Raw genomic sequence first — 57671 nt, 5'->3', positions numbered from 1 at the left:
CATCCGGAGGCAGCAGGCATGACCGAGCCCGTCATCTCGTTGCGCGGCGTCCGCGCCGAACTGGGCTCGCGCACCGTCCTGCGCGGCATCGACCTCACCGTTCACCGCGGTGAGGTCGTCGCGCTGCTCGGCGCCAACGGCTCCGGCAAGTCCACCGCCGTACGCACGGTGATCGGACAGGTGCCTCTGAGTGACGGCGAGATAGAGCTGTTCGGCGTCCCGCGCCGCCGCTTCCGCGACTGGCGGCGCCTCGGGTACGTGCCGCAGCGCACGACGGCGGCCGGCGGTGTCCCGGCGACGGTGACGGAGATCGTGGCCTCGGGCCGGCTCTCCCGCGCCCGCTTCGGCATCCTGCGCGGAGCCGACCACGAGGCGATCCGGCGGGCCCTGGACATGGTCGGCATGGCGGACCGCGCCAAGGACTCGGTGAACGCCCTCTCCGGCGGCCAGCACCAGCGCGTCCTCATCGCCCGCGCCCTCGCCTCCGAACCCGAGCTGCTGATCATGGACGAGCCGATGGCGGGCGTCGACCTGGCCAGCCAGGAGGTGCTGGCCGCGACGCTGCGCGAGCAGGTCGCCAAGGGCACCACGGTGCTGCTGGTCCTCCACGAACTGGGCCCGCTGGAGCCGCTGATCGACCGCGCGGTGGTGCTCCGCGACGGCTGCGTCACCCACGACGGCCCGCCCCCGAAGGCGGTCGGCCAGCACGCGCTGCCCGGCCACGACCACGTACACCCGCACGCGGCACCGGGCACCGGGCCCGTCCGTACGGGCCTGCTGAGCTGAGAAGGCGATCGCGATGGACATCCTCAACTACGCCTTCATGCAGCGGGCCCTGCTCGCCGCCGTCCTCGTCGGCATCACCGCCCCCGCGATCGGCATCTATCTCGTCCAGCGCCGCCAGGCCCTCATGGGCGACGGCATCGGCCATGTCGCGATGACGGGCGTGGGCCTCGGCTTCATGCTGTCGTGGTCCCCGGTCTGGATGGCGACACTGGTGGCCGTGCTGGGCTCGGTGCTGATGGAGCTGATCCGCTGGTACGGCAAGACGCGCGGCGACATCGCGCTCGCCATGCTCTTCTACGGCGGCATGGCGGGCGGTGTGATGCTCATCAACCTCGCGCCGGGCGGCACCAACGCCAACCTGATGTCGTTCCTCTTCGGCTCGCTGTCGACCGTGTCACAGGAGGACATCACCGCGATCTGCGTCCTGGCGGCGTTCGTGATCGTGATGACGCTGGCCCTGCGACGACAGCTGTTCGCGGTCAGCCAGGACGAGGAGTTCGCCCGGGTCACCGGCCTGCCCGTGCGCGCGCTGAACCTGCTGACGGCGGTCACGGCGGCGGTGACCGTCACGGTCGCCATGCGCGTGGTCGGCCTGCTCCTGGTGTCCGCGCTGATGGTCGTCCCCGTCGCCGCCGCACAGCAGCTCACCCGCAGTTTCGCGGCCACCTTCGCGATCGCCGTGGCCATCGGGGTGTCCGTGACGATCGGCGGCGCGGTCACCTCGTACTACCGGGACGTGCCGCCCGGCGCGACGATCGTGCTGCTCGCCATCGCCGTGTTCATGGTGCTCACCGCGCTGGCGACACCGCTGGCCAGGCGGCGCGCGAAGGCCCTGGAGGCGGCCGCCGGCGACCCGTCGGAGTGTGTGATCCCGAAGGCCGGTGAGGGCGCGGGGGCGGGGGTGGTCAGGGACACGGTTCCGGCCAGCCGGGGCTCCGCCGAGGGGTCCGCGGGCTGACCGGCGTCCGGCCGCAACCCGGCGGGCCCGCGCGGGCTGGCACAATGGCCCCCGCAAGACCGCTACGCGAGGAGGCAACGGTGACGACCGCTGGACCCGTACGAGGTCGTTCCACCCGGCAGCGGACGGCTGTGGCCGCGGCACTCGACGAGGTCGACGAGTTCCGCAGCGCGCAGGAACTCCACGACATGCTCAAGCACAAGGGCGACTCGGTCGGGCTCACCACCGTGTACCGCACGTTGCAGTCCCTCGCCGACGCGGGCGAGGTCGACGTCCTGCGCACCTCCGACGGCGAGTCCGTGTACCGCCGCTGCTCCTCCGGCGAGCACCACCACCACCTCGTCTGCCGTGTCTGCGGCAAGGCCGTGGAGGTGGAGGGCCCGGCGGTCGAGACGTGGGCCGACGCGATCGCCTCGGAACACGGCTTCGTGAACGTCGCCCACACGGTGGAGATCTTCGGCACCTGCGCGGAGTGCGCGGAGAAGACCGCGTAGGCCGGACCGCCGTCGAGCCCAGCCTCCGGCCCGGCTCGCGGCTCGCGGCTCGCGGCAACGGCTACAGCTGACTACGGCTGCGGCTTGCGGCCGGAGCAGCGCTCCAGCTCGTCCGGTTCGCAGAAGGAGCTGTGCTTCGACATCCGGCGGCAGCCGGCCGGGCCAGGCCCTGGTCGGGGCGGTCGACCGGGCGTGGGGCCTTCGCACCGCACTACAGCCGGGTCAGGCCCTCGCGGTCGAGGACGGCACGGAGCCGGTCGGCGTCGGCGGGGTTCGGCAGGCCGCGCTTCGGCAGCACGGTGAGGCGGGGCGCGTGGGCGCCGCTGAAGAGGACGAAGGTGTGCGGGGTCTCCGCGTACCGGGACACCTGTGACCAGCGGGCCGGGTGTTCGGTGCCGTGGTCGTGCTCGACGGTCACGCCCCACAGGTCCAGCACGGTGCGGTGCAGCCCCCGGGCCGCCGCCCGCCGGTGGAGGAGGCGGGCCTGGAGCCCGGGCAGCAGGACGAGCCCGACGACCGCCGCCACCGGCATCACGAGGACCTGGGCGTCAGGCGTACCGCCCGACGCCAGCGCCAGGACCGTGACGAGCGCGCCCGCCCCGGCGGAGAACAGCAGCAGCCCGCGCCCCCACCGGCCGGCGGCCGAGGCCCGCGTGGACGCGCGGACCGCCTCGCGGAAGTCCCCGACCGCCGCCCGGTACACCAGTTCCACGTTGTTCCCACCGGCCTCCGCCAACGGTCAGTCCTCCGTCCGGCCCTCCATGGCGAGCAGTTCCTCGTTCGGGATGGCGCCGCCGAAGCGGCGGTCGCGGGAGGCGAACTCCAGGCAGGCGCGCCACAGGTCACGACGGTCGAAGTCGGGCCACAGCACGTCCTGGAAGACCATCTCGGCGTAGGCGCTCTGCCAGAGCAGGTAGTTGGAGGTGCGCTGCTCGCCACTGGGGCGCAGGAAGAGGTCGACGTCCGGCATGTCCGGGTAGTAGAGGTACTTCGCGAAGGTCTTCTCGGTGACCTTGGAGGGGTCGAGGCGGCCCGCGCGGATGTCTTCGGCGAGGGCCTGGGCCGCGTCGGCGATCTCGGCGCGGCCGCCGTAGTTCATGCAGAAGTACAGCGTCAGCAGTTTGTTGTCCTTGGTCTGCTCCTGGGCGACCTGGAGCTCCTTGGCGACCGACTTCCACAGCTTGGGCATCCGGCCCACCCAGCGGACCCGGATACCGAGCTCGTCGAGCTGGTCACGGGTCTTGCGGATGAAGTCGCGGTTGAAGTTCATGAGGAAGCGGACCTCGTCGGGCGAGCGCTTCCAGTTCTCGGTGGAGAAGGCGTAGAGGGAGATGTTGCGCACGCCGATCTCGACCGAGCCCTGAAGGACATCGAGCACGCGCTCGGCGCCGACCTTGTGGCCCTCGGTGCGCGGCAGCCCGCGCTCCTTGGCCCAGCGGCCGTTGCCGTCCATGACGATCGCCACATGCTTGGGGACCAGCTCGCCGGGGAGCTTGGGCGCGCGGGCGCCGGACGGGTGCGGCGTCGGTGCCTTGTGCTCGCGGCGCTGACGCCCCAGGAACCCGCGTACCACCATGTGCTTCTCGTCTCCTCTGCGGTGCTGACGACTCTGCTGCTCGACGACTCTGGCTTCTTGACGACTTTGTACTGCTTGACGACTCGGTGCCGCTTGACGATCTGTGCTGTTTGACGATCTGTGCCGGCTTGACGATCTGTGCCGCTTACGACTTTTCCACGTACCGGAGTGAGCGCAGGCCGCGCTCCAGATGCCAGTGCAGATAGGCGGACACCAGCCCGCTGCCCTCCCGGACGTGCCGCGGCTCGCTCGCGTCCGCGGTCTCCCAGTCTCCCGTAAGGAGCGCGGCGAGCAGCTCCAGCGTCTGGGGCGAGGGTACGACGCTGCCGGGCACCCGGCAGTCCACGCAGACGGACCCTCCGGCGCCGACGGAGAAGAACCGGTTCGGGCCGGGCATTCCGCACTTGGCGCAGTCGCTGAAGCTGGGGGCGTAGCCGTTGACGGCGAGCGAGCGCAGCAGGAAGGCGTCGAGGACGAGGTGCGGCGCGTGTTCGCCGCGGGCGAGGGTGCGCAGCCCGCCGACGAGCAGCAGGTACTGCTGCACGGCGGGCTCGCCCTCGTGGTCCGTGAACCGCTCGGCCGTCTCCAGCATGGCCGTCCCGGCGGTGTAGCGGGCGTAGTCGCTCACGATGCCGCCGCCGTACGGAGCGATGGTCTCGCTCTGGGTGCACAGGGGCAGCCCGCGACCGATCAACTCGCTGCCCCGCGCGAAGAACTGCACGTCCACATGCGAGAAGGGTTCGAGCCGCGCCCCGAACTTCGACTTCGTCCGCCGCACCCCCCGAGCCACCGCCCGCACCCGCCCATGACCGCGAGTGAGCAGCGTGATGATGCGATCCGCCTCACCCAGCTTCTGGGTGCGCAGGACCACACCGTCGTCACGGAAGAGACTCATCGCACGCCCCCACGGGGTTGCCGCCGGGGGTGCGGGGGTCGCCCGCCGGGAGAGCACAGCATGATCCGATCCGCGTCACCCGGCTTCTGGGTGCGCAGGACGACTCCGTCGTCACGGAACAGGCTCATGCCGCCCATTCTCGCCTACGGCCACCCCTTCAAGGGACCTCGCCCCGGCTGCGGGCGTTCTCGTACGCGGTCGCCGCGCGCAGCCGTTCTATGGTCGTGGCGGCCCGTACGGCCTCGGGGGCGCAGTCCCATTCTCTCCCTCCGCCGACCGGCCGCAGCTGTACGTACGGCCCCTCGTGGCCCATGACCCGGCCGACCTTCCCGGTGCGGGTGTCGACCGCGTAGGTGCCGATCGTCGGCTTCTTCCCGTGACCGCTCACCGCAGGGTCGCCGCCGAAATGGCCGGTACAGGCAGAACAATTCCTGCCTTTCCGACTGTCCGCCGCAATTCCTCCACCAAATCCTCCGCCTCTTCGACGCGCCCGCCGAGTGTCGTCCCCCAGGCCCTTCCCGCACTGCCTTCACGGTGCTCCCCCACACCATCGAATTTCACTCTTCGCATCTTTCTGGTGACCCGCCGTGCCTAAACTCGGCAGGAGTCTGTCCTGTACAACTTCCGGGCGGCGCAAAAGCGTTGGGCCCTGACCGACGAACCTGGAATGCACGGACACACATGCCGCGCTTTCGCCGGGGACCGGGGTGGAGGGCCTCGCCGTCGGGGGCGGCCGGCCTTCCGGACGGTCCGTCCCGCACCCCCGCAGGCCCCACCTCTCCCGCACCGCATCACCACAGGTGGTCCTCACTTACGTGGGGAATCTCCGCGTTGTCCACCTAAGATTCCCTTTGGTTCCCCCGTTTTCGACAAGTCGCCGACGCACCACGCGTCCTGGGAAACCACTCGGCGTGGATGAGCGTCGAACGTTGCGTGAGCAACCGCTGTCCCGGCGGTCCGACGGCACGGAAGATGGGGACCCGTGGAGCTGGAATTCCGACTGCTCGGCCCGGTAGAGGCGTGGCACGGTGACAGACCCCTGCGGCTGGGCGGGCCGAAACCGCGTGCGCTGCTGGCCGCGCTGCTGCTGCGGGCCGGGCAGGTGGTGCCCGCGGACGCGCTGGTGGACGTGATCTGGGGGGAGGAGCCCCCCGACACCGCGCGGGCGCTGGTGCAGACGTATGTGTCGGCACTGCGGCGGGCCCTGCCCGCCGAGGCGGCGGAGGCGATCGAGACCCGGCCGCCGGGATACGTGATGCGGCCCGGGGTCGGGCGGGTCGATCTGGCGGAGTTCGAGGCGCGCACGGCGGACGGGCGGCGGGCCGCCGTCGACGGGAACCACACGGAGGCCGCCCGGCTGCTGCGGGAGGCGCTGGAGCTGTGGCACGGACCCGCGCTCGGCGGCGTCGGGGAAGCGCTGCGGGGTGAGGCCGGGTGGCTGGAGGAGGCCCGGCAGGCGGCCCTGGAGGAACGCATCGCCGCCGAGCTGGAGGCCGGCGGGCACGAGGCGGAGCTGGTCACCGAGCTGACCGCACTGGTCGAGACCCGTCCGACCCGGGAGCGGCCGCGCGGGCAGCTGATGCTGGGCCTGTACCGGCTGGGCCGGCAGGCCGACGCGCTGGCCGTGTACGCGGAGGGGCGGGCCGTGCTCGCCGAGGAGCTGGGGCTCGACCCGGGCCCGGAGCTGAACCGGCTGTACGAGGCGATCCTGCGGGCCGACCCGGCCCTGCTCGCCGCCACGACGGCCACCGCCGCCCCGCAGCAGGCCTCCGTACCCCGGCGGGTGTCCCTTCTCCCGCCCGCCATCGGGGACTTCACCGGGCGGGAGGAGGAACTGGCGGGGGTCGTCGAGGGGTTGACCGGCGAGCGGGAGGCGATGCCCGTCGTCGTGGTGTCGGGGGCAGCCGGGGTGGGCAAGTCGGCGCTCGCCGTGCAGGCCGCGCACCGGGTCGCCGGCGACTATCCCGACGGGCAGCTGTACGCCGAACTGCACGGCTTCAGCGAGCCCGTACCGCCCGCCGAGGTGCTGGGCCGGCTGCTGCGGGCGCTCGGCGCGGACCCGCCCGAGGACACGGCCGAACGCGGCGACCTGTTCCGCAGCCTCGTCGCCGGACGGCGGATCCTGCTGGTCCTGGACGACGCGAACGGCGAGGCCCAGGTACGGCCACTGCTGCCGGGCAGCGCCACCTGCGGGGTCCTGGTGACCTCACGGGCCCGGCTCGGCGGGCTCGTCGGGGCCCGGCGCACCGACCTGGACGTCCTGGACGACGCACGCGGCCTCGAACTGCTCACCAGGGTCACGGGCCCGGCACGCACCCCGGACGACCCGCTCGAACAGGCCGCCGCCCGGCGGATCGTGGAGCTGTGCGGCGGGCTGCCGCTGGCGCTGCGGATCGCGGGCGCCCGCCTGGCGACCCGGCGGCACTGGACGCCCAGCGTGCTCGCCGAGCGCCTCGCCGACGAACACCGCCGCCTCGACGAGCTGTCCGTGGGTGACCTGGAGGTAAGGGCCGGCCTCGGCCTCAGCTACCAGGCCCTGGACGGATGCGCCCGCCGGGTGCTGCGCAGGATCGCCACACTGGGCTCGGCGGACCTCGCCGTGTGGGCGGTGGCCGCGCTCTCCGGTATGCCGGAGGACGAGGCCGAGGAGATCCTCGAACGGCTCCTGGACGCCCAGCTGATCAACTGCCCCGGCACCGACCAGGTCGGCCAGCCCCGCTACCGCCTGCACGACCTGGTCCGCGTCTACGCCGTCGAGCGCGCGGAGACCGAGGACCCGGTCGGTGACCGCACGGCGGCGGTCGGCCGGGCGTTGTCAGCCGGTCTGTGGCTGATGGACAGGGTGACGGAGGAATCTCCCTCGGGGGCGGTGATCCTGAGACAGGGGTTCAGTCTCAAGCGGCGCGGGACCGCCGCACCTGCGGCTCCACCCCGCGGGCGTGAGCAACCACACACGACCGGCAACCGCCAACCGGCCGACACCCCCGCCCCGGTGGGCGAACGAACCACCCGCCGTGCCCTCGCGGACCCCTTCGCCTGGTTCGACGCGGAGGCCGACGCCCTCACCAACGCGGTGGAGCGGGCGGCGGCCATGGGCCTGCACAGCCTCGCCTGCGAAGCCGCGGCGGCCCTGTGCTCCTCCTCGTTCGCCATCAAGAACCGCTTCGACGCCTGGTGGCGCAGCCACGACGCCGCCCTCGCGGCAGCCCGCCGCGCCGAGGACCGCTCGGGTGAGGCCCTGCTGATCATCGGCCTGGGGCAACTCCGCTACGAGCAGGACCGCATCGCCGAGTCCCAGGAGTACTTCCGCACGGCGGAGCGCATCTGTACGGAACTCGGTGACGTACGCGGCCGGTCCGCCGCCCTCGCCGGCCTCGGCAGCGCCTGCCGTGAGGTCGGCGAACTGCGCGACGCGGAACGTGCCCTGACCGACGCCGCCGACGGCTTCCGGCGGGTCGGCGACGACACCGGGGTCGGCGTCGCCTGCCGGTACGGCGGTTCCGTACGCCTCGAACTCGGCGACCAGGAGGGCGCGTTCCCGCTGCTCGACGAGTCGCTGCGGGCGTACCGGCGGCTCGGCAGCCGGCGCGGTGAGGCCCTGGCGCTGCGCACGCTCAGCCTGGTGCACCGCTCGCTCGGCGCGTACGAGGAGGCCGCGCGCGTGGCCGAGCAGGCGCTGGAGATCCTGCGCGCGATCGGCGACCCGCACATGGCGGCGTACGCGCTGCGGGCCCGGGCCAAGGCCCGGCTGCGGCTGGGGCACACCCGGGAGGCGGAGGCGGAGCTGCACGAGATCCTGGAGGTCTGCCGGGTCCACGAGGACCGTTTCGGCGAGGCCCTGACGCTGCGGACGCTCGGCGAGTGCGCGCTGGCCGACGGGCGGCTGACGGACGCGGAGGCGCTGCTGACCGCGTCCGCCGCCCTCTGGGGCGTCCTCGCCCTGCCCCTGCCCCGGGCCCGCGCCCTGCGCAACCTGTCCGTCGTACGGGCCGTGCTCGGCGATCGGGCCGGTGCCGACGCGCTGCGGGCCGAGGCCATGGCCGTGTTCGACGTCTGCGAGGCCCGCGAACGGCACGAGCCGTGGCCGTGGGTGCGATCGGGGTGACCCGCGTGATCCGGGGGCCGGTCTCGACCCGGCGGGCCTTGCCTGAGGAGAGGTCCCCGGCCTCGTCGGGGACACGGAGTGACCGGCTCGTTCCGGACCGTCGGGCAGGCTGAAACCCGCTTGCGGCGGACTTGCAGAGAACTTGCAGCGGAGTGCGCCATTCTCGGTGTTCTCGGGGGAGCGACAGATCGGCCGGGCGACCACCGCCCGGCCGGTCCGCCCACCGGAGCGCACAGGGGACGGACCGGTGGGAACGTGACAACAGTGGGTTCGGAACCGCAGGACGGGCGGGGGGAACGCCCGGCTCCAGGCCGCAGACCACCACTCAAGGGGGGAAGCCCCCGGGGAGGGACATCAGGGGATCAGGTCCCTCCCCGGGGTGCTGCCACGCACCCCGCCGCACACCTCCCGCCCGGTGGGGGACGACGCATGCCTTCGATCATCCTCATGAGCGACCCCGAGGTCGCCGGTGTCCCGGTCCAGGAGTGCGGTGAGCCCCTCGTCGACCTGCGGGAGCTGCCCTTCGTCGTGGTCGACTCCCGCCAGGCCGACCCCGAGGGCTCGTACGCGCACCTGCGCGAGGGCGTCGTCTGGCGCCTCGCCCGCGCCGCCCGGCTGCTTCCGGACGGGCTGCGGCTGCTGGTCACCGAGGGGTACCGGCCGCTCGCCCTGCAGATCGAGTACTTCGAGAGGTACGCCGCCGAACTGCGCCTCGCCAACCCCGACTGGTCGGAGGAGCACCTCCACGTCCAGGCCAGCCGTTCCCTCTCCCCGCCGGAGATCGGGCCGCATGTCGCGGGCGCCGCGGTCGACCTGACCCTGTGCACCGCCGCCGGGGAGGAGCTCGACATGGGCACCCGTCTCGACGCCAGCCCCGAGGAGAGCGACGACGCCTGCTACACCGACGCGCCGAACATCTCCGACGCCGCCCGCCGCAACCGCCGCATCCTGAGCGCGGCCCTCACCACGGCCGGGCTGGTCAACTACCCCACCGAGTGGTGGCACTGGTCGTACGGGGACAGGTACTGGGCGCTGATGACGGGCGCGCCGAACGCGCTGTACGGGCCCGCGAGTACCGGTTCCTAGACCGGTCCCGCCGAGACGGTCAGGGTGCCATGGGCCGGGCGAGCGGGTCGCCCTGATCTCCGGCCGCGCCGCCCGGACCGGTGGCCACGGCCACTCAGCGGCGCACGGGGAAGTACTGGCGCGGTGTCACCCCGACGATCCGGTGGAACGCCGCGACGAAGGAGCTGGCCGAGGCGTAGCCGACGCGGTGGGCGACGGACTCGATGGGGAGGCCCTCGGCGAGCAGCGGCATCGCGGCGCGCATCCGGGCCTGCTCGCGCCACTGGCCGAAGGCGAGGCCCGTCTCGGTGACGAAGAGCCGGGCCAGGGTGCGGCCGCTGGCGCCGGCCCGGGTGCCCCAGGCGGCGAGGGGGCGGGGGTCGGCCGGGTTCGCGGTGAGGGCGCGGGCGACCTCGCGGGCCCTGGGGTCGCGGGGCTCGGGGGCGGAGACGCTGGTGACGGGGACGGGGTGCAGGACGTCGAGGAGGACGGCCTCCGCGCGGGCGCGGGCCTCGGCGGGCAGGTCCGTGCGGAGGAGGTGTTCGATGAGCGCCTGGAGCAGCGGGCCCACCGCCACCACGGTCGGCTCCCGCCAGTCGATGCCGGGGCAGCTCGCGGGGTCCACGTACGGGCTGCGCATCACCGTGTCGCCGGCCGACTCGGTGGTGTGGGGGACGCGCGCGGGGATCCACAGGGCGAGGGTGGGCGGCAGGAGCCAGGAGCCCCGCCGGGTGGTGACCCGCAGCAACCCCTTGGCGGACCAGGCGAGTTGGTGGACCGCGTGCCAGTGCCGGGAGAAGGCGGTGCCGCGCGGCATGGCGAAGTGCCCGATGAAGATCGCGGTGGGGTGCGGCCCGCGCAGCATGGCGGGCGGGGTGCGTTCGACGACCGGCCCGGTGTCCCACCACACCTCGTGGGCCTCCTGTTCACCGGCCCCCGCGCCCCGCTGTCCGTCTGGCGACATGGGACGGCAGCCTAGCCCGTGGTGGACAGCGCGGGGGCGGGCCTAGCGTCGGCGGTATGCCGATGAATCAGATGCACCAGAGGATCTGCAGTTCCGAGAAGTGGGCGCTCAAGACGCGGGAGCTGCTGCTGCCCTGGGCGCTCGACGGGGTCGACCTGGGCACGGACGTCCTGGAGATCGGGCCCGGTTACGGCGCCAACCTGCGGGTCCTCGTCGAACAGGTGCCGCACCTGACCGCCGTCGAGGTCGACGCCGAGACCGCCCGGCTGCTGGACGTCGCCTGGGGCGAGCGCGCCCGGATCGTGCACGCGGACGGGGCGGCCATGCCGCTGCCGGACACGTCGTTCGACTCGGTCGTCTGCTTCACCATGCTCCACCATGTGCCGACCGCCGAGCAGCAGGACCGGATCTTCGCGGAGGCGTTCCGGGTGCTGCGCCCCGGCGGCACCTTCGCCGGCAGCGACAGCCGGTCGAGCCTTCGCTTCCGGCTCGTCCACCTCCGCGACACCATGAACGTCGTGGACCCGGCGACCCTGCCCGCACGCCTGACGAGGGCGGGCTTCACCGACGTCGCCGTGGCCGTGCATGAGCGGGGCGGCAGCCTCCGCTTCCGCGCCCGTCGGCCGTAGCCCCGACGCGTCTCCCGTCGGTCAGGCCCCGAACCGTCGTACGTACCGCCGCTGCCAGGGGGTCTCCACCGCGTGCCGGTCGTAGTGCCGGCGTACGTACGCCACGGCCTCCTCCGGCGGTACACCGTCCAGCACCGCCAGACAGGCCAGCGCGGTACCCGTACGGCCCCGGCCGCCGCCGCACGCGAGCTCGACCCGGTCGACGGCCGCCCGGTCCCAGGCGTCCCGCAGCACCTCCGCCGCCTCCGCCCGGTCACCGGGCAGCCGGAAGTCGGGCCACCGCAGCCAGCGGGACGCCCAGGGGACCTCGGGCGGCTCCTTGCCGAGGAGATACACGGCGTACGTGGGGACAGTGCCGTCCGGGAGCGGGTGGCGGAGCCCCCGGCCGCGTACCAGCCGCCCGGAGGGCAGCCGCAGTACACCGGGGTCGGCCGGGTCCCAGGACTCGATCGCTTCCCTACGCTCGCCGGACATCCGACGTTCCACCTCCACACAGAAACCACGTGAACCGACCAGGGGGAGGAGGCCAGGTCGACGCTCCGTGCCGTCCCCGGGCCATTCTTTCCAACGGTGCCCTCAACTGTCCTTGTTTCTATCGGCTTTGTTCCGCCGTTGGTCGCACCTTTGGCACATACGCCATTCGTGTGCGCTCACTTGACCGCCCTCACCGGTGCTCCTGAGGTCACGCTGCTCCCTACAGGACGTAGGACGTCGCATCTCCCTCCCTGGAGGCACCGTGCGCGACGTGACCCCTGACGCCCCGGCGCCGACCCGCCGGTCTCTTTCGCGGTACTCCGGCGCGCTGGGCGCGGCCGTCTCCCCTTCGCCGGCCGCCTGTTCGGCCGGGCCGGAGTCCACCAACGACACCGGTGGCGCAGAGGGCGGGAAGAACAGCACCCTGACCGCCGTCACCGGCTACGGCAACGACGGCAGCTGGGACCCGACCCGGACCGCATCGGCCTTGCGGCCCGGTGAGCGCGCTCGTGGAGGTCTCCCGTCGGCCACCCGGCCGCCGAGCGGCTGCCCGTTCCGTACGCGCTGCTGGAAGGCGGACGACGACTGCGCGGAGATCATGCCCGACTTCACGGCCGCGTCGGCCCGGGACACCGCTTCCGCTGCCACCATCCTGTGCAGGAGACGGAGTCGACACGTGACCTGGTCGCCCAGGCGGTGACCGCGCCCGCGTCGGATTCCGTACGCGATGCCTGACGCGATGCCTAGCACCAGGGAGCCACGATGTCCGTCCCCGCCCCGCTGACCGGTGTCATCCCGCCCGTCTGCACGCCCCTGACACCGGACCGCGAGGTGGATGTCCCCTCGCTCGTCCGGCTGGTCGACCATCTCGTGGCGGGCGGTGTGGACGCGCTGTTCGTGCTCGGTTCGTCGTCGGAGGCGGCGTTCCTGACGGACGCGCAGCGGCGGCGGGTCGTGGAGACGGTGGTCGGGCATGTCGGCGGCCAACTGCCCGTGCTCGCCGGGGCGATCGACATGACGACGCCCCGCGTACTGGACCACGTCCGCGCCGTGACCGCCGCCGGAGCCGAGGCCGTCGTGGCGACCGCCCCCTTCTACACCCGCACCCACCCGGCGGAGATCTCCCGCCACTACCGGCTGCTCGCCGCCGGCTCGCCCGTCCCGGTCTTCGCCTACGACATCCCGGCCGCCGTCCACTCCAAGCTGCCCGCCGACCTGGTCCTGGAACTGGCGGCGGACGGGGTCATCGCCGGCCTGAAGGACTCCAGCGGCGACCTGGCCGCCTTCCGCGCGGTCGTCACCGGCGCCCGCGCCGACACCGCCCTCACCGGCTTCAGCGCCCTCACCGGTTCCGAACTCGTCGTCGACTCCGCCCTCGCCCTGGGCGCGGACGGTGCGGTGCCGGGGCTGGCGAACGTCGACCCCGCCGGGTACGTACGCCTGGACCGGCTCTGCCGCGCCGGCGACCGGGAGCGGGCCCGCGCCGAACAGGAACGCCTGTGCGCTCTCTTCGGCATGGTCGGCGTCGGCGACCCCACCCGCATGGGCACCGGCTCCTCCGCCCTCGGCGCCTTCAAGGCGGCCCTCCACCTGCGCGGCGTCATCACCTGCCCGGCCACGGCGGAACCCCAGGTACCGCTGTCGGAGGCGGAGGTCGAGCGGGTCGGGAAGTACCTGGCGGCGGCGGGGCTGTTGTAGGGCGGGAAGCTCGGCGTTCGACGCCGAGTGGAAACCGCAGGTCGGGCATCCGCAGGTCCATGACGATCAGGTCGGCCCCGCGCGGTGCGCGCCGGCTCCACGAGCATGGCGCAAGCGGCGTCGGCGAGGGTCTGGTCGTCGGCCGGGAGTACGCGGATGGTGCGGTCGGTCATCGGGCCGCTTTCCGCTCGGCGGCGACGGCTGCTTCGAGGCCGTGGCACGGGCCGGGGCCGGGTTCGACATCCGCTTCGGCACCGGCCACCGCAGGGACGGTCTACGACGGCGTCCGCGCCGTCGCCAGCAGTCGGGTCACGTCGTCCGAGCAGATCGTCAGGGCCGCGCCGACCGTGGCCAGCGCGTCCCGCTCCGCCGTGGTGTACGGGCCGTCCGCCAGGGCGATCCGGGCGCCCTGGAGGAGGATCGCCTCGCGGCCGGTCGGGGCGAGGTGAGGTGCCAGGGGGTCCAGGGCCTCGTGAAGCTCTATGGCGAGGCCGGGGCCGCAGGGTTCGCCGAAGACGCGGCCCGTGTCGGCGGCCAGGGCCTCGACCAGGGCGCCGAGTTGGTCCTCGGTGCAGTCGTCGAACCCGGCGCGGCGGACCGCGGAGGCGGCGACGGTCAGCGACGTTCGGGAGCACGTGCCGCCGGCCGCGAGGACGGCCAGGGCCACCGTGTGGACGGCGTCACGGAGCATCGCGGAGAAGCGGACGGTGGTCGGGTGGTCGAGGACGTCCGTGGCGTAGTGGTGGCGGCAGGCCGCGCACTCCACCACGGGGCCCGTCTCGCCACGTGGCAGGACGGGGACGCCGAGGAAGGTGAAGCGGCGGCGGCCGGTGAGGCGTTGGTAGTTGCGGTCGCCTCCGCAGCCCGGACAGAAGAACTCGCCGTCACCGACGCCCGTCCACGCGATCCGGGTGCCCATCACCCGTGACAGGCCGGTGGCACGGCTGGTGCACCCGACGCGGGCGAGCGCGGCGGCATCACCGATCGGGTCCCGTCCTGGCAGCACGTCGCACCTCCGTAACTCCCCCACACACGGCCCCATGGGCGCGGGAGGTGCCCCTCGGCAACATCGCCGCGCTTTCGTGATGTTAGCCACATTGGTGAGGCGCAGTCAGTACTCCGGACGAGGCCTACCCGCGACCCGCACAGGGTTTGGCCGGTAAACGACGGGCCCCGCCCGCCGGAATTCGGCGAACGGGGCTTTCAAACCGCCGGTCAGGCTGGTCAGCGGGTCGCGCGGTTGACGGCGGAGACGACCGCCTTCAGCGACGCACGCGTCGTGTTCGCGTCGATACCGATGCCCCACAGAACCTTGTCCTCGATGGCGACCTCGATGTACGAGGCGGCCTGCGAGGAGGCGCCCTCGCTCATCGTGTGCTCCTGGTAGTCGAGCAGCCGCGCGTCGATGCCGATTCCCTGCAGCGCGTGGAAGAACGCCGAGATCGGGCCGTTGCCGGTGCCGACCAGGGTGGTCTCCACGCCGTCGACCTCGGCCTCCACGGTCAGCGTGTCCACGCCGTCCTTGTCGGTGGTCGACTGGTTGTTGCTGACCTGGACGCGGCCCCACGGGTTCTCGGGGTTCGGCAGGTACTCGTCCTGGAAGACCGCCCAGATGTCGCCGCCGGTGACCTCGCCGCCCTCGGCGTCCGTCTTGGCCTGGATGAGCTTCGAGAACTCGATCTGCATCCGGCGCGGCAGGTCCAGCTTGTGGTCGTTCTTCAGGACGTAGGCGATACCGCCCTTGCCGGACTGCGAGTTGACCCGGATGACGGCCTCGTAGGACCGGCCGACGTCCTTCGGGTCGATCGGCAGGTACGGGACGGCCCACTCGATGTCGTCGACCGTCCTGCCCTGCTCCTTCGCGGACGCCTCCATGGCGTCGAAGCCCTTCTTGATGGCGTCCTGGTGGGAGCCGGAGAAGGACGTGTAGACCAGGTCGCCCACGTACGGGTGGCGGGGGTGGACCTGCATCTGGTTGCAGTACTCCCACGTACGACGGATCTCGTCGATGTCGGAGAAGTCGATCTGCGGGTCGACGCCCTGGGAGAACAGGTTCATGCCCAGGGTGACCAGGTCGACGTTGCCGGTGCGCTCGCCCTGCCCGAACAGACAGCCCTCGACGCGGTCGGCGCCGGCCATCAGCGCCAGCTCGGCCGCCGCGACGGCCGTACCGCGGTCGTTGTGTGGGTGGACGGAGATGACGACGTGCTCGCGGCGGGACAGGTTGCGGCTCATCCACTCGAAGCGGTCCGCGTGCGTCGACGGCGTCGAACGCTCCACCGTGGCGGGCAGATTGAGGATGATCTCGCGGCCCGGACCGGGCTGGTAGACATCCATCACCGCCTCGCAGACCTCCAGCGCGAAGTCCAGCTCGGTGTCGGTGAAGATCTCCGGGCTGTACTGGTACCCGAACACAGTGCCGCCGGCCTCCGGCCCCAGCAGATGCTTCTCCGCGTACTCCATCACCAGCCGCGTGCCGTCCACGGCGATCTGCTTGATGTCGTCCTTGGAACCGCGGAACACGACCCGCCGGAACACGGGCGCGGTGGCGTTGTACAGGTGCACGGTCGCCCGCCTGGCGCCCTTCAGCGACTCCACGGTCCGCTCGATCAGGTCCTCACGGGCCTGGGTCAGTACGGAGATGGTGACGTCGTCCGGGATGGCGCCGGGCTCTTCGATGATCGACCGTACGAAGTCGAAGTCCGTCTGGCCGGAGGCCGGGAAGCCGACCTCGATCTCCTTGTAACCCATCTTGACCAGTTGGTCGAACATCCGGCGCTTGCGCTCGGGCGACATCGGGTCGATCAGGGACTGGTTGCCGTCGCGCAGGTCGGTGGAGAGCCAGCGGGGGGCGACGGTGACCCGGTTGTTCGGCCACGTGCGGTCGGAGATGTCGACCTGCTCGTACTGCCCGTACTTGTGGATCGGCATGGACGTGGGCTGCTGGCGGTTCGCCATGATGCGTGGGCTCCTCGATGGTCCGGAAAGGACGGCCGACGCAACACCAAAGCACCGCGGGGAGGGAGTCGGCCTCGACTACAGGCCCTCGCCGCGGCAGCTAAGGAGAAGCAGCCCGAAACGCATGATGCTGAGCAGCGTAGCCGAGTCCTACTCGGCGCGGGGGGCTGTATCAGTATGCGGGACCGGGGTGAAATAGGGGACAAAAGGTGCGCAAGACCACACCGGGTGCACGGAGCGCCCCGCCAGGGGCGCGAGGAACTGCGCGAGAAGCCCCACGAACGGAAAGCCCGCCGCCAACTCTCAGTAACACGGCGATGACGAAACGCAACCCATACGGCGACATTTCACCAATCATGGTTGCCTCTAGTGACACACCCTTAACGGAGTGCAATCGTGCGAGCCATGACGACCAACGGGGGCCACGAGCCCGTCTTCTGCACCGTCGTACCACCCCACGTCCTCGACAAGCTCTCCCGCGCCGAGGACCCCTCGCTCGCGAACGCCGCGCGCAAGACCCTGGAGCGCGACGCCTTCGAGCGCACCCACCGCCGCCTGACCACGGTCATCGGCGCCCCGACCATCACCACGCCCGCCGGGGCCGAGACGGGCACACCGCACCGCACGGTTCACGACGCCCGCCACGGCACGGACCTGCCCGGCAGGAAGGTACGCGGCGAGGGCGACGAGCCCGGCAAGGACGCCACGGTCAACCGCGCGTACGCGGGCCTGGGTGCCACCTACGAGTTGTTCTGGAAGTCCTTCGAGCGCGACTCGATCGACGGCAACGGGCTGCCGCTGGACGCGACCGTGCACTACGACCGCGACTACAACAACGCCTTCTGGAACGGCGAGCAGATGGTGTTCGGCGACGGCGACGGCGAGATCTTCCTCGACTTCACCATCCCGATCGACGTCATCGGCCACGAGCTGAGCCACGGCGTCACCCAGTACACGGCGAACCTGACGTACTTCGGCCAGCCGGGCGCGCTCAACGAGTCGATGTCGGACGTCTTCGGCGCCCTCATCAAGCAGTACACGCTGGGCCAGACCGCCGCCGAGGCGGACTGGCTGATCGGCGCGGGCCTGCTCGCCCCGCGTGTCACGGGCACCGCCCTGCGCTCGATGAAGGCCCCGGGCACGGCGTACGACGACGACGTCCTCGGCAAGGACCCGCAGCCGGCGACCATGGACGGCTACGTCCGCACCGGCCGCGACAACGGCGGCGTCCACATCAACTCCGGCATCCCCAACCACGCGTTCTACCTCGCGGCCACGGCCCTCGGCGGTTATGCCTGGGAACGGGCCGGCCGGATCTGGTACGACGTCCTCACCGGCGGCGAGCTGAGCAAGCAGGCCCTCTTCGTCGACTTCGCCACGCTCACGGTGAAGGCCGCGAAGGACCGCTACGGCCAGGGCGACGAGCTGACGGCGGTGCTGAAGGCCTGGGAACAGGTCGGCGTACGGACGCTGTAGCGGCGGGACCGGCCATCGCGGTGCTGTGGTTCGGGCCCGATCCGTACTAGACATGACCCATGCGTATCGAAGTGCGGCGCACGGGCGGTTTCGCGGGCATCGAGCGGCACGCGGTGGTGGACACCGCCGGGCGGCCCGATGCCCTGGAATGGCACACCCTGGCCGAGCGCGCGCTCGGCGCCGGCCGGGGCTCACCGCCGCCGGGCGTGCCGGACGGTTTCTCGTACGAGATCACGGTGGACGGGAGGACGGCGTACTGCACGGATCCCCGGCTGGCGGAGGAGCAGCGGGAACTGATCAGAAGGGTGCTCAAGGAGGGGGCGTGAGGGCCCCTTCAGCCGCGTGGAGGGCGCGTAACGGGCACTTCACCCTCGGACGTTGACTTCCGTTCCCGGTGCTACGGATGATCCGCCCATGGCGACGAACCCGATACCCCAGTTCCCGGCAGACTTCCTGTGGGGCGTCTCGACCTCCGCGCATCAGATCGAGGGGGCCGCGGGCGAGCGCGAGCCGTCCGTGTGGGACGCCTTCACCGCCGGGACGGGGCACATCAAGGACGGCTCGACGGCGGCGGTGGCCTGCGACCACTTCCACCGCTACCCCGAGGACGTGGCCCTCCTGCGCGACCTGGGCGTGGGAGCGTACCGCTTCTCGATCTCCTGGCCCCGGGTGAACACCCCCGGCGGGCTCGACTTCTACGACCGCCTGGTGGACGAGCTGGCGGGCGCGGGCGTACGCCCCGTCCCGACTCTCTTCCACTGGGATCTGCCGTCGTCGCTGGAGGAAGCGGGCGGCTGGCTGAACCGGGACACCGCCGAGCGGTTCGCCGAGTACGTCGCCGTCGTGGCCGCCCGCCTCGGCGACCGCGTCACCAAGTGGATCACCATCAACGAACCCGCCGAACACACCCTGCTGGGCCACGCCCTCGGCACCCACGCGCCGGGCAAGCAGCTGATGTTCGACGCGCTCCCGGCCGCCCACCACCAGCTGCTGGGCCACGGCCTGGCCGTACGGGCCCTGCGCGCGGCCGGAGTCACCGATGTCGGCATCGCCAACTCGCACGGCCCCACGTGGGCCGCGTCGCAGGAGCAGGCGGACGTCGAGGCGGCCGGCTTCTACGACCTCCTCCTGAACCGCCTGTTCGCGGAGCCGGTCCTGCTCGGCGAGTACCCGGAGGGCATCGGCGAGTTGATGCCGGGAACCGACATCGGTTCCGACCTGAAGATCATCTCGGAGCCGCTCGACTGGTACGGCGTCAACTACTACGCGCCGACCCGGGTGGCCGCCCCCGAGGGCGCGGACATCGAGTTCGGCGGCGTCACGATCCCGGCCGAACTCCCCTTCACCGTCAAGCAGATCGAGAACGTCCCGACCACCGACTTCGGCTGGCCGGTCGTCCCCGAGGGCCTGACCGAACTCCTCACCACCTTCCGCGACCGCTACGGCGACCGTCTGCCCCCCGTCGTCATCACCGAGAACGGCTGCTCCTACGAGGGCGTCGACGACCAGCAGCGCATCGCCTACCTCGACGGCCACGTCCGTGCCCTGCACAAGGCCGCCGAGGCAGGCGTCGACGTGCGTGGCTACTTCGTGTGGTCCCTGCTGGACAACTTCGAGTGGGCGGAGGGGTACGCGCGGCGGTTCGGCCTGGTCCACGTGGACTTCGAAACGCTGAAGCGGACCCCGAAGGCGTCGTACGGCTGGTACCAGGAGGTACTGCGGGCGCAGAACGGGAAGTGACCGAGCCGGTCGTCGGGTGCGGGTCCGGCGGGCCGAAGAGCACGGGCGCAGCCCGTGCTCTTCAGGGGCGCGGGGAACTGCGCGGGGGCGATTCCGCCCCGCAGATCGCGGACACCGGGCCGAACCACAGCAACTTCACAGGCAACGATTCCTCCCCGTCACCCGTCTTCAGTGCTGACCACCCTCACCACTGAAGGGACACCCGTGCCCCCGCGTTCAGCCAGACCCTCCCGAACCCGCCCCGCACGGCGAGCGATAGCCGTGCTCGCCGTGTCCGGCACCCTGCTCGCGGCCCCCTCCCTCGCCGCCCCCGTCGCGTTCGCCGCCGGGCCGCCCCCGACCGATCTGCGGGTGGACACGAACCGGGACGGACAGGTCGACATCACGGGCACGACGGACACGGCCGGCGAGAACGGCTGGACCGTGGCCCGGGGCGCGCTGATGCTGCCCAACATCGACGACGACAGCCGCCGTTGCCCGGCCACGGGCCCGAAGGGCAAGCCCCTCACGGACACCCAACTGGCCGCCTGCAACGACGCCTCCGACTCCAAGGTGAACGGCACCGCCGACGTCGCCGACCTCGCCCGCGTGCGGTCCGTGCCGATGCGGAGCGTGCCGGCCGGGGCGCAGGGCAGCGTGAAGGTCACGGCGGGCGCGAAGCAGACCCGTGTGTTCGTGAAGCGGGGCAAGAAGTGGGAGCCGGTCACGGCCAAGACCCGGCTGTCACGGGCCGAGTTGCGCGCGGGCGTGGAGTTCGGCGTCGAGGCCCGGGACGTGATCCGGGACGCCGCGAAGTGGGACGGGACGGCCCGCGTCCGACTGACCGTGAAGTCCTCCGCGGGCACCTCCGCCGACTCGGTCACCCTGCGCGTCGCCCCGCTCCTCACCCACCACCACCTGCAGAACGCCCAGCAGTTGCTGGTCACCAAGATCTCCGGCGGAAACTACGGCAAGCTCAACCGCGCCTTCCGCGAGGGCCTGGACAAGGCCGCCCGGGACGCCGGCATCACCAAGCCGACGGTGAACTTCACCAAGTACGGGGACATCTGGGCGCAGGACTTCGTCGAACCCGCGTACGTCAGCATGACCGGCACGGACGGCCGCCGGCAGTCCATGCGGGTGATGCTGCGCTCCGCCCAGCTGGACCGGGAGTCGGGCCGGGAGCTGTTCGAGAAGATGCGCGGCCCGAACATCGGTGCCGTGCAGGTGACCGGCGCCCGGGAATCGGAGGAGTGGACGCTCAACTCCATGGGCAACCTGGAGACGATTCCGCCGTACGCGCAGGGCGACCGCTCGTTCCCTGCGGGCCGGATCATCATGGGCCAGCGCCCGGACACCGGCTCCAAGCCGGCCAAGGTGATGCGGACGTTCCTGAAGTCGCAGGGGCTGCAGGACCCGCTGTTCCTGGACACCTCCTGGCTGCACGTCGGCCACGTCGACGAGTTCGTGCAGTTCCTGCCCGCCGACACGCCGCGCGGCTGGAAGATCGCGATCGCCGACCCCGAGGCGGGGCTCAAGCTCCTGCGTGACGCGAAGGCCGCCGGCCACGGCTCGACGTCGATGTTCTCCCTCCCGAACGTCCCCTGGGAGAGCATCTCCGAGGCCCTCGCCTCCAAGCACCTGGTCTCCGACAACAACCTCGCCACCCGCCGGATCGAGGCCAACCTCGCGGTGCTCAAGCGCGAGACGGGCGTCACGGACGCCGAGATCGTCCGCGTCCCGGCGCTCTACACCCAGGGCAGGGAGATGGTGGGCGAGTCACAGTCGGGCGGCGACGAGAAGATCCGCCTCCCCCGACTGACCCGCCTCGGCGCCGGCGCCGAACTCCCGGAGGTGGCACGGGACTACGGCCAGCAGCGGCGGCTGGACGACACGACGACGGACGACGGATCGAAGCCCAGGGAGAGCCAGGGGGCCGCCTCCCCGGCGGCACCCGCTCCCCCGGTCATGACCAGCGCGTACGTCCCCGGAGCCGTCAACGGCATCGTCCTCAGCCGCACTCACTACCTCGCGCCGCGCCAGTGGGGTCCCGTCATCGGCGGCGAGGACATCTTCACCGAGGCCGTCACGGCCGCGTACACCGGCGCCGGCATGAAGGTCTCGTACCTCGACGACTGGGAGACGTACCACCTCGGCATGGGCGAGATCCACTGCGGCACCAACACCCTGAGGAACACGTCGGCGGCCTGGTGGACGCGCTGACACCGGCCGTCGCCTGACCGGACCCGATCGTCCCCGCCGCCGCCCCGGAGAACCGACTCCGGGGCGGCGGCTCTTTCACGCCGGACCCCGGTCCCGAAGGTCCTCCAGTCGTACCTACGGATTGGGGCTGCGCTGCTGGAAGGCGACCTCGAAGCCGAGGGCCACATAGAAGTCGAGGAGGGGTGGGAGGGTCTGACACGGAAGGATCGGAATCGTCTTCTCGCCCATCCCTCCACCCTAATCAAATTTGACCACAGGGGGCGACCCTTTAACCGGACAGAGGTGCCCCGTGGAAGGGACAGTCGTGCCCGGCCGACGGTCGAACGGTCAGAACCCCAGCTTCCGCAGCTGCCGGGGGTCCCGCTGCCAGTCCTTCGCCACCTTCACATGCAGGTCGAGGAAGACGGGTGTGCCGAGGAGGGCCTCGATCTGCTTGCGGGACTTGATGCCGACCTCCTTCAGGCGCTTGCCCTTGGGGCCGATGACGATGCCCTTCTGGCTGGGGCGCTCGATGTAGAGGAAGGCGTGGATGTCGAGGAGGGGCCGGTCGGCGGGGCGGTCCTCGCGGGGCAGCATCTCCTCGACGACGACGGCGATGGAGTGCGGCAGTTCGTCGCGGACCCCCTCCAGGGCCGCCTCGCGGATCAGCTCGGCGATCATGACCTGCTCGGGCTCGTCGGTGAGGTCGCCCTCGGGGTAGAGGGCGGGACCCTCCGGCAGCAGCGGGACCAGCAGATCGGCCAGCAGGTCCACCTGCTTGTCGGCGACCGCCGAGACGGGCACGATCTCGGCCCACTCGAAGCCCAGCTCCTTGCCGAGCTGGTCGATGGCGATCAGCTGTTCGGCGAGCTGCTTGCTCTCGACGAGGTCGGTCTTCGTGACGATCGCGATCTTCGGCGTCTTCTTGATGGACGCCAGTTCCTTCGCGATGAAACGGTCACCGGGGCCGAGCTTCTCGTTCGCGGGAAGGCAGAAGCCGATCACGTCGACCTCGGCCCACGTGGTGCGCACGATGTCGTTCAGGCGCTGGCCCAGCAGCGTGCGCGGCTTGTGCAGCCCCGGGGTGTCGACCAGGATCAGCTGGGCCTCCGGGCGGTGCACGATGCCCCGGACCGTGTGCCGCGTCGTCTGCGGCTGATCCGCCGTGATCGCCACCTTCTGGCCGACCAGAGCGTTCGTGAGGGTGGACTTGCCCGCGTTGGGGCGGCCCACGAAGCAGGCGAAGCCGGCACGGTGGGCGGCCTCGGCCGACGGCTCGGATGACTGGCTACGAACGCTCATGGCGCCCATTGTCCCTGATCGCCAGAGCCGCGCCGTACCCAGCACGGACCGTGAGCTTTCCGAGCAGAAGCGCGACGGCCACCCGACGACGCTGGGCTCGGCCTCCGGCGCGGTCGCCGGTCTGGTCGCCATCACCCCGTCCTGCGGCTCGGTCTCGCTGCTCGGCGCGCTGGTCATCGGCCTCGCCGCCGGTGTCGTCTGCTCCTACGCCGTGGGCTGGAAGTTCAGGGTCAACTTGGCCCGGTCCTGAAGGACCGGGCTTGGAGGTAGCGCCCGGCTGGCTGCCGGGTGGACTCCTCCGTCCGGACACCCCTTACGGGGTGGCAGGGACGCGTGACTCACGCCCCGCATTCCACACCACGGCGCCACGTTGGGCGATGTTGTGGGAAGCGTTCCGGTCCGCGTGGGCAACGACCCCGCAGTTCCGGCAGATGAAGAGGGCCTGGTCGACCCGGTTCTTCTTGTCGACGTGCCCGCACTCGCAGCACGTCTGTGAGGTGTAGGCGGGGTCGACGTGAACCACGGGCACGCCTGCTCGGCGTGCCTTGTACGCGATGAACTCTCCGAGCTGGGCGAAGGCCCAGGAATGGAGCGTGACCCTCCCCCACTGCCTTAAGGGCGTGGGAGGTACCCCCAGGCTTGCGGAGCCGTACCCTCTGCCGGATGCCGCCCAGGTCTTCCAGGGCGATTCCGGCCGAGGTGCGTTCAGCCTCGGCCACGATTCGTTTCGCGATGACGTGGTTGGTGTTCCTCACATGGCACTGCTCTTTGCGGGCACGTGCCTTGAGCCGCCTTTTGGCGGACTTGGTGTTCTTCTTCTGGAGCTTGCCTCGCAGCTTACGCTCGCGTGTGCGGCGCCGGTTCAGGCCACGTCCAGCGGCCTGGTATCCGGTGGATGTGGTGGCGATGTTGACGATGCCGAGATCGACACCGATAAAGCGGTCGGGCTCGTAACTGTTCTCCTCGGGCACCTCACACGTGGCGATCAGATACAAGACGCCGTCACGTTCCGTCAGATCCGATTCGCCCTTACGGTACTGCTGGAGCATCTTCAGACCGTCGGCGGAGCAGACGAACCGCACACCCCGGATGCGTCCGGCGGTGGTCCAGATCGACACCGTCTGCGCGTCCAACTGCCAGGACAGGCACCGGTCGTCGTACGGCTGGGCTGCCTCGGGCCGAAAGGCGACGGGCTTCGACTCAGCCTTCCTGCGTGGCTTCGAGCCCGCTCTGCCGAGGTTCCCAGCCTTGATGTTGGCCTTGAGCGTCGTGTAGGCGTCGCGGACCTTCTTGATGGTGTGCTGGGCCGCCTGCGCCCCCAGCCCCCGCGACTTCAACTGAGCGTAGGTGTACTTGCGCAGCTCGTACTCACGCGGCACACCCTGCTCGAACGCCACCGCCGACACCCAGTTCGCGGCCTCGTTGACCGTGCGCAGGGTCGCCACCAGCGCGGTGGCCTGCCCGGCCTCCGGCATCAGCTTCACCTGCACCACCAGCTTCATACCCCGGACGCTACCTGGCTCGCGTCCACCCGAGGGGTGTTCGGCTCTCGGGCACCCGATCCACTGACAGCCCGAACAGTCATTCCCATCGGGTGTTCTACCGCAGTGCCGCTTCATCTGTCTTCAGCTCTTTGGGGCCGCCGCCGTACGGCGCTCCGGCTCCGCCGAGGACACCACCGCGACACTCCGTGTCGCAGCTACAGGATGCGATTCCTCCCAAGGCTGAAGCCCTGGGGTTCCTCGCAGGATCACGCTGAACTACGACGACTCGCTCGACGTCATCGGCGTCCACCTCGTCGGCGGCGTCATCGGTACGGTCCTGATCGGCGTCTTCGCCGTCGAGTCGATGACCGGCGGGGCCGAGGGCCTCCTCTACGGCGGCGGGCTCGCCCAACTCGGCAGACAACTGGTGGCCGTGGCCGCCGTCGGGGCGTACGCCTTCCTCGTCACATACGGCATCGGGAAGCTGATCGACAAGGTGCTGGGCTTCCGTGCGGAAGAGGAGCACGAGCACACCGGTCTCGACCTTACGGTGCACGCCGAGACGGCATACGATCACGGCGTCCTGGGCCACGGCGCCCCGGTCAGCGCGTCCGTACCGTCCACGTCCTCCACGCAGAAGGCCAAGGCCCAGGCATGAAGCTCATCACCGCGATCGTCAAGCCGTACCGCCTCGACGCGATCAAGACCGCGCTGCAGGAGATGGGCGTGCACGGTCTGACCGTCAGCGAGGCCAGCGGCTACGGCCGGCAGCGCGGCCACACCGAGGTGTACCGGGGCGCCGAGTACCAGGTCGACCTCGTCCCCAAGGTCCGGATCGAGGTCGTCGTCGACGACGCCGACTCGGACGCCGTGATCGAGACGATCGTGAAGGCCGCCCACACCGGGAAGATCGGCGACGGCAAGGTGTGGGCGCTGCCGGTGGAGACGGTCGTACGGGTGCGGACGGGCGAGCGGGGCCCCGACGCGCTCTGAGCCGGCGGAGCCGATGAGGGGTGGTACCGCCGGTGGGCGGCACCACCCCTCACCCGTGACCCAGGTGCGTGCGGCAGGTCAGTCGAAGACGAACGGGCCCGGCGACTGTGCCTCGGCGGCGGTGCATGTCACGGCGAACCCGAGGATCACCATCTGCAGTGAGCCGCCGAAGGCGTCCAGGCTGTCGCCGGGGGCGACGGTGCCGGTGAGGGGCCCGACCTCCACGCCGTCACCGGCGGCCAGCGCCGGGTTCTCGGTACCCGTGAAGGCGACGGTGCCGCCGCTCGCGTTCACGAGGGTGAGCGTGGACTGGATGGAGTCCTCGGCGAGGGCGATCGGGGCGGTGATCTCCTCCGAGGTGACGGTGACGGTGGCGGAGGTGCCGTCCTGGGTGGCCGTGAGCGTGGCCACTCCGGAACCGCCGATCGTGCAGGAGGCGTTGATCGTCGCGACGTCAGGGGTGACCGCCACGGCGGTGGGGGCGAGCGCCAGGCCGGTGACGGCCAGCGTCCCTGCCGCGAGCGCCGAGCCGACTCCGAGTCGTATGCGTCTCATCGAGCGAATTCCCTTCCCTGGTACGGGATGTGGCACAGGGCCTGGGGGAGCCCCGTACGTCCCGGTACGGGCGTTGCCATGTGGGGGCTGTGCAATGCGCGGCCGCGCGGCGGAATGTGACAGTCCGCCAAGAGAACGGCTCCATTGAGACGTGCGCGGGCCAAGATTGCAAGAGCCGTTCTGCGGGTTCCGCCCGGGGCCGGTGAAAGTGGCCGAAGCCGATCGCCGGGGGCGCCGGCCCAGTCGGCGGTGGGGCGGAGGGTTGGGTGTTCTGTCCCGCGCCGCGCGGGTTGTCGGGTGGCCGCGTCCCGGTGTCCACTCGTCCGCGCATGATTTTCGCGCAGCTCGGAGGGCTGTTACCGGCCGTAACACTACGCGGCGAGCGCCCCCCGGCGCGGCACTGTCGAAGATCACTACCCTGTACTGATGCTCACCTACGACGAGTTGACGCGGCCGGAACGCGAGCTGTGGGACGCGTTCCCCCAGGGACGGCGGGTCGACCTGCGGACGGGGACGCCGGAGCAGGACCGGGTCGCCGGGGGTGGGGAGTGGGGGCCGGGGCGGACGGTGCGGGCGGCGGTGATCGTGGCGCTGCTGCTGGGCGCGAGCAGCCCGCAGCAGGGTTCCGTCGCTTGTCTGCGGCTCGCCGGCGCACGCATCACCGGGCGCCTCGATCTGTCCGGGGCGGAGATCGGTCACCCGCTGTGGCTGGAGGAGTGCCGGCTGGAGGAGAGGGTGGACCTCTTCGGAGCGTCGACCCGCACGGTCGCGATCACGAACTGCCGGGTACCCGGCATCGAAGCCGCGACGGTCCGTGTGGACGGGCTCCTCGATCTGCGGGGATCCGTCGTGGAACAGGGTGCCGTCTCGCCGTTGCACCGTCATGCCGTGGCTCTGTCGCTCGTCAACGCCCAGGTGAGCGGGGCCGTGATCCTCAACGGGGCCGAGATCACCTCACCGACCGGATGGGCCGTGCGCGGCGGTGGCCTGGCCGTGGAGGGAGGCCTCTACTGCCGGCACGGATTCGTCGCCCGCGGAGAAGTCCGGCTGCTGGGCGCGCAGTTGTCGGGCGGACTCTTCATGCAGGGCGCGCGGCTGGACCGCCCCGGCCCCGGCGGGGTCGCCCTCACCCTGGACAACGCCGTGATCCAGACGCTCAACCTCTCCGGCGGATTCACCGCGAACGGGACCGTACGGCTGCGCGGCACCCGGATCACGGACAACCTGACCTTCGAGGGCGCGGTCCTGAACGGCTCCCCCGACGGCGAACACGCCGGCGGCCCGGCCCTGGTCGCCATGCTCACGCAGGCCACCGACTTCGACCTCACCCTCGCCCAGCGGCCCACCGGCACCGTCGACCTGCGGGGCGCACAGGTGTCGTACCTCCACGAGAACGAGCACAGTTGGCCGGAGACGGTGGAACTGGACGGCTTCGTCTACGGCTCGATCAAAACGGCGGAGGCGGACGGCGGGCGCCGGGAGGCGGTGGGCGACCGGGCGACGGTGACCCGCCGCCTGGAGTGGATAGCGCGCAGCCCCGGCTACAACCCGCAGCCGTACGAACAGCTGGCGAGCTGGTACCGCAGGGCCGGCCACGACGACGACGCCCGCCGGGTCCTCCTCGCCAAGCAACGCCACCGGCGCCGCACGCTGCACCCCGCGGCCCGCGTCTGGGGCCACCTCCTCGACGTGACCGTCGGCTACGGCTACCGCCCCTGGCTGGCCGGCGTCTGGCTCCTCGCCCTGGCCCTGCTGGGCACGACGGCCTTCGCCGCCGGCTCCCCCACGCCGGTGAAACGGGGGGAGGGTGCCCCCTTCGAGCCGTTCGTCTACACCCTCGACCTGCTCATCCCCATCGGCGGTCTGGGCCAGCGCACCGCCTGGTACTGGACGGACGGCACCCTCCAGTGGCTGGCCTACGCCCTGACGGCCCTCGGCTGGATCCTGACGACGGCCGTCATCGCCGGGGTGACCCGCACGCTGCAGAAGAACTAGCGGGGCCTCGCTCGGCTTCTCGGTGGCCCGGCGCTCAGCCCGCCGTCACCGTCACCCGTACCGTCCCGTCCGGTCCCGCCAGCAGCACCGGAGTCCCGGGCCCGCCTAGATCCCGTACGGCGGCCCGGTCCTCGTCGGAGACGGTGTCGGCGTCGGTCACCACGGCCGCCGCCTCCAGGGACTTCGCGCCGGAGGCCACCGCCATGGCGACGGCCGTGCGCAGCGCGCTCAGCCGCAGGGAGTCGAGGGCCACCGTCCCGGCGACATACGTCCGCCCCGTCTCGTCCCGTACGGCCGCCCCCTCGGGCACTCCGTTGCGGGCCCGCGCGGAACGGGCCAGGGTCACGATCTTGCGGTCCTCGGGGTCGAGCGCGCTGCTGTCGGTCATGAGCCGAGCATACGGAGACCGGGTCGGCCCCTCACGCCACGGGGTGCGTTCACGCCCGGTCGAGACGGAGCCGCTCCGCGCGCGGCAGACCGGCCACCACCAGGTCGTACGAGTCCTCGATCAGCTCCTCGGCCAGCCGGTCCGGCAGACCGCCGTCGAGGGTCACCGTGTTCCAGTGGCGCTTGTTCATGTGATAGCCGGGGATGATCAGGCCCGGGTGCTCGGTGCGGAGCCGGACCGCGTCCTCGGGGTCGCACTTGAGGTTGACCTTGAGCGGGTGTTGGTCCGTCCAGCTCAGGGCGAACATCTTGCCGAGGACCTTGAAGACGGAGATCTCGGGGCGGAAGGGGAAGTCCTCGACGGCCTCGTTGAAGGAGAGGCAGAAGGCACGCAACTCCTGTGGTGTCATTCCGGCTTCGTGTCCTCCTGCGACTGCCCGGCGGGGCCGATCGGCTCCACCAGCACCGTGACGATCTTGTTGCGGCGGCCGGCCGCGGCCTCCGCCGTGAGGCGCAGTGCGCGCTGGTCCGGCAGGGCGACGACCGAGGAGGCGCCGGCGATCGGGACGCGGCCCAGGGCCTTGGCGAGGAGGCCACCCACGGTCTCCACGTCCTCGTCGTCGTAGGCCTCCAGGCCGTACAGCTCGCCGAGGTCGGTGATGTCGAGGCGGGCGGTGACGCGGTAGCGGTCCTCGCCGAGGTCCTCGACGGGCGGGAGCTCGCGGTCGTACTCGTCGGTGATCTCGCCGACGATCTCCTCGAGGATGTCCTCGATGGTGACGATGCCGGCGGTGCCGCCGTACTCGTCGATGACGACGGCGACGTGGTTGCGCTCCTGCTGCATCTCACGGAGCAGATCGCCGGCGTTCTTCGTGTCGGGGACGAAGACGGCGGGGCGCATCGCCGTGGACACCAGTTCGCTCTCGGCGTCCCGGCTGATGTGCGTCTTGCGCGCCAGGTCCTTCAGGTACACGATCCCGACGATGTCGTCCTCGTTCTCGCCGGTGACCGGCATGCGCGAGAAACCGGACCGCAGGGCGAGGGTGAGGGCCTGGCGGATGGTCTTGTAGCGCTCGATGACGACCAGGTCGGTGCGCGGGACCATCACCTCGCGGACGAGGGTGTCGCCCAGCTCGAAGACCGAGTGCACCATGCGGCGCTCCTCGGCCTCGATCAGCGACTCCTTCTCGGCGAGGTCGACCAGCGCGCGCAGCTCGGCCTCGGAGGCGAACGGGCCCCGACGGAAGCCCTTGCCCGGGGTCAGCGCGTTGCCGATGAGGATGAGGAGCGACGGGATCGGGCCCAGGACGCGGGCCAGCGGCAGCAGCACGTACGCCGCCGCCGTGGCCGTGTTCAGGGGGTGCTGGCGGCCGATGGTGCGCGGGGAGACACCGACGGCCACATAGCTGACGAGGACCATGACGCCGATGGCGACGGTCAGGGCCTCCCAGGTCGCGTCGAACTGCTGCAGGCAGGCGTACGTGACGAGCGCGGCGGCGGCCATCTCGCAGGCCACGCGAACCAGCAGCGCGAGGTTCAGATAGCGGCTCGGGTCGGCCGAGATCTGGGCGAGCTTGGCGCTGCCACGCCGCCCGGACCGTACGGCCTCCTCGGCCCGGAAGCTGGAGACGCGCGCGAGGCCCGCCTCCGCGCAGGCGGCGAGCCAGGCGACGACGACCAGCGCGACGGCACCGCTGACGAGGGTCGCGCTCATGACACGGTCGGTGCCGGGGAGGGGCCGGTGAAGCCCTTCTCCGCGCGCCAGCCGTCCACGATGGCGGCCTGCAGGCCGAACATCTCGGCCTTCTCGTCCGGCTCCTCGTGGTCGTAACCGAGCAGGTGCAGCACTCCGTGGACGGTGAGGAGCTGGAGCTCCTCGTCCATGGAGTGCTGCGTGTCCGCTTCCTTGCCCTGCTTCTCGGCGACCTCGGGACAGAGCACGATGTCGCCGAGCAGGCCCTGCGGCGGTTCGTCGTCGCCCTTCGACGGCGGACGCAGCTCGTCCATCGGGAAGGACATGACATCGGTCGGACCGGTGAGGTCCATCCACTGGATGTGCAGCTGCTCCATGGCGTCGGCGTCCACCACGATCACCGACAGCTCGGAGAGGGGGTGGATGCGCATCCGTGTCAGCGCGTAGCGGGCGATGTCGAGGATCGCCCGCTCGTCGACCTCGGTTCCGGACTCGTTGTTGACGTCGATCGACATGGTCGCGCTGGTCTACTTCCGCTTGTCACGGCCGCCCTGGTGGGTGCCGTTCTCCGTACCGTTCTGGCTGTCGTACTTCTCGTACGCGTCGACGATACGGCCGACCAGCTTGTGCCGTACGACATCCTGCGAGGACAGCCGGGAGAAGTGCACGTCGTCGAGGCCCTCCAGGATGTCCTGGACCTGGCGCAGACCGGACTTCGTGCCGTTGGGAAGGTCGACCTGCGTCACGTCACCCGTGATCACGATCTTCGATTCGAAGCCGAGGCGGGTGAGGAACATCTTCATCTGCTCGGCCGAGGTGTTCTGGGCCTCGTCGAGGATGATGAAGGCGTCGTTGAGCGTACGGCCGCGCATGTACGCCAGGGGCGCGACCTCGATCGTCCCGGCGGCCATGAGCCTGGGGATCGAGTCGGGGTCGAGCATGTCGTGCAGCGCGTCGTACAGCGGGCGCAGGTAGGGGTCGATCTTCTCGTAGAGGGTGCCGGGCAGGAAGCCCAGGCGCTCTCCGGCCTCGACCGCCGGGCGGGTCAGGATGATGCGGTTGACCTGCTTGGTCTGCAGGGCCTGGACGGCCTTGGCCATGGCCAGGTAGGTCTTGCCGGTGCCGGCGGGGCCGATGCCGAAGACGATGGTGTGCTTGTCGATGGCGTCGACGTACCGCTTCTGGTTGAGCGTCTTGGGGCGGATCGTGCGGCCGCGCGAGGACAGGATGTTCTGCGTCAGGACCTCGGCCGGGGTCTCCTGGCCGTCGCTCTTCCCGTTCTCACTCGCTCTGAGCATGGCGATCGAGCGTTCCACTGCGTCCTCCGTCATCGGCTGTCCGGTGCGGAGCACCAGCATCATCTCGTCGAACATGCGCTGGACGAGAGCGACTTCGGGGGCGTCGCCGACCGCGCTGATCTCATTGCCCCGGACATGGATGTCGACCGCCGGGAAGGCCTTCTCGATCACGCGCAGGAGGGAGTCGCCGGAGCCCAGCACGGTCACCATGGGGTGCGCCGCGGGGACGGTGAACTGTGCTCTCGCCTTGCCCTGCGCGGGGGTGTGAACTGTGGGTGTCTGAGTCATGGGCCGGCTCTGGGGCCGCACGTCCTCCTTGAAGCGACTCGCAGGTGGTGGCCTGCGCTTGTGATTCCAGAGTACGCCGGGGGACTGACAGGGCCGTAGGGCTTTTCGCGGGAGAACTCGGGGCTCGCGGTGTTCTTCGGGCCGCGGGTCGGTCGGGGCCGGTCGGGCGTTTCCCCGCGCCCCGAGGGAGCATGCGGCGCTTCGAAGGGCTCGGCCCCTCAGCGCCAGATCGGTGACCCGGCCGTCCCCGGGCTCGTCGCCTCGATCTTCGCCCGGATCGCCCCCATCACTTCCACGATCCGGCGCTCGTGCTCCGGGGTCAGGCGGGCGACGGGGACCGAGCAGCTGATGGCGTCCTCGGCGGGGGTGTCGGTGCGCAGGGCGAAACCGAGGCCGATGATGCCGGGCACGCCCTCCTCGCGGTCGACGGCGTAGCCGCGGGCGCGGACGGCGGCCAGGTCGGCGGCGAGCGAGTCACGGGTGGTGTGGGTGCGGGGGGTGAGCGCCTCGTAGGGGCCCTCGGGGAGGTCCGAGTCGGGGCGTTCGGCGAGGAGGGCCTTGCCGAGGGCGCCGGCGTGGGCGGGGAGGCGGCGGCCGACGCGGCTGATCGTGCGCAGGTACTCGTGGGACTCGCGGGTGGCCAGGTAGGCGACGTCCATGCCGTCGAGGCGGGCGAGGTGGATGGTTTCGCCGAGGGCCTCGGAGGCCTCGTCGAGGTAGGGCCGTACGGCACGGACGCGTGGGTCGGAGTCCAGGTAGCTGGTGCCGGTGAGCAGGGCGCGGATGCCGATGCCGTAGAGGGAACCGGTGATGTCCGTGCGGACCCAGCCGCGGCCGATCAGGGTCTGGAGCAGGGCGTACATCGAGCTGCGCGGGACGTGGAGCTCGTCCGCCAGTTCCTGCAGGCGTGCAGGTCGGTCGCCGCGTGCGGCCAGCAGTTCCAGCAGGTCGACCGTGCGTGCCGCCGACTTCACCTCGCGGACGCCCCCGGCGCCGTCTGTCTCCGACATGCGCCGATCGTAGGCGGGCCGCGCGCGCCTCTTGACGGTCGGTGTTTCACGTACCTAGTCTCCATCTTCATACGTAGATGACGTCCACATGGGGATACAGGCGGCAGGGCGGCTCTCGGTTCGGCCCGCACCTCGTCTCCGAGCTCGCCCCGCAGAGTCCGCCGTCCCGACCGTAGGAGCCGCCCCGTGACCGCGCCCCGCGACCTGACCGTCACCGAGGTCCGGCTGACCCCGATCCTGGTCGCCGACCCGCCGCTGCTGAACACGCAGGGCGTGCACCAGCCGTACACCCCGCGGCTCATCGTGGAGGTCGTGACCGCCGACGGGACCACGGGCGTCGGCGAGACGTACGGCGACACCAAGTACCTGGAGCTGGCCCGGCCGTTCGCGGAGAAGCTGGTGGGCCGTCAGGTCAGCGATCTGAACGGGCTGTTCGTCCTCGCCGACGAGGTGGCGGTCGACGGGTCACGGGTCTCCGGGCAGGTCGACGTGGGCGGGCTGCGCGGTGTCCAGACCGCCGACAAGCTGCGACTCTCGGTCGTGTCGGGGTTCGAGGTCGCCTGTCTCGACGCGCTCGGCAAGGCGCTGGGGCTGCCCGTGCACGCGCTGCTCGGCGGCAAGGTGCGGGACACCGTGGAGTACAGCGCGTACCTCTTCTACAAGTGGGCGGACCACCCCGAGGGCGTCGCCTGCGAGAAGGACGACTGGGGGGCGGCCGTGGACCCGGCCGGGGTCGTGGAGCAGGCCCGGAAGTTCAAGGAGCGGTACGGGTTCACGTCGTTCAAGCTGAAGGGCGGGGTGTTCCCGCCGGAGGAGGAGATCGCCGCGGTCCGGGCGCTGGCCGAGGCGTTCCCCGGGCATCCGCTGCGGCTGGACCCGAACGGGGCCTGGTCCGTGGGGACGTCGCTGAAGGTCGCGGACGAGCTGGCGGACGTACTCGAGTACCTGGAGGACCCGGCGCTCGGGACGCCCGCGATGGCCGAGGTCGCGGCGCGGACGGATGTGCCCCTGGCGACCAACATGTGCGTGACCACGTTCGCGGAGATCGAGGAGGCGTTCACGAAGGGCGCCGTGCAGGTCGTCCTCTCCGACCACCACTACTGGGGCGGGCTGCGCAACACCCGCGAACTGGCCGCCGTCTGCCGTACGTTCGGCGTCGCCGTGTCCATGCACTCCAACACCCATCTGGGCATCAGCCTGGCCGCGATGACGCACGTGGCGTCCACGGTGCCCGACCTTCACCATGCCTGTGACTCCCACTATCCGTGGCAGTCGGAGGATGTCCTCACCTCGCGCCTCACGTTCGAGGACGGGGCGGTACGGGTGTCGGACGCGCCGGGGCTCGGGGTCGAACTCGACCGGGACAAGCTGGCGTTCCTGCATCGGCGGTGGCTGGACGACGACGGGGCGCTGAAGGACCGGGACGACGCGGCGGCGATGCGGGTCGCCGAGCCGGACTGGGTGACGCCGGCCGTGCCGCGCTGGTAGTCCCGGTCGGGGCCGGCGCGCCGGTCGCCGGCCGGCGACGCACCGAGGCCCGGCAACAGCGTGACCGACGCCCCCTCGCGGAGCGATTGGTGCAGACTTGGCCAGATCCGCACCACGCCAGGGAGCACATCGTGACCGCGTTCAAGGGAGAACGACCGCACCGGCCGCAGGTCGACCCGCTGAGGGCACTGAGAGCACCGGACGACCCGCCCTGGGACGTCTATCTGACGGGCACCGTCTTCCTCGACATCATCTTCACCGGGCTCGACTCCGCCCCGGTGCGCGGGACCGAGTCCTGGGCACGCGGGATGGGGTCGAGCCCCGGCGGTGTGGCGAACATGGCCACGGCCCTGGCCCGGCTGGGCCTGCAGACCTCCCTCGCGGCGGCCTTCGGCGACGACCACTACGGCGAGTACTGCTGGGACGCCCTGGAGCAGGGCGAGGGCATCGACCTCTCCGCCTCCCGTACGGTCCCCGGCTGGCACTCCCCGGTCACGGTCTCCATGGCGTACGAGGGCGAACGCACGATGGTCTCCCACGGCCACGCGGCGCCCCCGGAGCAGTCCGAGCCGGAGTGCCCGCCCCACGCGCGCGCCGCCGTCGCCTCCCTCACGCCCGGCGTACGCGCCCCCTGGATCGCGCGGGCCGCGAGCAAGGGCACCCGGATCTTCGCGGACGTCGGCTGGGACGAGACCGGCGCCTGGGACCTGGCGGGGCTCGCCGATCTCGCCCACTGCGAGGCGTTCCTGCCCAACGCGCAGGAGGCGATGCGGTACACCGGCGCCGAGTGCCCCCGGGCCGCCGCCCGCGCCCTCACCGACCACGTCCCGCTGGCCGTGGTGACGCTGGGCGCGGAGGGCGCGTACGCCGTGGACGGCCGGACCGGCGAGACGGCGGAGGTGCCCGCCATCGCCGTGGAGGCCTTGGACCCCACGGGCGCGGGGGACGTGTTCGTCGCCGGCTTCGTCACCGGCACGCTGGCGGACTGGCCCCTGGCGGACCGGTTGGCCTTCGCGGGCCTGACCGCCGCGCTGTCGGTCCAGGAGTTCGGGGGGTCGCTGTCCGCTCCCGGGTGGGCCGAGCTCGCCGCGTGGTGGCGCCGGGTGCGGTCCCTGGACCACCAGGACCCCACCGCCCTGCGCCGCTACGCCTTCCTGGAGGACCTCCTCCCGAAGGACCACGTCAGCCCCTGGCCGCTGCGGCGGGCGGTCCCGACGATCGGCTTCCGCCGATCCGCGTGACGCCGATCGGCTTGCGCCGCTCCGTGACGCCGCCGCGTGAGAGCTCGGGGGGCGGGGGTTGTCGGGGACGGTACGGGTGCGGGTGCGGGTCCGTCGTGGTCGCTCGCGCAGTTCCCCGCGCCCCTGAAGGACCCGGGGCGCGCCCCATGCCGTCAAGGGACGCGGGGATTGCGCGACCAGCCCCACCTCATCCGAACTCGTACGCGTCCACCTCGGCGAGGTACCGGGCCCGCCGCTCCTCGTCGTGCTCCAGGAAGGACGCGGTGAAGGAGTTGCGGGCCAGCTCGCGCAGCCGGTCCTCGCTCAGGCCCAGCGTCTGCCGTACGGCGTCGAAGTTGTCACCGGCGTATCCGCCGAAGTAGGCCGGGTCGTCGGAGTTGACCGTGCAGAGCAGGCCCGCGTCGAGCATGGCGGGCAGGGGGTGGTCGGCGAGGGTGTCGACGGTCCGCAGCCGGACGTTCGACAACGGGCACAGCGTCAGCGGGATCCGGTCGCGCGCCAGCCGCTCGACGAGGGCGGGGTCCTCCATGCACCGCAGTCCGTGGTCGACGCGTTCGACACCGAGGACGTCGAGGGCCTCGGTGATGTACTCCGGCGGCCCCTCCTCCCCCGCGTGCGCGACGCGCCGCAGCCCCAGCGCGGCGGCCGCCTCGTACACCGCGCGGAACTTGACCGGCGGATGCCCGACCTCGGCCGAGTCCAGCCCGATCCCGACGATCCGGTCGAGGTACGGCTTCGCGGCCTCCAGCGTGTCGAGGGCCGAGGCCGCGGACTCGTCCCGCAGAAAGCACATGATCAGCTGAGTGGAGACGCCGTGTGTCTCCTCACTCGTCCCCAGCGCCCGCCACAGCCCCTCGACGACCGTTCCCATCCCGACGCCCCGCGCGACATGGGCCTGCGGATCGAAGAAGATCTCCGCGTGCCGTACGCCCTGGGCGGCGGCGCGGGCCAGGTAGGCGTCGGCGAGGTCCGCGAAGTCCTGCTCGGTGCGCAGGACGGCCATCAGCTCGTAGTAGAGGTTCAGAAAGGACCGCAGATCCTCGAACTCGTACGCCTTGCGGAGCGCGTCCGTGTCCGCGTACGGCAGCGCGACCCCGTTCCGGGCGGCCAGCGCGAACGCCAGCTCCGGCTCCAGGGTTCCTTCGATGTGCAGGTGCAGTTCAGCTTTGGGGAGGGACATCAACGCATCGTACGGGTGTGCTACCGCCGTTTCGGAAGCGCCACCCTCATCAGGTCGTGTGCCACGGTGAGCTCCCCCTCGAACCCGACGGCCCGCGCCTGCCGTTCGAACTCGGCGGGATCGGAGTACCGCTGGCTGAAGTGGGTGAGCACGAGGTGCCGTACGCCGCAGTCACGGGCCACCGAGGCGGCCTGGCCTGCCGTCAGATGGCCATGGTCCACCGCGAGTTGGACGTCCTCGTCGAGGAACGTCGACTCGATGACGAGCATGTCGGCCGCGTCGGCGAGGGCGTAGACCCCGTCGCACAGCCGGGTGTCCATGACGAACGCGAACCGCTGTCCGCGCCGCACCTCGCTCACCTCGTCGAGGGAGACGTCCCCGATCGCCCCTGTCCGCTGAATCAGCCCGATGTCCGGCCCCTTGATCCCGCGCTCGGCGAGCCGCTCGGGCAGCATCCGGCGCCCGTCGGGCTCGACGAGCCGGTACCCGTACGACTCGACTGGGTGCGAGAGCTTCCGCGCGTCGAGCGTGAACGACGGCGTGGTGGCCAGCGCCCCGCCCTCCCCGTCGACCGGCGCCTCGATCAGCTGGACCGTCTCCCGGTACGCGGTGGCGTACCGCAGCCGGTCGAAGAACCGCTGCCCGGAACGCGGGTAGTGCGCCGTGACGTCGTGCGGAACCCGGTCGAGATTGATCCGCTGGATCACACCGGCCAGCCCCAGCGAGTGATCGCCGTGGAAATGGGTGACACATATGCGGTTCAGGTCGTGCGCGGCGACCCCGGCGCGCAGCATCTGCCGCTGGGTGCCCTCGCCCGGGTCGAAGAGCAGTCCCTCCGCGTCCCAGCGCAGGAGATAGCCGTTGTGGTTGCGGTGCCGGGTCGGGACCTGGCTGGCGGTGCCGAGGACCACCAGTTCACGTATGGACACGGCCCGTTATCCGGGGGGCCACTGCAGGCCGCGACCGCCGACGATGTGGGCGTGCGCGTGGAACACGGTCTGGCCGGCGCCGGTGCCTGTGTTGAAGACGATCCGGTAGCTCTCCAGTTTGTCCTCGTCCGCGACGGCCTGGGTCTCGCGGAGTACGTCCGCGGCGAGTTCCGGGGCGGCGGCGGCGAGTGTCGCGGCGTCCGCGTAGTGCGCCTTCGGGATGACCAGGACGTGCGTCGGTGCCTGTGGGTTGATGTCCCTGAACGCGACCGTCGTGTCGGTCTCCCGCACGATCGTCGCCGGTACGTGCCCTGCCACGATCTTGCAGAACAGACAGTCGTCCTGCGGCTCCCCAGCCATTTGTTGCCTCCCAGCCACCGGTGATCCCCTACGGGGGCATCGTAGCGAGGCGTTTCCGCCCCCGCCGCGAAAGGCTGCCGCCCCTTCGACCCCGTAAGGGCTCGGGGCTCCGCCCCGGACCCCGTTCGCGCAGTTCCCCGCGCCCCTGTCAGGGCGCGGGGAACTGCGCGAGAAACCCCGACGAACCCGCGCCCAGGGGGTCGAAGGGGCACCGTCCCTGGGGATGGGATGGGTAGAGGCGGCGGAGGCGAGAGAACTACGCCTCCGGCAGCGGAGGTGCCACCTTCGCCGGAGTCTCCTCAAGTCCGGCCAGCGCGATCCGGATCGCCTCGTCGAGCTGGGGGTCACGCCCGGCCGCGTGGTCCTGCGGCGCCTGCACGACCTCCACATCCGGATCGACGCCGTGGTTCTCGACCCCCCACCCGTACCCCTCCAACCAGAAGGCGTACTTCGGCTGGGTCACGAGCGTCCCGTCCACCAGCCGGTACCGGCTGTCGATCCCGACGACACCGCCCCACGTCCGCGTACCGACCACCGGCCCGATCCCGAGCGCCTTGATCGCCGCGTTGACGATGTCCCCGTCGGACCCGGAGAACTCGTTGGCGACGGCGACGACGGGCCCCCGGGGCGCGTCGTCGGGGTAGCTGGTCGGCCGCATCCCGCGCGGCAGGTCCCATCCGACGATCCGTCGCGCGAGCTTCTCCACGACGAGCTGCGACGTGTGGCCGCCCCGGTTCTCCCGGACGTCCACGACGAGCCCCTCCCGGGCGACCTCGATCCGCAGATCGCGGTGGAGCTGGGCCCAGCCGGAGCCGACCATGTCGGGCACGTGCAGATACCCGAGCCGGCCGCCGGACCTCTCGTGGACGTAGGCCCGCCGGTCCGCCACCCACGCGTGGTACCGCAACGGTTCCTCGTCGGAGATGGGCACCACGACGGGATGCCGGAGATCCCCGCCGCCGGACGGCAGGACGGTCAGCTCGACCGCCTTGCCGGCCGTGCCGACGAGCAGCGGGCCGGGCCCGGCCACCGGGTCGACCGGCTGCCCGCCCACGGCGACGATCGCGTCGCCGGCCCGCACGGCCACTCCCGGAGCGGCGAGCGGCGAGTGTGCGTCGGGGTCGGAGGTCTCGGAGGGCAGCACCCGGTCGATGCGCCACAGCACGGACCCCTGCGGGCCGTCCTCGTGCCGGGAGACGTCCGCCCCGAGCAGCCCCTGCCGCCGGTCGCCGGAACCGCCCCGGCCGCGCGGGGTGACGTACGCGTGCGAGGTGCCCAACTCGCCCTGCACCTCCCACAGCAGGTCGACCAGGTCGTCGTGCGTGGCGAGCCGGTCGAGGACCGGGCGGTACCTGTCCAGGACGCCGTCCCAGTCCACCCCGCCGAGGTCCGGGCGCCAGAAGTTGTCCCGCATGAGACGGCCGGCCTCGTCGAACATCTGGCGCCACTCGGCGGCCGGGTCGACGGTCCGCCGTACGCGCGAGAGGTCGACGGTGATGTTGGTGTCGCTCTCGTCGTCGTTCGAGGCGCGCCGGTCGCTGGGGACGACCTTGAGTTTGCCGTCGGTCCACAGCAGAACCCGCTTGCCGTCGCCGCTGACGGCGAAGTGGTCGGCGTCGGAGGCGAGGTATTCGAGGCGCCGCTGGGCGAGGTCGTAACGCTCCAGGGAGGACTTCGGTTCGGGGTCGTCGGGCGTGGCCCGGGAGTGGCCCAGGACGCCGGTCACGGGGTGGCGCAGCCACAGCACGCCGTCCTTGGCGGCGCGGAGCGTCGAGTAGCGGGCGGCCTCGACCGGGAAGGGGACGATCCGGTCGGCGAGCCCTTCGAGGTCGATCCGGGTCGTGGGTGCGCCCTCGCTGTCCGGGGTCTCGTCCTTGTCGGGCGCCTCGAACGGCCGGCCGTGGCGCTGCGGCCCGAAGGGGGACGGGGTGGTCGCGGCGAGCGTGATGAGGTGCGGGCGGGCCCCGCTGACGAAGTGGAGGTCGAAGACGTGTTCGTCGTAGACGGGGTCGAAGGCGCGGGCGGAGAGGAAGGCGAGGTGCTTGCCGTCGAGCGTGAACGCCGGTGAGAAGTCCTGGAAGCGGAGCGGGGTCGCCTCGGTGACGGACAGGTCGGCGGTGTTGGCGAGCTTGAGCTGACGCAGCGGGCGCGGGCCGGGGTGCGACCAGGCGAGCCAGGCCGAGTCGGGCGAGAAGACCAGGCCCGTCACTTCGCCGTCCTCGCTGTGGTCGACCTCGCGGACCTCTCCGGTCTCCCGCTCGACGAACAGGACCCGGCCGTCGTGCGTGGCGACGGCGACCCGGCTGCCGTCGGGCGCCACGGCGAGCCCGAGGACGCGGCCCAGCTGTCCGGCGGCGAGCCGGCGCGGGGTGGCGCCGGGGCCGACGCCGGTCGCCGGGGCGAACTCCAGGGCGTCGTCGCCCTCCGCGTCCGTCACCCACACCACCCACTCCTCGCCCTCCACCCGGAAGGTGCGCGGCAGCCGGGCCCGTACGCCCTGCTCGGCGGCGAGCGCGCGGGCGGGGCCGGAGCGGTGCGTGATCCAGTGGACGGAGCCGCGCACGGAGACGGCGCTGCCCCGGGCCGTGTGGTCGGGCGAGGCGGAGCCGAACCAGCGGGAGGCGTTCGCCGGGAACGGCTGGAGGTCGACGCGCTGTCCGCCGAGCCGGATGTCGAGCCTGCGCGGCTCGGCCCCGTCCAGGTCGTCCAGCAGCCACAGTTCGCCGGCGGACGCGTACACGACCCGGGTGCCGTCGGTGGCCGCGTGCCGGGCGTAAAACCCGTCGACCGGGGTGTGCCGCCGCAGGTCGGAGCCGTCGGCGAGGGAGGAGTACAGAGCCCCGACGCCCTCGTGGTCGGACAGGAACGCGACCCGGTCGCCGAGCCACAGCGGGTACTCGATGTTCCCGTCCAACTCGGCGTGCAGGCGTACGAATTCACCGGCCGACCCGGCGCCCTCGCCGTCCTTGCCGTCCTCGGCCGCGCGGTCGATCCACAGCTTGCCCGCCGTGCCGCCCCGGTACCGCTTCCACCAGGCGGCCTCACGGCCCATCGGCGCGGACAGCAGCACGGTGGCGGGGCCGTGGGCGACATCGCCGACCGGACCGTACGGGAGGGTGGTGGCCGGGCCGCCGTCGAGCGGGACGGCGTGCGCCCAGCTCCGCCGGAGGCTGGCCTGGCCGTGGGTGCTGAGCGCGAGGACCTGGCCGTCGGGCGTCCAGCCGCGCACCTGGGTGCGCCAACTCCCCCAGTATGTGAGGCGCTTGGCCGACCCGCCGTCCACGGGCGCGACATGCACCTCGGGCGCGCCGTCCCGCGTGGAGGTCCACGCGACGGTGGTGCCGTCCGGGGAGATCCGCGGATGGTTCACGGGCACGTTGTCCGCGCTGACCCGCCAGGCACGGCCGCCGTCCAGAGGCGCGACCCACACGTCGTCCTCGGCGGTGAAGGCGACCAGGTCGCCGTGCAGGTGCGGATACCGGAAATACGCGAGCTGAGTCACCCGGTCACTGTAAGCAGCGTTCGGCCCGATTGGGAGGGGTTTGGATCATGTCCCTCGCGCCGGGCCTCACTTGCCCTCGGGCACGCACGCCGGGTCCTTCTGGCACCAGATGGTCTGGGTGACGGTGACCGTGACGGTCGGTCCCGGCCGACCGGGGTTCGGCGACCCGGCGCTCGGCCCCGGGTCGGGGGCGTCGCAGTTGCCGAGCACGTCGACGTGGAACCACTCCTTGCCGCCGACCTTCGCTCTCAGGTCGCCGCGGACGCACTTGCCGTTGACCTCTTTCGTCACCTTGCCGGTGAGGGAGATGTCCCGGCCTTCCTTGTCCTCGCCCGTGCAGTCGACGTTCGCGACGGTATTGGCGGACGCGGAAGGCGACGTGGACTTCTCGCCGTCACCCTGCTTCCCGCCGCTCTGCCGGTCACCGTCGCCGTCGCTGTCGTAGGACGCCGTGCAGGTGAGCCACCGGACGTCGAGACCCTGCCGCTCCAGCTCCTTGGTGCCGAGCTGGTCCGTCGTGAACGCGACCGCGCCGGTGTTGAGCCCGCCGCCCTCGCAGGCCACCAGGCCGAGGACCGCGCCGATCCCGAGCCCGGCTCCCAGCAGGAGCCTGCGCCCGCCTGTCCGGTACGCCCTGACACGCCTCCATGCCCCCATGAACGGCAGCCTGCCACCGCCCGCCGCGCGACGGAAGACCGCATGCGGTCATGCTGCCGGGAAGGGTGAATCCGTCGTGCACGGACGGGGTGGATACGTCGTGCACGGACGGAGTGGATCCGTGGTCCGCGGACGAGAGGGGCCTCAGCCGCGCAGCAGCAGCCATTCCTGCAGCTCCACCAAGTTCCCCTCGGGGTCCTTGAGATGGGCCACGCGCATCCGGTCGGTCATGGGTGCCGGCCCGTGGAGGAGCCGCGCGCCGCGCGCGGTGATCTGCTCGCAGTACGTGTCGAGGTCGTCGACCCGCAGGACGACCAGCGACCGGTGCCCGTTCGCGGCGTCGGCCAGCTCCCCGAGCACCTGCGCCATCATCGCGCGGTCCTGCAGGGCGATGCCCGCGGACCCGATCGCCGGACTGAACTTCTCGTACGGCCCCTCGGCCGCCCCGGACTGCGGCTTCAGCCCGAGGACATCGGCGTAGAAGCGGTAGCAGGCGGGGAAGTCGGAGACGAGCAGCCTTACTTGGGCGAGTTCCACGATGCTCCCAGGGGTTCGGGGACGGCGGTCCGGACCGGGGTGGTCAGGACCAGCGTCCGGTTCTGCCCAGCAGCAGCGCCCCGGCCGCCGTCCCGGCGGTCGACGTACGCAGCACACTGGGCCCGAGTCGGTATGCCCGCGCGCCCGCCTCGCCGAAGAGCGCCAGTTCCTCGGGCGACACGCCCCCCTCCGGCCCCACGACGAGCACGATCTCCCCGGCCGCCGGCAGCTCGGCGGTGGCCAGCGTCCCGTCGCCGCTCTCGTGCAGTACGGCGGCGAAGTCGGCCTTCGCCAGCAGCGCCGCGACCTGCTTGCTCGTGGCCGCGTCAGCGACCTCGGGGAACCGCACCCGGCGGGACTGCTTGCCCGCCTCCCGCGCGGTGGACCGCCACTTGGTGAGGGCCTTCAGCCCCCGGTCGCCCTTCCACTGGGTGATGCAGCGGGAGGCGGCCCAGGGCACGATCGCGTCGACCCCGACCTCGGTCATGGTCTCCACGGCCACTTCGCCCCGGTCGCCCTTGGGCAGCGCCTGGACGACGGTGATACGGGGCTGCGCCGGGGGCTCCTCAAGGAGGCATCCCACGTCCATGACGACCAGCCGGTCCTTGCCCTCGGCGGCCTTCACCACGCCCTCCAGCCACCGGCCCCGCCCGTCGGTGAGGACGACGTCCTCACCGGGCTTCAGCCGCTTCACCGAGACGGCGTGCCGCCCCTCGGGGCCGTCGAGCACGATCTCCGGTCCCCGGCCGTCGAAGCGGTCCACCACGAACACGGGTGCGGTCATCGGCCCTCGCTCCCGGTCTGTCCGCCACCCCGGCTGCCGATCCGCGCGGAGGCCTGCTCGGCCTGCGCGGCGGCGATCTCGGCGGCCAGCACCTCGACCAGCTCCCCGGCAGGCAGGCGCCGGGCCATCCGGTGCCCCTGCCCGGCCCACAGCGCCATGCCCTGCGCGTCCCCGGCCTTGGCGGCGGCCTTGCGCAGCGGCGAGGTGAGGTGGTGGACCTCGGGGTAGGCGACGGGCGCGTACGGGCCGTGCTCGCGCATGAACCGGTTGAGCAGACCGCGGGCCGGGCGCCCGGAGAAGGCGCGGGTCAGCTCCGTGCGGACGAAGAGGGGGTCGGTCAGCGCCTGCTTGTGCACGGCGTGCGCGCCGGACTCGGTGGTGGCGAGGAACGCCGTGCCGAGCTGGGTCGCGTTGGCACCCGCCGTGAGGAGGGCGGCGATCTGGCTGCCGCGCATGATGCCGCCGGCCGCGACCACCGGCAGCGCCACGGCCTCGCGGACCTGGGTGACCAGGGAGAGCAGGCCGATGCCGGCGCAGTCCCGCTCGGGGTCGTCCCGGTGGGTGCCCTGGTGGCCGCCCGCCTCGACGCCCTGCACGATCACGGCATGGGCCCCGGACCGCTCCACGGCCTGGGCCTCCTCCGCCGAGGTCGCGGTGACCAGGGTGAGGGTGCCCTTGCGGGCGAAGGACTCGATGACCTCGGGTGTCGGACAGCCGAAGTGGAACGACACCACCGGCACGGGGTTGTCGAGCAGCACCGCGAGCTTGGCCTCGTAGCCGTCGTCGCGCCCGCTGTCGGGGTCGCCCAGCTCGGAGTCGTACCAGGTGGCCTCACCGGCCAGCTGCTCCGCGTACACCTCGACGGCGGCGGCAGCAGGGGGCGCGGCGTCAGCCGCTCCGGTGGAGCCGGTGCTTGCACCGGGGTACTCCGGCTGCGGCATGAACAGGTTCACGCCGAAAGGGCGCGAGGTGAGCGCCCTGAGCGTCTTGATCTCCTGATACATCCCGTCGGCCGTCTTGTACCCGGCGGCGAGGAACCCCAGCCCGCCCGCCTCGGACACGGCGGCGGCCAGCTGCGGCACGGACACACCGCCCGCCATCGGGGCCTGCACGATCGGCAGCGGGACGAGATCGGTCAGTGCGGAGGACATGACGGCATGTTGCCATGCCCACCGGACTTCGCCGAATCGGGGAAGAGCGCGGGCCCCGGCCCGGTAAGGGGCGCGAGGCCGTAAGGGCCCTGGCCCGGTAAGGGGCGCGGGACCGTGACAGGTGCGGGACCGCCGGGCGGGCGCGACCAGCCACGCATCACCCGCACCCGGCGTACCAGCGGTCAGCGCCCGTTGAACGCGTCCTTCAGTCGCGAGAACAGGCCCTGCTGCCCGGGCTGGAACTGCCCCGTGGGCCGTTCCTCCCCGCGCAGCACGGCGAGCTGCCGCAGCAGCCCCTCCTGCTCAGGATCAAGCTTCGACGGCGTCTGGACCTCGACATGGACGATCAGATCGCCACGGCCGCCGCCCCGCAGATGCGTGACACCCCGCCCGTGCAGGGGGATCGACTGCCCGGACTGTGTCCCGGGCCGGATGTCGACCTCCTCCAGACCGTCCAGCGTCTCCAGCGGCACCTTCGTACCGAGAGACGCCGCCGTCATCGGGATCGTCACCGTGCAGTGCAGATCGTCGCCACGTCGCTGGAACGTCGAGTGCGGCAGCTCGTGGATCTCGACGTAGAGGTCACCGGCGGGACCGCCACCGGGCCCGACCTCGCCCTCACCGGCCAGCTGGATCCGGGTGCCGTTGTCGACACCGGCCGGGATCTTGACCGTGAGCGTCCGCCGCGACCGCACCCGCCCGTCGCCCGCGCACTCGGGGCACGGGTTCGGGACGATCGTGCCGAAGCCCTGACACTGCGGGCAGGGCCGTGAGGTCATGACCTGACCGAGGAAGGACCGCGTGACCTGCGAGACCTCACCGCGACCACGGCACATGTCACAGGTCTGCGCGGTCGTACCCGGAGCCGCGCCCTCGCCGCTGCAGGTCGTGCACACGACGGCCGTGTCGACCTGGATGTCCTTCGTCGTACCGAAGGCCGCCTCGTCGAGGTCGATCTCCAGCCGGATCATCGCGTCCTGCCCCCGGCGCGTACGCGACCGAGGACCCCGCTGGGACGCCGTACCGAAGAAGGCGTCCATGATGTCCGAGAAGTTCCCGAAGCCACCGGCGCCGAAGCCGCCCGCGCCGCCGCCTGCCTGGGACAGCGGGTCGCCGCCGAGGTCGTAGACCTGCTTCTTCTGCGGGTCCGAGAGCACCTCGTAAGCGGCGTTGATCTCCTTGAACCGCTCCTGGGTCTTCGGATCGGGGTTGACGTCCGGATGCAGCTCGCGCGCGAGCCTCCGGAACGCCTTCTTGATCTCGTCCTGGGAAGCGTCGCGGCGCACGCCGAGCACGGCGTAGTAGTCCGTGGCCACTCAGGACTCCGCCAGGATCTGTCCGACGTACCGTGCCACCGCTCGTACCGCTCCCATCGTTCCCGGATAGTCCATGCGCGTGGGTCCGACCACGCCCAGTTTCGCTACTGCCTCGCCGCCCGAACCGTAACCGACGGAGACGACGGACGTGGAGTTGAGTCCCTCATACGCGTTCTCATGACCGATGCGTACGGTCATGCCCGAATCTCCGGCCTCGCCAAGCAACTTGAGGAGGACGACCTGCTCCTCCAAGGCTTCCAGAACGGGCCGGATGGTGAGGGGGAAGTCATGTCCGAAGCGGGTGAGATTGGCGGTACCGCCGATCATCAGCCGCTCCTCGCTCTCCTCGACGAGTGCCTCCAGCAGGGTGGAGAGCACCGTGGTGACCGTGCCCCGGTCCTCGACGTCGAACGCCTCGGGCAGGTCCTCGACCAGCCTCGGCACGTCGGTGAACCGGCGGCCCGCGATCTTGCTGTTGAGCCGGGCGCGCAGATCCGCGAGTGACGTTTCTCCGAACGGCGCCGGGCAGTCCACCAGCCGCTGCTCCACCCGTCCCGTGTCCGTGATCAGCACGAGCATCAGCCGGGCGGGGGCCAGCGACAACAGCTCCACGTGCCGCACCGTCGACCGCGTGAGCGACGGATACTGCACTACGGCGACCTGCCGGGTGAGCTGCGCGAGCAGCCGTACGGTCCTGGCCACCACGTCGTCGAGATCGACGGCGCCGTCCAGGAAGTTCTGGATGGCGCGCCGCTCGGGCGGGGTCATCGGTTTGACGCCGGCCAGCTTGTCGACGAAGAGCCGGTACCCCTTGTCGGTGGGGATGCGGCCCGCGCTGGTGTGGGGCTGGGCGATGAAGCCCTCGTCCTCCAGCGCCGCCATGTCGTTGCGGACGGTCGCCGGGGAGACACCCAGGTTGTGCCGCTCCGTGAGCGCCTTGGAACCCACCGGCTCCTCGGTGCCCACGTAGTCCTGGACGATGGCGCGCAGCACCTGGAGTCTGCGTTCACTGAGCACCGCGCACACCTCCAGTCGCTCTCCTGTGACTCTCCCTTGGCACTCACCCCGGGCGAGTGCCAACACTCCCCGCCCAGTGTACGGCGGTGGGGTACGCCCCCGGCAAGGCCGGTCCAGCCATGGCATGCCGACGTGTACCGACCTGTCCGGCGATGTCGGGTCACTTCCTACCGACTGGTACGTACGATGTCGGCGCCACCCGGGCCGCCGGCCGCCGGCCCCTCGGTGGCCACGGCACCGTTCGACCCGCCCGCGGCCGACCCGAACCCCGCCCGTCTGCCTCCTCCGACACCCTCCCTCACCCGGCGCGCGGGGAGCTACAGCTAGCGTCGGCGCATGACGGTGACTTGGGAAGAGTGCGGATGGCAGGGATTGACGCCCCGGGTCGGACGGTGCCGCCTCCCCGGCTGGGACTGTACGGTCGGGCTGGTGGTCGGGGGCGGTTCGGCCCTCATGATCGACGCGGGTTCGAGCCTGCGGGAGGGCGCGCGGTTGCGCACCGAGGCGTGCCGCCTGCTCGGTGGCGCCCATGTGACACATCTCGCCCTCACCCACCCCCACTTCGACCATGCCTTCGGGGCGGCCGCGTTCGCCGGGGTGGAGGTCTTCGGCGCGGTGGGCGTCGACGGCGTCCTGACCCGTGACTGTGAAACCCTCCGCGCCGACGCCGTCCGCCACGGTCTCCCGCCGGGGGACGCCGCCGAGGCCGCCGACCTCCTCGTACACCCACGCCACCATGTCTCCGGCGAGTGGACGCTCGACCTGGGCGGTGACGTCCGGGTGCTCCTGGCGAACGTGGGCCCGGGGCACACGGGCCACGACCTGGCGGTCCTGGTCCCGGGCCGGCCGGCCACCGAGGGCTCGGCGGGGTCTCCGGGGGTCGTGTTCTGCGGGGACCTGGTCGAGGAGTCCGGCGAACCCCAGGCGGGCCCCGACGCGATCCCCTCCCGCTGGCCGGCCGCCCTGGACCGGCTCCTGGATCTGGGCGGCGAGGACGCGCTGTACGTGCCCGGCCACGGGGCGGTGGTGGACGCGGCGTTCGTACGGGCCCAACGGGACGCGCTGGCACGGCGCTTCGGCGTGTCGGGCTGAGCACCGGGACATCCGGGCGCGGCTTCTCCTATCGTCATCCGAATGCGCCAGTACTCACCCGACCTGACCCCTCCCTGGAAGAAGCCCAAGCCGGCTCCCGAGGTCCCGGCCGACCCCGGTCTGGTCGTCGAGGAGTCCGACACCGGCTTCTGCGGCGCGGTCGTCCGCTGCGAGGCGGGCACGGTGACGCTGGAGGACCGCTTCGGCAAACACCGCGTGTTCCCGCTGGAACCCCGGGGCTTCCTGCTGGAGGGCCGGGTGGTGACCCTGGTACGCCCCTCGTCGGCGGCCCCCGGCCGCCCCTCCCGCACGGCCTCCGGCTCGGTCGCCGTCCCCGGCGCCCGCGCCCGCGTGGCCCGCGCCGGCCGCATCTACGTCGAGGGCCGCCACGACGCCGAACTCGTCGAGCGGGTCTGGGGCGACGACCTCCGTATCGAGGGCGTGGTGGTGGAGTACCTGGAGGGCGTGGACGACCTCCCCGCGATCGTCGCCGAGTTCGCGCCGGGGCCTGATGCGAGATTGGGCGTGCTGGTCGACCACTTGGTCCCGGGCAGCAAGGAGTCCCGTATCGCCGAGGCGGTGACGAGCGAACACGCGCTGGTCGTGGGCCACCCGTACATCGACATCTGGGAGGCCGTGAAGCCGTCGTCAGTGGGCATCGAGGCGTGGCCGCGCGTGCCGCGGGGGCAGGACTGGAAGACGGGGGTGTGCCGGGCGCTGGGGTGGCCTTCGGAGAACACCGGGGCGGTGTGGCAGGCGATTCTGGCGCGGGTGGGCTCCTACAAGGACCTGGAGCCGGAGTTGCTGGGGAGGGTGGAGGAGCTGATCGACTTCGTCACGGATAGCGGTGGGGCCTGACGTTCTCGTATGCGGCGAACTCGCTGGTATCCAGCTCGATACCGATGGGCTCCAGCGGGGTGAGGTCGCCGAACTTGGTGATGCGTTGGCAGCGGTAGTCCGCGTCTTCGCCATGGCCCGTCGGTTCAGTAAGCAGTACACACTGGGCCATAACAGGGTCGATGATGAGGTAGGCAGGTACCTGTGCCGCCGCGTAGATCGACCGTTTGACGCCATAGTCGCGGGCCACGCTCGTCTTGGAAACGACCTCCAGAAGCATGGTGATGACCTCCGACGGCATCAGCCTCCCGTGACCCGGTCCAGAGCCACGCTCGATCACCACAAGGTCCGGCTGCGGTTCACTGGTCTCTTCGAGCATGGCAATGTCCTGGGTCTGCAGTCGCCGCCACTGCTGGCGGGGGATCTGGTCCACAACCGCCTCCAGGATGTCGTTGTGGGCCACGTCCGGCCCCGCCATCATCACAATTTCCCCCCGGAGGAGCTCGACCTTGAATCCTTCGGGAAACTCAAAGCTCTCGAAGAACTTCACGATGTCGGTGGTCATCGGTCGGTCGTCCACAGCGGTCATCTCCGCAGCCCTCCGGTTTCCGCCACCGTGCAATTACGGCGGCAGCCTACGGACCAGGTTAGGTACCGAACCCCCGTTCCGCACGGATTCACCCACCAGGGTGATCAGTCCACCAAGTCCCGCACCACCGCGTCCGCCAGCAACCGCCCCCGCAGCGTGAGCACCGCGCGTCCCTCCTCGTACGGCCCCGCCTCCAGCAGCCCGTCGGACAGGGCGCGTCCGGCCGCCGCCAGGCCTTCCTCCCGCAGCAAGGACAACGGGCAGCCCTCCCGGAGCCTCAGCTCCAGCAGGATCCGTTCGACGCGGCGGTCCTCGTCCGCCAGCAACTCACGCCCGGCCCCCGGTGACCTCCCCGCCGCCAACGCGCCCGCGTACGCGCCCGGATGCTTGACGTTCCACCAGCGCACGCCGCCGACGTGGCTGTGGGCCCCCGGCCCCGCGCCCCACCAGTCGGCGCCGCGCCAGTACAGCTCGTTGTGGAGGCAACGGCCGGCGGTGGAGGTGGCCCAGTTGGAGACCTCGTACCAGTCGAAGCCGGCGGCCGAGAGCATCTCCTCGGCGATCAGGTAGCGGTCGGCGTGGACGTCGTCGTCCGTCATCGGGACCTCGCCCCGCCGGATGCGCCGGGCAAGCTGCGTGCCCTCCTCGACGATCAGCGCGTACGCCGAGACGTGGTCCGGTCCGGCGCCGAGCGCGGCGTCCAGGGAGGCCCGCCAGTCGTCGTCGGACTCCCCCGGTGTGCCGTAGATCAGGTCGAGGTTGACGTGGTCGAAGCCCGCCGCACGGGCCTCCGCGACGCACGCCTCCGGGCGCCCCGGCGTGTGCGTACGGTCGAGGATCTTCAGGACGTGCTGCCGGGCGCTCTGCATACCGAAGGAGAGGCGGTTGAAGCCGCCCGCGCGGAGGGTCTCCAGATAGGCGGGGTCGACCGACTCCGGGTTCGCCTCCGTCGTCACCTCCGCGTCGTCCGCGAGCCCGAACTCCTCCCGGACCGCCCCCAGCATCCGTACGAGGTCGTCGGCGGCCAGCAGCGTGGGTGTGCCGCCGCCGACGAAGACCGTACGGACGGGACGCGGGTCGTCGCCGAGGACCTTGCGGGCGAGGCGGATCTCGTCGACGACCGTGTCCGCGTAGTTGTCGCGGGAGGCGAGGACACCGCCGGTGCCGCGCAGCTCGGTCGCGGTGTAGGTGTTGAAGTCGCAGTAGCCGCAGCGGGTAGCGCAGTACGGGACGTGCAGATAGAACCCGAGGGGCCGCTCGGCCGCGCCGGCCAGGGCGTGCGCGGGCAGCGCCCCGTCATCGGGGACGGGCTCGCCGTCGGGGAGTGCGGAAGGCATGCCTTCCATTGTCCAGCACCGGCCGACGGACGGATTCCGTCACTTTCCGTCACGCCGCTTCGGGCACATCGCTTCGGTCACATCGCTTCGGTCACGCTGCTTCCGGCATGACTCTTCCGGCATGCATGCCCCTTCCGGGACTCCGCTTCCATCGCTCCGCTTCCGTCACTCCGCCTGCAGCACCAGCAGCGCCAGATCGTCGTCAGGCGGGCCTTCCCCGAACTCGTGCACGAGTCGTCGGATCCGTTCGGCGATCAGCTGGGCGTCGAGCCCGGCGCAGTCGGAGAGCACGGCGGCGAGGCCGTCCCCGTCGTCGAACATGCGCGGGCCGCTGCGCCGCTCGGTGACCCCGTCGGTCACGCACAGCAGCGTGTCGCCGCAGCGCAGCTCGAACGTCTCGGAGACGTACTCGGTGTCCTCGATCACCCCCAGCAGCGTCTGCGGCTCGGCCACGGCCCGTACGTCGCCGTCCGGGCTCAGGAGCAGCGGCAGCGGGTGCCCGGCGGAGACGAGGGTGCAGCGGACCCCACCCTCGACGGGGACGAGTTCGCCGTAGAGGAGGGAGAGGAAGCGGGTCTGTGGGCCCTCGGGGTCGACGAGGCCGGGGTCGCCGGCCGTGACCAGGGCACGGGCGGCGGCGTCCGCCGCCTCGGTCGCGTCGTCCAGGAGGAGCTGGTTGAGGCGGTCGAGCACGTCCGCGACGCCGTACCCCTCGCGGGCGAGCAGCCGCAGCCAGGGCCGGGCGAGGCCGATGACCACCGCTGCCTCGGGGCCCTTGCCCTGCACGTCGCCGATCGCGAAGCACCAGCGGCCCCGGCCCGCCGGGAACAGGTCGTAGAAGTCGCCACTGGGTCCGCCCTTGTCGCACGGCTCGTACACGAGCGCGCTCTTCACTCCGGGGATCTCGGCGACCGCGCCCGGCAGCAGTCCGCGCTGCAGGACTCGGCTGATGGTGGCCTGGCGGGCGTACTGGCGGGCCGCGCCGATGGACAGCGCGATCCGTCGGCTGAGGTCCTCGACCAGCCCGGTGACCTCGTCCGGGAAGCGCAGGAGTCCGGCCCGGCCGATGACGAGCGTGCCGAGCGGCCGCCCTCCGGCGATCAGCCGGTAGGCGAGCGCGGCGCCGCCTTCGCCCTCCTTTGGCGGCCCACCATCGCCCTCCTTCGCCGGCCCGCCTTGGTCCTCCTCGGCCGGCCTGCCTTGGCCTTCGAGTGCCCCATTCCCGGTTCCGGTCTCAGGAGCGGGTCCGGTCTCTGAAGCGCGTCCGCTCACCGTTCCGGCCCCAGAATCCGTTCCGGGTTCCGAATCCGGTGCAATCCCCGCTCCGGTCCCGGAAGCCGTTCCGGTCCCCGCGCCGGTCCCCGAACCCCGTGCAGCCCCCGTTCCGGTCCCCGAACCCGATGCCGTCCCCTCGGTCCCCGATCCCGTTTCCGGCCACGGCACAGGCACCGCCCGCGACCGCACCGACTCCGGCAGCCTCGGTGGGTCCTTCTCCAGTGCTCGGCGCAGTTCCTCGATGCGGTTCTCGCTGCCGTGCCAGACGCGGGCGAGCCGTGGCGCCGGGCCGAGTGAACCGTCGCCGCCGCGCCAGCCCAGCCCCTCCTCCTCCAGCCACACCGCGCACCAGTCGGCCAGCCTCGGCACCAGCAGCTGTCCGGCGAGCGCGGCGACCAGATCCTCGTCCAGCTGCCCGGCGAGCAGATCGGAGGCCTCGGCGAGGAAGGAGAGCGCACCCCGGTTCAGCCACTCCCGGTCGTGCTCCACGCCATGCCGGGGCATGGGGGCGACCAGATCGACCGGGCCCGCGCCGTGTCCGGGGCGTGCCTCACCGGCGTAGCCGGAGTAACCGGCGTACCCCCGCGCGCCTTCGCACTCCCGCGCTCCGTCAGCACCGGCGTACGCCCGCGCATCCCAGCCCTCGACCCCCTCGCCCCCCTGGACACCTTGGACGCCTTGGACCCCCTGGACCTCCTCGGCCTCCTCACTGCCCGCAGCGCCCAAGCCGTCTCCGTCCCCGACGCCCCCCTCACCACCGACGTACGCACCGAACGCGCCCTCCACCGCCATCGCCCCGTCGACCGACAGCTGGGCCCAGACGGTCTTCGCACCGGTCCGGTAGGTGATGCCCCAGGCCTCGGAGAGCGCGGCGACCAGGCGCAGGCCGCGTCCGTACTCGGCGGCCCCGTAAGGACGTTCGACGAGGTAGGGGCGTTCGGCGCCCTCGTCCCGTACCGCCCTGGAGGGGTGGTGGTCCGCGACCTCGACGAGCAGCCAGCCGGCGGTGGCCGGGGCGTCGCGGCCGAGACGGCACAGCAGTTCGACGTCCGTGCCCGCGTGGACGACCGCGTTGGTGACCAACTCGCTGACCACCACGAGCGCGTCCTCGACGAGGCGGGCGGAGAGGGCGCGGGCGCCGGGCAGGTCGAGCTCGGCCCACTCCGCGAGCGCGGCGCCGACGAAGCGCCGGGCGGCTCCCGGCGCGAGCGGACCGCTGGGAAGCGACACATGCGCCACCGCGCGCCGGTCGCTGCCCGCGTACGCGGGCGCGGCGGGCAGGGACTCGGGCCCGACGCGCGCCGGCGCATCAGGAGCACAGGACACGAGGTCCCGTTGCGTCGGAATGGCCCCCACTGAGCGGCTCCCTGAGAAAGTTCGGACGAATAGGCCTCAGGCGGCACGGCCAGAGTGACAGACTGACCACGCCCATAAGCGCCGAGTTACCGAAGTGGGCCACCATGAGTGACAACAGTGCTACGCGGGTGCTCGAAAACGGCCAGAAAGACAGCCAAACGGACGGACCGATCCGGGCATCCGATCTCCGCGCGCTGATCGCGGCCATGACCGCCGCCCGCGACGGCAGCTTCACGAAGGTCCCGGAGGCGGGCCCCGCGCCGGTGGCGGAGCTGTGCGCCCTCTTCAACCAGATCATCGACCGCAGCACCCACTTCGGCACCGAAGTGCAGCGCGTGCGGCGGGAGTTGGTGCGGCACGGCCGCCTCGACGAGCGGCTCTCGGCCAGTCCGGGCCAGGGTGCCTGGGCGAACCGGGTCGACGACGTGAACCAGACGCTCGACGCCCTGGTCGCCCCCGCCGCGAACGCCACGCGCGTGCTGGACGCGGTGGCCGGCGGCGATCTGACCCAGCGCGTCGACCTGCATGACGGCAACCGTCAACTGCGGGGCGACCTGCGGCGGCTGGGGCGGGCCGTGAACAAGATGGTCGACCAGCTGTCGCTGTTCACCGGCGAGGTGACCCGGGTCGCCCGCGAGGTCGGCACGGAGGGGCGGCTCGGCGGCCGGGCCAAGGTCCGTGGCCTGTCCGGGAGTTGGCGGGACGTGACGGAGGCGGTCAACACGATGGCCTCCCGGCTGACCGCGCAGGTGCGGGACATCGCCCTGGTGACCACCTCGGTGGCGCGCGGCGACCTCACCCGCACGGTGACCGTCGAGGCGACCGGCGAGCTGCTGGAGCTGAAGCTCACCGTGAACACGATGGTCGACCAGCTCTCCGCCTTCGCCGACGAGGTGACGAGGGTCGCCCGCGAGGTCGGCACCGAGGGTCAGCTCGGCGGCCGGGCCCAGGTCCGGGGCGTCTCCGGGGTCTGGAAGGACCTCACCGACAACGTCAACTTCATGGCCTCGAACCTGACTTCACAGGTCCGCAACATCGCCCAGGTGACCACGGCCGTCGCCAACGGCGACCTGAGCCAGAAGATCACGGTCGACGCGCAGGGCGAGATCCTGGAGCTGAAGTCCACCATCAACACGATGGTCGACCAGCTCTCCGCCTTCGCCGACGAGGTCACCCGCGTCGCCCGCGAGGTCGGCACCGAGGGCAACCTCGGCGGCCGGGCCCAGGTCCGGGGCGTCTCCGGCGTCTGGAAGGACCTCACCGACAACGTCAACTTCATGGCGGACAACCTGACGTCCCAGGTCAGGAACATCGCCCTCGTCTCCACGGCCGTCGCTCAGGGCGATCTCGGCAAGAAGATCACGGTCGAGGCGAAGGGCGAGATCCTCGAACTCAAGTCGACGATCAACACGATGGTCGACCAGCTCTCCGCCTTCGCCGACGAGGTCACCCGCGTCGCCCGCGAGGTCGGCACCGAGGGCAACCTCGGCGGCCAGGCGCAGGTCCGGGGCGTCTCCGGCGTCTGGAAGGACCTCACCGACAACGTCAACTTCATGGCCCTGAACCTGACTTCGCAGGTCCGCAACATCGCACAGGTGACGACAGCCGTCGCCAACGGCGACCTCTCCAAGAAGATCACCGTCGACGCGCGCGGCGAGATCCTGGAACTGAAGGACACCGTCAACACGATGGTGGAGCAGTTGCGGGCCTTCGCCGACGAGGTGACGAGGGTCGCCCGCGAGGTCGGCACCGACGGCGCGCTCGGCGGGCGCGCCCAGGTGCTGGGTGTGTCGGGGGTCTGGCGCGACCTCACCGACAACGTCAACTACATGGCGGACAACCTGACGTCCCAGGTCAGGAACATCGCCCAGGTGACCACTGCCGTGGCGAACGGCGACCTCTCCAAGAAGATCGACGTGGACGCGCGCGGCGAGATCCTGGAGCTGAAGACCGCCATCAACACGATGGTCGACACCCTCTCCTCCTTCTCCTCCGAGGTCACCCGGGTCGCCCGCGAGGTCGGCTCCGAGGGCCGGCTCGGCGGCCAGGCGAGGGTCGAGGGCGTGTACGGCACCTGGAAGCGCCTGACGACGAACGTGAACGAACTCGCGTCGAACCTGACCACCCAGGTCCGCGCGATCGCCGAGGTCGCCTCCGCCGTGGCGCAGGGCGACATGTCCCGCTCGATCACGGTGGAGACGCAGGGTGAGGTCGCCGAGCTGAAGGACAACATCAACCTGATGGTGGCCAACCTCCGCGAGACCACCCGCGCGAAGGACTGGCTGGAGTCCAACCTCGCCCGCCTCGCCGCCCTGATGCAGGGCCACCGCGACCTGATGGAGGTCGCCGACCTGATCCTGCGCGAGCTGACGCCGCTGGTGAACGCCCAGTACGGCGCCTTCTACCTGGCCGACCCCGCCGAGGACGGCGCGGCCCCGCTCCCGGTGGCGCCGACCAAGGGTCTCGCCTTCATCGCGGGCTACGGCGCTGCGCAGGGCGCGACCGTCGAGACCGGCGGCCTGCCCGTGCACGGACTCGTCGCGCAGGCGGCCCGCGAGAAGAAGCGGATCCTGGTGGAGGAGGCCCCGCCGGGCTACATCAAGATCAACAGCGGCCTCGGTGAGGCCTCCCCGTCCAGCGTCGTCATCATCCCGATCCTCTTCGAGGACAAGCTCCTCGGCGTCATCGAGCTTGCCTCGTTCTCGCCCTTCTCCGATGTCCACCTGGCGTTCTTCGACCAGTTCGTGAACACCATCGGCGTCGCCATCAACACCATCATCGCCAACTCCCGTACGGAGTCGCTCCTCGGCGAGTCCCAGCGCCTCGCCATGCAGCTCCAGGAGCGCTCCGACGAACTGCAGAAGCAGCAGGCGAAGTTGCAGCGCTCCAACGCCGAACTGGAGGAGAAAGCCGCGCTGTTGGCCACCTCGTCCCAGTACAAGTCGGAGTTCCTGGCGAACATGTCCCATGAACTCCGCACCCCGCTGAACTCGCTCCTGATCCTGGCGCGGCTGCTCTCCGACAACCCGGACGGCCATCTCACGGACCAGGAGGTGCAGTTCGCGACCACGATCCACCGCTCCGGCTCGGACCTCCTCCAGCTGATCAACGACATCCTGGACCTCTCCAAGATCGAGGCGGGCCGGATGGACGTACGCCCGAAGCGCCTCCCGCTCATCAAGCTCCTGGACTACGTCCACGCCACGTTCCGCCCGCTCACCCTCGACCGGGGCCTGGCCTTCGAGGTCGCGGTCGGCGAGAACGTGCCGCGTGAGATGTACTCGGACGAGCAGCGCCTCCAGCAGATCCTGCGCAACCTCCTCTCCAACGCGATCAAGTTCACCGCGTCCGGCCGGGTCGAGCTGTCCGTCAACCGCGTCAAGGACCCCGACCACCGGTTCACCCGCGAGGACCACGACGAGGTGATCGCCTTCGCGGTCTCCGATACCGGGATCGGCATCGCGGCCGAGAAACTCCCGGTGATCTTCGAGGCGTTCCAGCAGGCCGACGGCACCACCAACCGCAAGTACGGCGGCACCGGCCTCGGCCTGTCCATCAGCCGCGAGATCGCCGGCCTGCTGGGCGGCCGCATCATCGCCGAGAGCGTCCCCGGCAGGGGCTCCACCTTCACGCTGTACGTCCCCGTCTTCAGCCCCGGCCACGGGGTGACGGGCCCCACCGCCGAGGAGCCCGGCGGCCTCGTACCCGAGCAGTCGGCCATCGAGCCGTACCCGGCCGCCCACGACAGCGACGACACCTGGCCGACGCCCACCAAGCTGGAGGCGTGGAAGGCCGGACGGGCCGGTCAGGTCCTGCCCGGCCGACGGGTGTTGATCGTCGACGACGACATCCGCAACGTCTTCGCGCTCACCCATGTCCTGGGCCGCGTCGGCATGACCGTCCTGTACGCGGAGAACGGCCGCGAGGGCATCGAGACCCTGGAGCGCAACCCGGACGTCGAACTCGTCCTGATGGACATCATGATGCCGGAGATGGACGGGTACGAGACGATCTCCGCC

At 71.5% G+C, this 57671-nt stretch carries 47 protein-coding genes and 6 pseudogenes (1 of these 53 cut by a window edge); 22 read left to right on the top strand and 31 right to left on the bottom strand.

The genetic code is table 11. The features are described 5' to 3' along the window. The first annotated feature begins 18 nt into the window (after nt 1–18). The 3 genes from OG622_RS33460 to OG622_RS33450 all read left to right on the top strand — a co-directional run bounded on the left by OG622_RS33460 (nt 19) and on the right by OG622_RS33450 (nt 2238). The gene (locus OG622_RS33460) at nt 19–786 is read left to right on the top strand and encodes a metal ABC transporter ATP-binding protein (protein WP_371580354.1); all 768 of its coding nucleotides are present in this window, start codon (nt 19–21) and stop codon (nt 784–786) included. 13 nt (nt 787–799) lie between these two features. Then, complete coding sequence (locus tag OG622_RS33455) at nt 800–1744, top strand: metal ABC transporter permease (RefSeq protein WP_371580352.1); 945 nt, start codon at nt 800–802, stop codon at nt 1742–1744. 80 nt (nt 1745–1824) lie between these two features. Beyond that, nucleotides 1825–2238: a Fur family transcriptional regulator gene (locus OG622_RS33450; RefSeq protein WP_371580351.1), complete on the top strand. Its 414-nt coding sequence runs from the start codon at nt 1825–1827 to the stop codon at nt 2236–2238. Between the two features lie 211 nt (nt 2239–2449). Here the strand turns inward: OG622_RS33450 and OG622_RS33445 are convergent, their stop codons facing one another. The 4 genes from OG622_RS33445 to OG622_RS33430 form a co-directional block, all read right to left on the bottom strand. After that, nucleotides 2450–2974 carry a YcxB family protein gene (locus OG622_RS33445; protein WP_371580350.1) on the bottom strand — a complete coding sequence of 175 codons (525 nt, stop codon included), beginning with the start codon at nt 2972–2974 and terminating at the stop codon, nt 2450–2452. Nucleotides 2975–2977: 3 nt separating this feature from the next. Further along, nucleotides 2978–3814: an isoprenyl transferase gene (locus tag OG622_RS33440; RefSeq protein ID WP_371580349.1), complete on the bottom strand. Its 837-nt coding sequence runs from the start codon at nt 3812–3814 to the stop codon at nt 2978–2980. 145 nt (nt 3815–3959) lie between these two features. Further along, nucleotides 3960–4709, bottom strand: a complete 750-nt coding sequence (gene recO / locus OG622_RS33435) for a DNA repair protein RecO (protein WP_371580348.1) — start codon at nt 4707–4709, stop codon at nt 3960–3962. 157 nt (nt 4710–4866) lie between these two features. Beyond that, the gene (locus OG622_RS33430; protein ID WP_371580347.1) at nt 4867–5097 is read right to left on the bottom strand and encodes a hypothetical protein; all 231 of its coding nucleotides are present in this window, start codon (nt 5095–5097) and stop codon (nt 4867–4869) included. A gap of 594 nt (nt 5098–5691) precedes the next feature. Here OG622_RS33430 and OG622_RS33425 point away from each other — a divergent pair. Both OG622_RS33425 and OG622_RS33420 read left to right on the top strand, forming a co-directional pair. Beyond that, complete coding sequence (locus OG622_RS33425; protein WP_371580346.1) at nt 5692–8814, top strand: BTAD domain-containing putative transcriptional regulator; 3123 nt, start codon at nt 5692–5694, stop codon at nt 8812–8814. Nucleotides 8815–9243: 429 nt separating this feature from the next. Further along, nucleotides 9244–9900, top strand: coding sequence for a M15 family metallopeptidase (locus OG622_RS33420; protein WP_371580344.1), 657 nt, complete (start codon nt 9244–9246; stop codon nt 9898–9900). Between the two features lie 94 nt (nt 9901–9994). Here the strand turns inward: OG622_RS33420 and OG622_RS33415 are convergent, their stop codons facing one another. Next, nucleotides 9995–10843, bottom strand: a complete 849-nt coding sequence (locus OG622_RS33415) for a helix-turn-helix domain-containing protein (RefSeq protein WP_371580343.1) — start codon at nt 10841–10843, stop codon at nt 9995–9997. Nucleotides 10844–10899: 56 nt separating this feature from the next. Between OG622_RS33415 and OG622_RS33410 the strand changes: the two genes are divergently transcribed. Further along, nucleotides 10900–11472: a class I SAM-dependent methyltransferase gene (locus OG622_RS33410; RefSeq protein WP_371580342.1), complete on the top strand. Its 573-nt coding sequence runs from the start codon at nt 10900–10902 to the stop codon at nt 11470–11472. 21 nt (nt 11473–11493) lie between these two features. Here the strand turns inward: OG622_RS33410 and OG622_RS33405 are convergent, their stop codons facing one another. Next, on the bottom strand, nt 11494–11946 hold the full coding sequence (locus OG622_RS33405; protein ID WP_371580341.1) for a protein phosphatase: 453 nt from the start codon (nt 11944–11946) through the stop codon (nt 11494–11496). Nucleotides 11947–12208: 262 nt separating this feature from the next. Between OG622_RS33405 and OG622_RS33400 the strand changes: the two are divergent. From OG622_RS33400 to OG622_RS33390, 3 genes and pseudogenes are all read left to right on the top strand, one after another. After that, nucleotides 12209–12433: pseudogene (locus tag OG622_RS33400) on the top strand (ABC transporter substrate-binding protein); the annotation flags it as partial. Between the two features lie 24 nt (nt 12434–12457). Beyond that, nucleotides 12458–12681, top strand: a pseudogene (locus OG622_RS33395) (peptide ABC transporter ATP-binding protein); the annotation flags it as partial. 27 nt (nt 12682–12708) lie between these two features. Beyond that, entirely contained in the window at nt 12709–13644 is a 936-nt protein-coding gene (locus OG622_RS33390; protein WP_371580340.1) for a dihydrodipicolinate synthase family protein, read from the top strand. 274 nt (nt 13645–13918) lie between these two features. Here OG622_RS33390 and OG622_RS33385 read toward each other — a convergent pair whose 3' ends face one another. Both OG622_RS33385 and leuA read right to left on the bottom strand, forming a co-directional pair. Further along, nucleotides 13919–14650, bottom strand: a complete 732-nt coding sequence (locus OG622_RS33385) for a TerB family tellurite resistance protein (RefSeq protein WP_371580339.1) — start codon at nt 14648–14650, stop codon at nt 13919–13921. 218 nt (nt 14651–14868) lie between these two features. Further along, nucleotides 14869–16602, bottom strand: a complete 1734-nt coding sequence (gene leuA / locus OG622_RS33380; RefSeq protein ID WP_371580338.1) for a 2-isopropylmalate synthase — start codon at nt 16600–16602, stop codon at nt 14869–14871. Nucleotides 16603–17007: 405 nt separating this feature from the next. Here leuA and OG622_RS33375 point away from each other — a divergent pair, with 405 nt between their 5' ends. The 4 genes from OG622_RS33375 to OG622_RS33360 all read left to right on the top strand — a co-directional run bounded on the left by OG622_RS33375 (nt 17008) and on the right by OG622_RS33360 (nt 22020). Next, complete coding sequence (locus tag OG622_RS33375) at nt 17008–18078, top strand: M4 family metallopeptidase (protein WP_371580337.1); 1071 nt, start codon at nt 17008–17010, stop codon at nt 18076–18078. A gap of 59 nt (nt 18079–18137) precedes the next feature. Continuing rightward, complete coding sequence (locus OG622_RS33370; RefSeq protein WP_371580336.1) at nt 18138–18404, top strand: protealysin inhibitor emfourin; 267 nt, start codon at nt 18138–18140, stop codon at nt 18402–18404. Between the two features lie 88 nt (nt 18405–18492). After that, complete coding sequence (locus OG622_RS33365) at nt 18493–19818, top strand: GH1 family beta-glucosidase (protein WP_371580335.1); 1326 nt, start codon at nt 18493–18495, stop codon at nt 19816–19818. Nucleotides 19819–20079: 261 nt separating this feature from the next. Further along, nucleotides 20080–22020 carry a protein-arginine deiminase domain-containing protein gene (locus OG622_RS33360; RefSeq protein ID WP_371580334.1) on the top strand — a complete coding sequence of 647 codons (1941 nt, stop codon included), beginning with the start codon at nt 20080–20082 and terminating at the stop codon, nt 22018–22020. Between the two features lie 117 nt (nt 22021–22137). Here the strand turns inward: OG622_RS33360 and OG622_RS33355 are convergent. Then, nucleotides 22138–22248 (bottom strand): annotated as a pseudogene (locus tag OG622_RS33355) (VOC family protein); the annotation flags it as partial. A 99-nt stretch (nt 22249–22347) separates the two neighbouring features. Further along, complete coding sequence (era, locus tag OG622_RS33350) at nt 22348–23310, bottom strand: GTPase Era (protein ID WP_371580333.1); 963 nt, start codon at nt 23308–23310, stop codon at nt 22348–22350. Nucleotides 23311–23362: 52 nt separating this feature from the next. On the opposite strand from era, the pseudogene OG622_RS33345 reads away from it, so the two are divergent. Further along, nucleotides 23363–23536, top strand: a pseudogene (locus tag OG622_RS33345) (ammonia channel protein); the annotation flags it as partial. Nucleotides 23537–23614: 78 nt separating this feature from the next. On the opposite strand, the pseudogene OG622_RS33340 reads toward OG622_RS33345, so the two are convergent. Continuing rightward, nucleotides 23615–24803, bottom strand: a pseudogene (locus OG622_RS33340) (RNA-guided endonuclease InsQ/TnpB family protein). A 244-nt stretch (nt 24804–25047) separates the two neighbouring features. Between OG622_RS33340 and OG622_RS33335 the strand changes: the two are divergent. Both OG622_RS33335 and OG622_RS33330 read left to right on the top strand, forming a co-directional pair. Further along, nucleotides 25048–25443, top strand: a pseudogene (locus tag OG622_RS33335) (ammonia channel protein); the annotation flags it as partial. Beyond that, nucleotides 25440–25778 carry a P-II family nitrogen regulator gene (locus OG622_RS33330; protein ID WP_319069396.1) on the top strand — a complete coding sequence of 113 codons (339 nt, stop codon included), beginning with the start codon at nt 25440–25442 and terminating at the stop codon, nt 25776–25778. The pseudogene OG622_RS33335 and the gene OG622_RS33330, both read left to right, overlap by 4 nt. A 78-nt stretch (nt 25779–25856) precedes the next feature. Here the strand turns inward: OG622_RS33330 and OG622_RS33325 are convergent, their stop codons facing one another. Further along, entirely contained in the window at nt 25857–26333 is a 477-nt protein-coding gene (locus OG622_RS33325) for a hypothetical protein (protein ID WP_371580332.1), read from the bottom strand. Between the two features lie 426 nt (nt 26334–26759). Between OG622_RS33325 and OG622_RS33320 the strand changes: the two genes are divergently transcribed. Next, nucleotides 26760–28328: an oxidoreductase gene (locus OG622_RS33320; RefSeq protein WP_371580331.1), complete on the top strand. Its 1569-nt coding sequence runs from the start codon at nt 26760–26762 to the stop codon at nt 28326–28328. A 34-nt stretch (nt 28329–28362) separates the two neighbouring features. Here the strand turns inward: OG622_RS33320 and OG622_RS33315 are convergent, their stop codons facing one another. From OG622_RS33315 to OG622_RS33290, 6 genes are all read right to left on the bottom strand, one after another. Continuing rightward, nucleotides 28363–28716 (bottom strand): cytidine deaminase, encoded by a 354-nt coding sequence (locus OG622_RS33315; protein ID WP_371580330.1) that lies wholly within the window; start codon nt 28714–28716, stop codon nt 28363–28365. 49 nt (nt 28717–28765) lie between these two features. After that, nucleotides 28766–29125 carry an MmcQ/YjbR family DNA-binding protein gene (locus tag OG622_RS33310; protein ID WP_371580329.1) on the bottom strand — a complete coding sequence of 120 codons (360 nt, stop codon included), beginning with the start codon at nt 29123–29125 and terminating at the stop codon, nt 28766–28768. Next, complete coding sequence (locus OG622_RS33305; RefSeq protein ID WP_371580327.1) at nt 29122–30429, bottom strand: hemolysin family protein; 1308 nt, start codon at nt 30427–30429, stop codon at nt 29122–29124. The genes OG622_RS33310 and OG622_RS33305 overlap by 4 nt, the downstream gene beginning before the upstream one ends. After that, nucleotides 30426–30923 carry an rRNA maturation RNase YbeY gene (gene ybeY / locus OG622_RS33300; protein WP_371580326.1) on the bottom strand — a complete coding sequence of 166 codons (498 nt, stop codon included), beginning with the start codon at nt 30921–30923 and terminating at the stop codon, nt 30426–30428. The genes OG622_RS33305 and ybeY overlap by 4 nt, the downstream gene beginning before the upstream one ends. Nucleotides 30924–30935: 12 nt before the next feature. Continuing rightward, nucleotides 30936–31994, bottom strand: a complete 1059-nt coding sequence (locus OG622_RS33295; RefSeq protein WP_371580325.1) for a PhoH family protein — start codon at nt 31992–31994, stop codon at nt 30936–30938. Nucleotides 31995–32212: 218 nt separating this feature from the next. Continuing rightward, a complete protein-coding gene (locus tag OG622_RS33290; RefSeq protein ID WP_371580324.1) occupies nt 32213–33004 on the bottom strand; it encodes an IclR family transcriptional regulator in 792 nt (263 codons plus the stop codon). A gap of 186 nt (nt 33005–33190) precedes the next feature. Here OG622_RS33290 and OG622_RS33285 point away from each other — a divergent pair, with 186 nt between their 5' ends. Together OG622_RS33285 and OG622_RS33280 are read left to right on the top strand one after the other, a co-directional pair. Next, nucleotides 33191–34492: a glucarate dehydratase family protein gene (locus tag OG622_RS33285; protein WP_371580323.1), complete on the top strand. Its 1302-nt coding sequence runs from the start codon at nt 33191–33193 to the stop codon at nt 34490–34492. Between the two features lie 131 nt (nt 34493–34623). Then, nucleotides 34624–35733 carry a carbohydrate kinase family protein gene (locus tag OG622_RS33280; RefSeq protein WP_371580322.1) on the top strand — a complete coding sequence of 370 codons (1110 nt, stop codon included), beginning with the start codon at nt 34624–34626 and terminating at the stop codon, nt 35731–35733. Between the two features lie 187 nt (nt 35734–35920). On the opposite strand, the gene OG622_RS33275 is transcribed toward OG622_RS33280, so the two are convergent. From OG622_RS33275 to hrcA, 10 genes are all read right to left on the bottom strand, one after another. Beyond that, on the bottom strand, nt 35921–36913 hold the full coding sequence (locus OG622_RS33275) for an adenosine deaminase (protein ID WP_371580321.1): 993 nt from the start codon (nt 36911–36913) through the stop codon (nt 35921–35923). Nucleotides 36914–36933: 20 nt separating this feature from the next. After that, nucleotides 36934–37842, bottom strand: coding sequence for a ribonuclease Z (locus OG622_RS33270; protein WP_371580320.1), 909 nt, complete (start codon nt 37840–37842; stop codon nt 36934–36936). Nucleotides 37843–37848: 6 nt separating this feature from the next. Further along, entirely contained in the window at nt 37849–38202 is a 354-nt protein-coding gene (locus tag OG622_RS33265; protein WP_371580319.1) for an HIT domain-containing protein, read from the bottom strand. A 256-nt stretch (nt 38203–38458) separates the two neighbouring features. Further along, on the bottom strand, nt 38459–41704 hold the full coding sequence (locus tag OG622_RS33260) for a S41 family peptidase (RefSeq protein ID WP_371580318.1): 3246 nt from the start codon (nt 41702–41704) through the stop codon (nt 38459–38461). Between the two features lie 66 nt (nt 41705–41770). Continuing rightward, on the bottom strand, nt 41771–42361 hold the full coding sequence (locus tag OG622_RS33255; RefSeq protein WP_371580317.1) for a hypothetical protein: 591 nt from the start codon (nt 42359–42361) through the stop codon (nt 41771–41773). 144 nt (nt 42362–42505) lie between these two features. Further along, on the bottom strand, nt 42506–42898 hold the full coding sequence (locus OG622_RS33250; protein ID WP_371580316.1) for a VOC family protein: 393 nt from the start codon (nt 42896–42898) through the stop codon (nt 42506–42508). 43 nt (nt 42899–42941) lie between these two features. Next, on the bottom strand, nt 42942–43682 hold the full coding sequence (locus OG622_RS33245) for a 16S rRNA (uracil(1498)-N(3))-methyltransferase (RefSeq protein ID WP_371580315.1): 741 nt from the start codon (nt 43680–43682) through the stop codon (nt 42942–42944). After that, on the bottom strand, nt 43679–44833 hold the full coding sequence (locus OG622_RS33240) for a nitronate monooxygenase (RefSeq protein WP_371580314.1): 1155 nt from the start codon (nt 44831–44833) through the stop codon (nt 43679–43681). The genes OG622_RS33245 and OG622_RS33240 overlap by 4 nt, the downstream gene beginning before the upstream one ends. Nucleotides 44834–45015: 182 nt before the next feature. Then, nucleotides 45016–46149: a molecular chaperone DnaJ gene (gene dnaJ / locus OG622_RS33235; protein WP_328839275.1), complete on the bottom strand. Its 1134-nt coding sequence runs from the start codon at nt 46147–46149 to the stop codon at nt 45016–45018. Next, nucleotides 46150–47166 carry a heat-inducible transcriptional repressor HrcA gene (gene hrcA, locus OG622_RS33230; RefSeq protein ID WP_371580313.1) on the bottom strand — a complete coding sequence of 339 codons (1017 nt, stop codon included), beginning with the start codon at nt 47164–47166 and terminating at the stop codon, nt 46150–46152. 336 nt (nt 47167–47502) lie between these two features. Here hrcA and OG622_RS33225 point away from each other — a divergent pair, with 336 nt between their 5' ends. Both OG622_RS33225 and OG622_RS33220 read left to right on the top strand, forming a co-directional pair. After that, nucleotides 47503–48258, top strand: coding sequence for an MBL fold metallo-hydrolase (locus OG622_RS33225; protein WP_371580312.1), 756 nt, complete (start codon nt 47503–47505; stop codon nt 48256–48258). Nucleotides 48259–48300: 42 nt separating this feature from the next. Next, on the top strand, nt 48301–49116 hold the full coding sequence (locus OG622_RS33220) for a DUF3097 domain-containing protein (RefSeq protein WP_371580311.1): 816 nt from the start codon (nt 48301–48303) through the stop codon (nt 49114–49116). Here the strand turns inward: OG622_RS33220 and OG622_RS33215 are convergent. The 3 genes from OG622_RS33215 to OG622_RS33205 all read right to left on the bottom strand — a co-directional run bounded on the left by OG622_RS33215 (nt 49094) and on the right by OG622_RS33205 (nt 53652). Next, nucleotides 49094–49684: a Uma2 family endonuclease gene (locus OG622_RS33215; protein ID WP_371580310.1), complete on the bottom strand. Its 591-nt coding sequence runs from the start codon at nt 49682–49684 to the stop codon at nt 49094–49096. The two genes, OG622_RS33220 and OG622_RS33215, sit on opposite strands and share 23 nt — an antisense overlap. A gap of 104 nt (nt 49685–49788) precedes the next feature. After that, nucleotides 49789–51021 carry a radical SAM family heme chaperone HemW gene (gene hemW, locus OG622_RS33210; RefSeq protein ID WP_371580309.1) on the bottom strand — a complete coding sequence of 411 codons (1233 nt, stop codon included), beginning with the start codon at nt 51019–51021 and terminating at the stop codon, nt 49789–49791. A gap of 165 nt (nt 51022–51186) precedes the next feature. Then, on the bottom strand, nt 51187–53652 hold the full coding sequence (locus OG622_RS33205; RefSeq protein ID WP_371580308.1) for a SpoIIE family protein phosphatase: 2466 nt from the start codon (nt 53650–53652) through the stop codon (nt 51187–51189). 104 nt (nt 53653–53756) lie between these two features. Between OG622_RS33205 and OG622_RS33200 the strand changes: the two genes are divergently transcribed. After that, nucleotides 53757–57671: the 5' portion of a HAMP domain-containing protein gene (locus OG622_RS33200; protein WP_371580307.1), read on the top strand. Its footprint extends 255 nt past the window's final position; only the first 3915 of its 4170 coding nucleotides appear in the window; its start codon is at nt 53757–53759; the stop codon falls past the right edge of the window.

Origin of the sequence: Streptomyces sp. NBC_01314 (assembly GCF_041435215.1) — a bacterium.
Lineage (GTDB): Bacteria > Actinomycetota > Actinomycetes > Streptomycetales > Streptomycetaceae > Streptomyces.
Note: the sequence above shows the minus strand (reverse complement) of the source record. Positions and strands in the feature narration are given on the sequence as shown.

Coding starts and splice junctions, on each gene's coding strand:
- OG622_RS33460 (WP_371580354.1), top strand. CDS start 19: ATGACCGAGCCCGTCATCTCGTTGCGCGGCGTCCGCGCCGAACTGGGC.
- OG622_RS33455 (WP_371580352.1), top strand. CDS start 800: ATGGACATCCTCAACTACGCCTTCATGCAGCGGGCCCTGCTCGCCGCC.
- OG622_RS33440 (WP_371580349.1), bottom strand. CDS start 3,814: ATGGTGGTACGCGGGTTCCTGGGGCGTCAGCGCCGCGAGCACAAGGCA.
- recO (WP_371580348.1), bottom strand. CDS start 4,709: ATGAGTCTCTTCCGTGACGACGGTGTGGTCCTGCGCACCCAGAAGCTG.
- OG622_RS33420 (WP_371580344.1), top strand. CDS start 9,244: ATGCCTTCGATCATCCTCATGAGCGACCCCGAGGTCGCCGGTGTCCCG.
- OG622_RS33415 (WP_371580343.1), bottom strand. CDS start 10,843: ATGTCGCCAGACGGACAGCGGGGCGCGGGGGCCGGTGAACAGGAGGCC.
- OG622_RS33410 (WP_371580342.1), top strand. CDS start 10,900: ATGCCGATGAATCAGATGCACCAGAGGATCTGCAGTTCCGAGAAGTGG.
- OG622_RS33405 (WP_371580341.1), bottom strand. CDS start 11,946: ATGTCCGGCGAGCGTAGGGAAGCGATCGAGTCCTGGGACCCGGCCGAC.
- OG622_RS33390 (WP_371580340.1), top strand. CDS start 12,709: ATGTCCGTCCCCGCCCCGCTGACCGGTGTCATCCCGCCCGTCTGCACG.
- leuA (WP_371580338.1), bottom strand. CDS start 16,602: ATGGCGAACCGCCAGCAGCCCACGTCCATGCCGATCCACAAGTACGGG.
- OG622_RS33375 (WP_371580337.1), top strand. CDS start 17,008: ATGACGACCAACGGGGGCCACGAGCCCGTCTTCTGCACCGTCGTACCA.
- OG622_RS33370 (WP_371580336.1), top strand. CDS start 18,138: ATGCGTATCGAAGTGCGGCGCACGGGCGGTTTCGCGGGCATCGAGCGG.
- OG622_RS33365 (WP_371580335.1), top strand. CDS start 18,493: ATGGCGACGAACCCGATACCCCAGTTCCCGGCAGACTTCCTGTGGGGC.
- era (WP_371580333.1), bottom strand. CDS start 23,310: ATGGGCGCCATGAGCGTTCGTAGCCAGTCATCCGAGCCGTCGGCCGAG.
- OG622_RS33330 (WP_319069396.1), top strand. CDS start 25,440: ATGAAGCTCATCACCGCGATCGTCAAGCCGTACCGCCTCGACGCGATC.
- OG622_RS33325 (WP_371580332.1), bottom strand. CDS start 26,333: ATGAGACGCATACGACTCGGAGTCGGCTCGGCGCTCGCGGCAGGGACG.
- OG622_RS33320 (WP_371580331.1), top strand. CDS start 26,760: ATGCTCACCTACGACGAGTTGACGCGGCCGGAACGCGAGCTGTGGGAC.
- OG622_RS33315 (WP_371580330.1), bottom strand. CDS start 28,716: ATGACCGACAGCAGCGCGCTCGACCCCGAGGACCGCAAGATCGTGACC.
- OG622_RS33310 (WP_371580329.1), bottom strand. CDS start 29,125: ATGACACCACAGGAGTTGCGTGCCTTCTGCCTCTCCTTCAACGAGGCC.
- OG622_RS33305 (WP_371580327.1), bottom strand. CDS start 30,429: ATGAGCGCGACCCTCGTCAGCGGTGCCGTCGCGCTGGTCGTCGTCGCC.
- ybeY (WP_371580326.1), bottom strand. CDS start 30,923: ATGTCGATCGACGTCAACAACGAGTCCGGAACCGAGGTCGACGAGCGG.
- OG622_RS33295 (WP_371580325.1), bottom strand. CDS start 31,994: ATGACTCAGACACCCACAGTTCACACCCCCGCGCAGGGCAAGGCGAGA.
- OG622_RS33290 (WP_371580324.1), bottom strand. CDS start 33,004: ATGTCGGAGACAGACGGCGCCGGGGGCGTCCGCGAGGTGAAGTCGGCG.
- OG622_RS33275 (WP_371580321.1), bottom strand. CDS start 36,913: ATGTCCCTCCCCAAAGCTGAACTGCACCTGCACATCGAAGGAACCCTG.
- OG622_RS33265 (WP_371580319.1), bottom strand. CDS start 38,202: ATGGCTGGGGAGCCGCAGGACGACTGTCTGTTCTGCAAGATCGTGGCA.
- OG622_RS33255 (WP_371580317.1), bottom strand. CDS start 42,361: ATGGGGGCATGGAGGCGTGTCAGGGCGTACCGGACAGGCGGGCGCAGG.
- OG622_RS33245 (WP_371580315.1), bottom strand. CDS start 43,682: ATGACCGCACCCGTGTTCGTGGTGGACCGCTTCGACGGCCGGGGACCG.
- OG622_RS33240 (WP_371580314.1), bottom strand. CDS start 44,833: ATGTCCTCCGCACTGACCGATCTCGTCCCGCTGCCGATCGTGCAGGCC.
- OG622_RS33225 (WP_371580312.1), top strand. CDS start 47,503: ATGACGGTGACTTGGGAAGAGTGCGGATGGCAGGGATTGACGCCCCGG.
- OG622_RS33220 (WP_371580311.1), top strand. CDS start 48,301: ATGCGCCAGTACTCACCCGACCTGACCCCTCCCTGGAAGAAGCCCAAG.
- OG622_RS33215 (WP_371580310.1), bottom strand. CDS start 49,684: ATGACCGCTGTGGACGACCGACCGATGACCACCGACATCGTGAAGTTC.
- hemW (WP_371580309.1), bottom strand. CDS start 51,021: ATGCCTTCCGCACTCCCCGACGGCGAGCCCGTCCCCGATGACGGGGCG.